Genomic DNA, 55414 nt, shown 5'->3' with positions numbered 1-55414 from the left:
GCGAGCTGTATCGCCGCGTGCTGGCGGCCGATCCCAACAACGCCGTGGCCAAGCATGGCCTGGAACAGGTCGGCGACGCGATCGCCGGCCAGGTACACAAGGCGCTCGATGCAGGCGATCGCGCGCAGGCGGCGACCCTGGTCGATCGTCTTGCCGTGCTGCTGCCCAATTACGCGGAACTGCCCGCGCTGCGTGCGGCGCTGGTGCAAGAGAACCAGCAGAACAACGGCGCTCTCAGCGATGCCATCAAGCAAGGCCAGGACGCGTTGCGCGATGGCCGCATCGTGGGTCCCGGCGAGGACACCGCGCTGGCGCACTTCAAGGCGGCGCTGGCGATCGATCCGGACAACGCCGATGCCAAGGCCGGCATGGGCCAGGTCGCGCAGGCGCTGATTGTGCAGGCAAATGCCGCCGCCGAAAACGCCGACCCTGCGCATGCGCGCCAGTTGCTGGATCAGGCGGCAGCCATCGCGCCGCATTCGGCCGATCTGGCGGCGGCGCGTGCCCGCATCGGTGGCGAAGGGCGCAAAGCAAACTCAGCGCAGGTCGCCAACGACATCGCCAGCGATGTCGCAGCCGACAGCAACGACAACCTGCAGCATCCGCCGCTCACGCCGCAGCAAAGCGCTGAACTCGCCCGCACCATCCAGCGCGCCGATGCGGCCGCGCGGCAGGGCAACCTTATGCTGCCGCCGGGCGAGAGCGCCTATGACCTCTACCGCCAGGCCCTGGCCATGGACGGCAACAATGAAGCGGCGCGTCACGGGCTGGAGTCGCTGTCCGGCGTGGCCGTCCAGCAGTTCAACCAGGCGCTGGCCAGCGGCAATCTTCCAGCCGCAGGCAATCGACTCGCCGACCTGGCCGATCTCTCGCCGGGCAGCGCCAGCCAGGGCGAGCTGCGTAACCGTCTCGCCGGTGCATGGATGGACCAGGCCGAACGGGAATTGCAGAACGGCGATCGCGCCAGCGCGGCGCAGGCGCTCGATAGCGCACGCAAGCTTGCACCCGGCAATCCGCGCCTGGCGACGTTGACGGCGCGTCTGCAATCGGGCGGCTGATATGACGGTGCTTGTGTTCGGGGCCAGCAGTCAGATTGGCCATTTCCTGCTGCCGCGGCTGCGTGCGCGTGGCGAATCGGTGCTTGCCCTGAGTCGCCAGTCGCGGCCGGCGCAAGCCGGCGTCCATTGGCTGCAAGGTGCGCTGCCCGGCCCGCTCTTCGACGTGGGCCGCCCCACGGCCGTGATCAACTTCGGCCCGCTGAATCTGTTTGCCCAATGGCTGGCGTCGGCCGGGCTGCCGGCGGCCACGCGCGTCATCGCCACCAGTTCGATGAGCGCCGAGTCCAAGCAGGCCTCGGATGTGCCCGCCGAGCGCGAGCTCTCGCAGTCGCTGCGCGATGGCGAGCTTGCCGTCGCCGCCGCATGCGACCGCCAAGGCATGCCTTGGACTATTTTCCGGCCGACGCTCATCTATGGCGCCGGCATCGACAAGAGCCTGACGCCGATCGCGCGTCGCGCCAGTCGGCTGCACATCTTTCCGCTGCCGGCCGGCAGCGGCCTGCGCCAGCCGGTGCATGCGGACGATATTGCCGCCGCCGTGGTGGCTGCCCTCGATCATCCCGAAGCGGCTGGCTTGATCGTGCCGCTGGGTGGCGGCGAACGGCTCACCGCGGGTGAGATGTTCGCGCGCGTGCGCCGCAGCCTGACCACGTCCACCGTGCCGGTGCCGATTCCGGCCACGCTGCTGCGCCTGGGACGCTACGCCGTGCCGCGTCTGCGCGGCCCGTTGACACGGTTGGAAGCCGACCTGATCGCCGACAACAGCGATTTGCAACGGCTGCTGGGCGTCTCGCCCCGTCCGTTCCGGCCCGACGCAACCTGCTGGCAACCGCAGCCCCCATTGTAGGAGCGCACTTGTGCGCGACCGCCGCCGGTAGGCGGCTCCGAGGCGGACCGGTCGCGCACAAGTGCGCTCCTACAACCCTGGCGACGCCTCACCGGTGCCCGCTACTCGCCAGAAATCCCCGCCCGCGTTCAGATGCCCGCCGGGAAGCAGGCCCTATGATCCCGGAGCCTCCCTGTTCAGGATTGCCCCTACTTGGACTTCATGACCCGTCTCCGCTCGATCTTCAGTGCCGTCTGGCTCTGGATCCGCATTCCGTTCTGGGTCTGCATGGGACTGCTGTTCGGCTTCGTGCTGCCGTACACGATGGTGCTCAACAAGCGTGTGCAGGATCGCTTCAACGATCTGGTGTTCGCGGTACCCACGCGCATCTACGCCAGGCCGCTGCCACTGTCGGCCGGTACGCCGATGACGCCGGGGACGCTGGAACTCGAACTGACCTTCGCCGGCTATAGCAACGACGGCCACGCCGACGTTGCCGGGACCTGGATGAAGGAGGGCAGCAGCTACACCATCGCTTCGCGCGGCTATGCCGGCCCGGACGGCGGCGAAGTACCCAAGCGCATCCGCGTCGCGCTGGGCAAGGGGCAGGTGGCCAGCGTCAAGGATCTGGCCAACGGCAAATCCATCGAGACGACCCATCTCGATCCCGCGCGCATTGCCACGGTGTACGGCTCGCAGCAGGAAGAGCGCCGCATCGTGCGCCTCAGCGACGTGCCCCCGCTTTTGCTGGGCGGCCTGCAGGCAGTGGAAGACCGCGACTTCAAGCATCACTTCGGCATCGATCTCACGGCCATCCTGCGCGCGACGTTCGCCAACCTGCGCGCCGGCCACACGGTGCAGGGCGGTTCGACGCTGACGCAGCAGCTCGTGCGCAACCTGTTCCTCGATCGCGAGCAGCATGTCTCGCGCAAATTGAACGAAGCGCTGATGTCCATCCTCATCGAAGCGCATTACGACAAGAGCCGCATCCTCGAGGCCTATGTCAACGAGGTATTCCTCGGCCAGCAGGGCGGCCAGGCCGTGCACGGTTTTGCCGCGGCGTCGGAGTTCTACTTCGGCCGGCGCATGGAAGATCTCAAGCCACAGGAAATGGCGCTGCTGATCGGCATGGTGAAGGGGCCGAGCTACTACGATCCGCGCCGCTATCCGGATCGCGCGTTGTCGCGCCGCAATCTTGTGATCGACCAGTTCACCGAAACCGGCTTGATCACGGCCGAGCAAGCCAACGGTTACAAGGCGGCGCCGCTGGGCATCGTCAGCAACGGACAGCTGCCGCACAATCGATTCCCGGCCTTCATGGACCTGGTGCGTCTGCAAACCACCGCGGACTTCGACGACGAGACGCTGTCCAACGGCAACCTGAGCATCTTTACCACGCTCGACCCGGCAGCGCAGGTGTACGCCGAACAGGCGATCACTACCACCTTGGGCGGACTGGGCAAGCGTGGCGAGGCGGCGCAGGCTGCAGCGGTGGTGACCGAAGCACAGACCGGCGCGGTACTCGCCATTGTCGGCAGCAAGGTGCCGGGCGATCAGGGCTTCAATCGCGCGCTCGATGCAAAACGCCAGATCGGTTCGCTGGTGAAGCCGCTGGTCTACCTGGTGGCGCTGACCAATCCGGAACGATGGAACCTCGCCAGTCCCGTCGAGGATTCGCCCATCAGCATGCGCCAGCCCGACGGCAGTTTCTGGACGCCCAAGAACGACGAAGGCGATGTGCACGGCGCGGTGCCGATGGTCGACGCGCTGGTGCATTCGTGGAATCTCGCCACGATCAATCTGGGCATGAACATTGGCGTGTCGCGCATCAAGGCGTTTCTCGAATCGTTTGGTCTCGCCAACGTCAACCCGAGTCCCTCGTTGTTGATCGGCGCCGTCGACATGTCGCCGCTGCAGGCCACCCAGCTCTATCAGTACATCGCCGCCGATGGCCATGCACTGCCGCCGCTGGCGGTGCGCGGCGTGGTGGATGCGCGCGGCCAGACCATCAAGCGCTACGAAGTGAAGACCGGTGCCGGCGAATACCAGCCGGCGGTGCGGCTGGTGACCTGGGCCATGCAGCAGGTCACGCGCTCGGGCACGGCCGCGTCCATCGGCAGTTCGGGCCTGGCCTATCTCAATGCGGCGGGCAAGACCGGTACCAGCAACGACATGCGCGACAGCTGGTTCGCCGGTTTCACCGGTGATCACCTCGCGGTGTTCTGGATGGGCCGCGACGACAACAAGCCCAGCGGCATGTACGGTGCCACCGGCAGCCTGCGCGCGTGGCAGGAGCTGTTCAAGAAATTGCCCACGCGCCCACTGCCGGCGGCGCCGGGCCAGGGCCTGGAAATGGCGTGGATCAACCCCGCCAACGGCAAGCGTTCGGAAGAGGGTTGCGAAGGAGCGCGGCAGGTGCCGGTGGTCGCCGGTACACTGTCACAGGACGCCGAAGGCTGCTTCTGGCAGCACGTCGGCAATTTCTTCAGCGGCGGCGACGGATCCCCTGCGCCGGCATCCTCCGCTCCTATCCGGGATTGATCATGTTTGCTCGTGCCCTTCGTCTTTCCGCCGCGCCCGCCTCGTTGGCCGTCCTCTTGCTCGCGGCATGCAGCCAGCCCACGGCGCCGTCGCAGGCCACGCGTCCGACCATGTCCGACGATCAGATGCTGGCGGCCATCCACGCGGCCGGCGACAAAGAGAAATCGGCCATCGACGTGAACCCGCTGCGCGATCCGGGCGTGGCCTCGCTGCAGGACGCCGCCGAAGGCGACCTGCGCGTCGGCAAATACAATGAAGCCGCCACCAAACTCGACCAGGCGCTGAAGATCAGCCCCAGCTCGCCGGACCTGCTGCAGGACCGCGCCGAGCTGGCCATCCGCCTGAAGGATTACGCCAACGCCGAGCAGCTGGCCCACCGCTCATGGGATCTGGGTCCGAAGCTGGGCCCGTTGTGTGCACGCAACTGGCAGACCATTGCCGAGCTGCGCCAACACGCCGGCGACGATGCCGGCGCCGCCGCTGCGAGCAAGAGCGTGGGGCAGTGCCATGTGGAAGGGATGCAGCGGTACTGAGCGAGGCGTCAGCCGATATCCACGGCTAAGCCTCCCATGTCCAAGGATTGATGATGTTGACGCGGGACGCGGCAAAGTCGGCCACGTTTCGCGTCACCACCGTCATCCCGTGCACGAGCGCCGTAGCGGCAATTAAACTGTCCCGCAGCGATTGCGGGTCGGGGATGTGCAGCTTCGCGCTTCGCTGCGCCACGGCAGTGTCGACTGGCAGGACGCGGCCAGCGAAGGCAGGCAACACATGACTATTCAGCCATGCGCGTAGCACTGCGCCCTGTGAGGGGTCTCTGCGCTCGGCCAGCAAAACGCCCGATTCCAGTTCCTGGATCGTGATCGCGGAAACGAACAGGTCGGCAACATCCACGCTTTCGGCCCACTGCGCTACACACGAATCGGCCTTGCCACTACGCACCTTGCGTAGTTCAGAAACGACGTTGGTGTCGAGAACAAGCATCAGGACAAGTCTGCTGGTCGAGCGATGTCGCCCGGCCGCGGGATGTCCAGCTCGATGTCCTCGACGCCGGGCATGGCCAACAGATCGGCAATCTTCTGACGCCCCCCTGTAAGGCGCTGGTATTCCTCGATGCTCAACAGCACATGCGCCGGCTTGCCTCGATCCGTGATGAACACTGGGCCCTCCTTGGTGGCTTTCTTGGCCTTGGTGACGTCCTGATTGAGCTCCCGGCTCGATAGGGTCGTGATCGTCATGATGGCGCTCCTGCAGGTTATTTGTAGTTACGTTACTACAATAACCCGAGTCATCGCTCAGATCGCCAAATCAATGTGTTACACACCGCCAAGAACCGCAGAGGCTAGCCTCTTGCCGGCCCGCGGAGGAATGGGACTTCCGCCTCGATGCACTGCAGGCTCTGGCTGAACCTTGATTTCGGCCCGCCCTTAGCCGTGCCTTCCGGCGGGTTGCGAACGGGGAACGGAGCTAGCCCTCGCTATCGGCCAGCAGTTGCACCAGGGCGTTGCGGCGACGGGCATTCAACTTGCGCATGGCGGTAATGACGGTGCGCTCCTGCTCGGTCAAGACCTTATAGGCGCCTCCCGGTTCGCGTACCTGCCCGGAAGATGGCAGGCGGCCCAGGATCAGCCAATCCAGGCTGCACTCGAACTCCTCCGCCACCTTGGCCAGCCGGGCCGTTTCGGGAAAAGCCTGTCCCTTGAACCACTGGCGCACGGCTTCTTTGGACACGTCAAAGCGCAACGACAGCGCCTTGTTGCGCGCACGGCCACCAGGGATGTCAGCCAAATCGCAGGCTTCTTTCAGTCGATCTGCGAAGCCTGAGTAGGTATCGATTGATTTTCTTGTAGGCAAGTTAAACCTGGCTTTGGTGAGTCCAATCACCAAGCCATTCTTGTGATTTTTGTAAGAAAAAGACCACGTTTGACTTGTTAAGCACGTTTTGATTGTCTGCTTCCCGCAGCGCGGAGGGCGCTGCATCCGGAGCGCGCTTGCGTTGGTGTCGACGACACCGACACGGACCGCTATCGCCTTTCACTGGGGAGCAACTCGAAATGATTTCTCGTAGCGGATCGCCTTCGTTCGATTTACGCCTGCTGGTGCTGGCCATCGCCCTGAGCCTGGGCAGTGCCAGTGTGCTGGCGCAGAGTACGGCGGGCGACATCTCAGGCACTGCGACTTACGCCAGCGGCGCAGTCGTGGTCATCAAGGGTCTGGATTCGGGTTTTTCCCGCTCGGTTGAGTTGGCCGCCGACGGAAAGTTTCGCGTGTCGTCGTTGCCCAGCGGCCGATATGAAGTACAGCTGTTGCGCGACGGCCATCGGCAGAACACCAGCCAGGTGACCGTGTTGGCCGGCCAGACCACGCAACTCGATCTCGGCACCGACGCTGCCCAGGCGACGCGCCTGAGCACCGTGACGGTCAATGCGCATGCGATCTCGTCCATCGACGTCAGCTCGTCGGAAACGCGTACCACCTTCTCGGCCTCGCAGCTCAACGCGCTGCCGGTGCCGCGCGACATCGTCAGCGTGGCGACGCTCGCTCCGGGCGTGACCAAGGGAAATGGCGTATTCGGCAACCTGCCGTCCTTCGGCGGCTCGTCGGTCGCCGAGAACAGCTATTTCGTCAATGGATTCAATGTCACCAATCTCTATAACAATTTGTCGTTCGGCAAAGTGCCGTTTCAGGCCATCGAACAGCTGGATGTGCAAACCGGCGGCTACGGGGCGCAGTACGGGCTGTCTACCGGTGGTGTGACCTCGGTCAATATCAAGCGTGGCACGAACGAGTGGAAGGGCGGTGTGAGTTGGACCACTGCTCCGAACTGGGCGCGAGAGAATGCACCCAACGTCAAGCGTGATAACGGCACGACCTTCCGCGACTACGATAAAAACAGCAGTAGCAGCAACACATACGACGCATGGTTGGGTGGCCCGCTGATCAAGGACAAGCTATTCCTCTTTGCGTTGGGCGAGTTCACCAGGTCGAGCAGCACCACCTATAGCGCTTCTTCCACCACAAGCCTGAGCAATGCGAACTCGACGTCTACCGCAAACGACCTCACCACCAAGAGCCCGTACTGGGTGGTGAAGCTCGACTGGAATATCAACGATGCCAACCACGTCGAATACACCGGTTTCAACAATACGGACAGCAATACCTACAGCTACTACAACGCCCCCTATGTCGACGGCGTGCCATCCAAGACAACCTACAAGGGCGATCTTCACAGCAAGTTCGGTGGCCTGACGCAAATCGTCAAGTACACCGACTACCTCACCGACGATCTGACGCTGACTGCTCAGTGGGGCAAGATGGACAGCGCCAATTCCACCTATACGGTCAGCCCGACCGGCATCACGACCCGCTACAACGGCGATATCAATGCACCGGCCTCCGGCTGCGCGTATACCGCGTACAACGGAACGCCATGGGGGCCAGCAACCTGTTCCCTTGCGAGTTCCGTCGATCTCTACGGAGGGAAGGATCAGCGCAAGGCGTGGCGCATAGATCTGGACTGGAAGCTCGGCGATCACGATCTCGGCGCCGGTTATTCCGACGAAACCTGGTCCTCGGCTGCGGGCAGCTCCTACTCGGGCGGCGCTTATCATTCCTACTACTCCAAGCCCACGGCGAAAGCGCCGGGTCTGGTGATGACGTACAACTTCCGTACGGGAGGTCGTATCGACGTCGACCAGAAGGCCTGGTACGTGGAAGACCATTGGCAGGCGACCGACAAGCTGCTTCTGTATGGCGGCCTGCGCAATGACAGCTTCAACAACAGGAACGGCGCCGGAGAAAGCTTCGTCAAACAGGAAAATATCTGGCAGCCGCGCTTGGGCTTTTCCTGGGACGTGATGGGTGATGCCTCGTTCAAGGTCGCAGGCAGTGCAGGTCGTTACTCCTTGCCGATCGCGGCCAACGTCGCTTTGCGCGCGGCGACGGCCTCGCTCTATACCGAAGACGACAGCCTCTACACGGCCATCAATCCCGACGGCTCACCGGTGCTGGTGGGCAAGTCCGGCAGCCAGGGCCATTACATCCTCAACGGTGAGGATGGCAGTACGCCCAATCCGCGGGCGGTGGCATCGAAGGATTTGAAACCCTATGTGCAGGATGAGTACATCCTGGGTTTTCAGAAGAGCTTGCGCAGCAACAACAGCTTCCTCGACAACTGGACAGTCGGCGTCAAGGCCACTTATCGAAACTTGCGCACGACGATCGACGACACCTGCGATTCGCGCCCGTTCTACGCGGAGGCAGTGAAGCAGGGCATGGGCGATGCTTGGGACGACCAGTGGTCCGTTCCAACCGGCATGGGCGGCTGCTGGATCTACAATCCGGGAAGTGCGCTTACGTTGACGACCACACTGGACGGCTCGCCTCGCACGTTCAACGTGACGATCCCCGGCAGCACCTTGGGGCCGCGCGCCAAGCGTTCTTATCAAGGCGTGGTGTTCAGCGCCGAGAAGCAATCCGAGAAGTACTACGTCAACGCCTCCTACACTTGGTCCAAGAGCTACGGCAACACCGAGGGCCTGGTGAAATCCAGCAACGGCCAGGACGATACCGGCACCACGTCGGATTTCGATTTCCCGGAAATCATGGTCGGCGCCAATGGCTACCTGCCCAACGATCGCCGGCACGCCATCAAGCTCTACGGCGCTTACAAGTTCACGCCCGAGTGGTCGGCAGGCCTCAATTTGCTGGCGCAATCGGGTGCGCCGATCAGCTGCTATGGCGGTGGCGGCGGTACGCTGGGTACCCGCTTCGGCTATGGCGCGCAGTTCCATGTCTGCAACGGCGAAGTCAGCGCGGAGGGAACCTCGGGACGCACGCCGTGGCTGTGGACGGTCAGCCCGAACGTGATCTATCAGCCCTCGTGGGCAAAAGGCCTGAGCATGCAGCTCTCGGTGATCAACCTGTTCGACAACGACTCACCGACCTTTGTCTACGAACAGTACGAAACCATTTCCAACAGCGGGCGCAAAACGCAGTACACACACTACAAGCTGCCCAAGTACTTCAACACGCCGCGTTATGCGCGACTGCAGTTGCAGTACGACTTCACGCTGTAAGTCCTAAGTCGCCGATGACCGGCCAGTGGTGTCGGGCCTAGGCGAATGGAGTGACCTCCAGTCCTGGGGGCACCCTTGATGAAGCGTCACCCCGATCGCGCGTCGTCAAGGAAGCAAGCCGGATCCGCAAGGGCGGTGCACGCCAGGAACATTTGGCGTGCATCCGGGCGTGAGCTTGCCGGGTCAATCTTGCGAAGGCAGCTAGGCCCTGGGGCGCTCTTCCATCAGGCCCACCAGATTCCCTTCGGGATCGCGCAGAAAGACAGGCAGGCACGGGCCAGGCAGGCACGGACTGGAGGTAGTTAAATCAAGTTAACTACTCACGTTCCGTAGGATGAGGCTGCACTGACGCTGCGTCCGCATATTCCCAACGACAGGCGTGGCAAATCCCTACCTGCAACCGATGCCAAGCGGCATAAAGGAGCGGCGCTCCAGCGTCGATACCTGAGACGAGGAAGCCTTTCACTCAAGGATGCCCCGCCTAGCGGCGGACTCGTCAAGGACACCAGGATAGACCCATGCATATCCCGCCGATCAGGACGCCATCGCCCCGTTCCAACGGAGCCAAGCTGCAACGCCGGTTTTCCAACGACAGCGGCTACGTCGATAACCCCATCGAGAACAGCTCCACTCAAGCTGCGCTGGCGTCTGCCTCCGACAAGGTCAAGCATGCGCTCAAAGGCGTGGACCTTACCAATATCCGGCCCACCCAACTGGCCAAGCTCGCGTCGACGCTGTTTGCTGAGGGACAGATCTCCGGCATTTCGGCCGGAACCATGATTGTGCAGCAGGTGGATGGCGACGCGCCCATCAACCTATTGCAGGTGCTCAAGCGGCAGGAGGGCGCGATACAGTGCATGAAGGGCCTGCCGTTGTTCAAGGAATGCAGCGCCGGCTATGCCGAGGTGGAAGCCACCACCAGTAAGCTGGCCGATTTCATCCGTGCCCTCACATCGTCGGCAGGCGTCGATGTGAGGGCCTGAGCGCCCTGCCTTCAGGAAAAGGGGGCCGCTGTATGTCAGGGTGAAGTTGCCACCACCCGTCGACGGCGCGCTATAGCCCACGATGCGATAGGAGCCCGGTGAAAGGTTCGGCAGATAGGCGCTGCTGCCTTGTGTGTTGCTGTCGAAGATATAGCCCCACGTGCCGTTCGGGAGCACCTGAACCTGGTAGCGGTCGTGGATCCTGACCATGGTAGCCGTCCCCACGCCCGTACACCGCACGCTCCAGGACGCAAGCACCTTGGCGCCCTGCGCGATCACGGTGCCCGAGACCTGGTTGTTGTTGGAGTAGACGTTGCAATTGCCGCCCATGGTGAACGGCGAGGCCAAGTGGTTGCCGTCATTGGGCTCGATAGTCACTGGTGCGCTGCTCACGCCGATGGACAGCGCGGCGATGGCGAGCAACGAGCCGATAATACGAGACCGTGTCATTGGAAAGTCCTTTTCGTGAGCGCGGGATGGCGCCGCTCGAGTGTTCTCAGCGACGCGCACGAATTTGTGACCCTGCGCACGCCGACGTCACGCACCGCGAAAGATCCATCGGTCACTGCGAATGCTCACAGCACGACGAGGCGATGCATTGCAACCGCCGACGGCGACTGGCATTGAGCAGCGTGGCTCTCGGGACGCACGCCGTGGCTGTGGACGGTCAGCCCGAACGTGATCTATCAGCCCTCATGGGCAAAAGGCCTGAGCATGCAGCTCTCGGTGATCAACCTGTTCGACAACGATTCACCGACCTTTGTCTACGAACAGTACGAAACCATTTCCAACAGCGGGCGCGAAACGCAGTACACCCATTACAAGCTGCCCAAGTACTTCAACAGGCCGTGTTATGCGCGACTGCAGTTGCAGTACGACTTCACGCTGTAAGTCCCAAAGTCGCCGATGACCGGTCCGTGGTGTCGGGCCTCGGCGAATGGAGTGACCTCCAGTTCTGGGGGCACCCTTGATGAAGCGTCACCCCGATCGCGCGTTGTCAAGGAAGCAAGCCGGATCCGCAAGGGCGGTGCACGCCAGGACCATTTGGCGTGCATCCAGGCGTGGGCTTGCCGGGTCGATCTTGCGAGGGCAGCTAGGCCCTGGCGCGCTCTTCCATCAGGCCCACCAGATTCCCGTCGGGATCGCGCAGAAAGGCCAGCCATAGCGTGTGGTCGGATAGCTCCGCGGTCGCCTGCGGCTCGCGTTCGCCCACCGCGCCGTGATCGAGCAGGGCGCGAAAACTGTGCTCGATGTCCGGGACCTTGAAGTAGAGGATGGAATTGCTGCCAACGTTGCCGTGGCCCTGGGGTGTCGACAGCATCAACCGTATGCCGCCCGCATCGAGAAACGCCAGGTTGGTGGCGGGGCGGAACAGGAAGGGCAGCTCGAGGATGTCGCGATAGAACGACAGCGCTGCATCGACGTCGCTGACGGTGACAGCGATCTGGCCGATGCCGGTGATCCGTGAGGACATGGCGAGGCTCCACGGGTGGGAAGGGCACAGTCTAGAGTATTCGCGGATGCGACCGAGGTCGGCGATACTGGGCGGATGATCGATCACGAGGATGTTGCGGCGCTGCTGGGCACGGAAGGCCCCTTCGCCCGCGAGCTGCCCAATTTCGCCCCGCGCGCCGCCCAGCAGGCCATGGCGCGCGCGGTGCAGCACGCCATCGCCGAGCGCGAGACGCTGATTGCCGAGGCGGGCACGGGCACGGGCAAGACGTTCGCCTATCTCGTGCCGGCGCTGCTGTCTGGCGAGCGCGTGATCGTGTCCACCGGGACCAAGGCGCTGCAGGACCAGCTGTATTTCCGCGACTTGCCGCGCATGCGCTCGGTGCTTGATGTGCGCCTGAAGACGGCCTTGCTCAAGGGGCGCTCCAATTACCTGTGTCTCTACCGGCTCGATCAGACCGTGCGCGAAGGCGCGACTTTCGACCGCGCCCAGGCTTCCCAGCTGGCGGCGATCCGCGCCTGGTCGGCGCGCACGCGGCGCGGCGATCGCATGGAGTTGGCCGAGGTCCCGGAAGAATCGCCGATGTGGCCGCGCGTCACCTCCACGCCGGAAAATTGCCTGGGCGTGGAGTGTCCGTTCTACGACGATTGCCACGTGATCAAGGCGCGGCGCGAGGCGCAAGAAGCTGAGCTGGTGGTGGTCAACCATCACCTGCTGTTCGCCGACCTGGCGCTCAAGCAGGAAGGGTTCGGCGAGATTCTTCCCGGTGCCAGCGCGTTCATCCTGGACGAGGCGCATCAAATCCCCGAGCTGGCGGGCCAGTTCTTTTCGCAGAGCCTCAGCGCACGTCAGCTCACCGATCTGGCGCAGGACAGCCTGAGCGAATGCAATGGCGTCACCGGCGCCATCGGCTTGGTGCTTGAGCCGGTCGAGGCCATGCAGGACGCCGTGCGCAAGCTGCGGCTGAGCATGGATGGCCTGGCGGAACGCGGCCCGTTCCATCAGCTGGAAAGCCATCGCGAGATCAGCGACAAACTGCACGAGCTGCGCGACGTGCTGGCGGCACTGACCGACGTGCTGGCCTCGCAGGCGGAACGTTCGCGCGGTTTCGCCAACGCGCACGAACGCGCTGCCTTGATGAGCGAACGGCTCGATCGTATCGCCGAGCGCGAAAGCGAGCGGGACGTGCGGTGGTATGAGCTGTTTCCGCGCGGTTTCGCCTTGCACGCGACGCCGCTCGATCTGGCCGCGCCCTTGCGGGCCATGCGCGAGCAGACCCGGGCCGCCTGGATCTACACGTCGGCGACGCTGTCTGTATCCTCCAGCTTCGATCACTTCGCGCGGCAACTGGGGCTAGAAGATCCGCAGACCTTGCAGGTGGAAAGCCCGTTCGACTATCCCAAGCAGGCGCTGTGTTATCTGCCGCCCGGCTTACCCGACCCGTCCGCGCGCGACTACACCGACCGCGTGATCGAGACAGTGCTTCCCGTGCTGCACGCATCGAATGGGCGCGCGTTTCTGTTGTTTACCTCGCATCGTGCGCTGCGCCGCGCTGCCGAGTTGCTGCAGGAACGCGTGCCTTGGCCGCTGTTCGTGCAAGGCACCGCGCCGCGCCATCGGCTGCTGGAAGAATTTCGCCAGAGCGGCCACGGCGTCTTGCTTGGTGCGGCCAGTTTCTGGGAAGGCGTGGATGTCGCCGGCGAAGCGCTCAGCGTCGTGGTGATCGACAAACTGCCGTTCGCATCGCCCGATGATCCGGTGCTGCAGGCGCGGCTCGAGGCACTCGAACAGGCAGGCATCAACCCGTTCATGGGATGGCAGGTACCCAGTGCAGTCATTGCGCTCAAGCAGGGCGCAGGGCGCCTGATTCGTGATGTGCATGATCGCGGCGTGCTGGTGCTATGCGATCCACGATTGACCAGCAAGGGTTACGGACGTCTGTTCCTCAACAGCCTTCCGCCCATGCCGCGCACCAAGGAGCTGGTCCAGGTGGCCGCCTTCTTCGACGACACCTCCCCCGGTTAACGAGAACCTTGTAGGAGCGCACCCTGTGCGCGACCGCGGCCCATCGATTTGCCCCGGTATCCGGCATGACCGCGCCCATGAGGTCTCGCCGTGGAAAGGCACTAGCCTCCAGCCTTTCCCCGAAAGATGATAGGCGTCTTACCCCCAGCGCAGAGGGCACCAACATGGCAAAGGTCATCGGACTCGGCGGCATCTTCTTCAAGTCGCGCGACGCCAAGGCGTTGAACGAGTGGTACGCCAAGCATCTGGGACTGCCCGTGCAGAAATGGGGCGGAGCCCGCTTCAATGAAGACTCGGCGCGCCCGGGCTACACACTCTGGTCACCGTTTGCGGCCGACACCACCCATTTCGCGCCCAGCACGCTGCCGTACATGATCAATTTCCGCGTGGATGATCTTGACGCACTGCTCGCCCAGCTGCGCGCCGACGGCGTGACCGTCGAGGACAAGGTGGAAGAGAGCGAATTCGGCCGCTTCGGCTGGATCATGGATCCGGAAGGCACGCGCATCGAACTGTGGCAGCCGCCGGCCTGAGCTTAAGTGCGGGCGGCCATCTCGCGCAGATGGTGCGCGGTCGCTTCGTCCGCGGGAACAAAAGCCTCCAGGGCGAGTTCGGCCAGCGTGATATCCATCGGCGTGCCGAATACCGTGGTGGTGCTCAGCATCGACAGCGTGACATCGCCCAGTGCCAGTTCCATGGGCACTGCGATGTCGCCGCTGAGTACGTGGTGTTCGTCGGCATCGTCGCCGGGATAGCTGCGCAATTCCTGAAGTAAGGCGACCAGCGCCGGGTCGTGCGTGGCATCGATCTGGCGACGCAAGCGATCGAGCAGGTGCGCCCGCCACACCGGCAGATTGCGGATATGCGGTGCCAGCCCATCGGGATGCAGGCTGAGGCGCAACACATTGATCGGCGGCTTGAGCCATTGCGGTACCAGTCCCGCCAACATGCGCTGCGTGGCCTGGTTGCTTTCGATCAGATTCCAGTGGCGGTCGATGGCAAGCGCAGGATACGGCTCCAGGCCTTTCAACAGCAGGCGGATTGAACCGCGCACGGTGGCAAACGCAGGATCGTCGAACGTGCGTTCGCGATAGACGGGTGCAAATCCTGCCGCCACCAATAGTTGATTGCGTTCGCGCAAGGGAATCTCCAGGTATTCCGCCAGCCGCAGGATCATGTCGCGGCTCGGTTGCGAGCGGCCCGATTCCATGAAGCTCAAATGGCGCGTGGAAATCTCCGCGCCGCTGGCCAGGTCGAGCTGGCTGAGTCGGCGATGGCGTCGCCACTCTCGCAGCAGGTCGCCCACTGGACGGGCAAGCGTGGAAACCATGGCGCTCATGCATTACTCCGTCGTGCCTCGTTGCAGCGATGTTCCCACGAGGACGCATCGCCGGCCCATGCCGGACGGCGGGGTTGCCGTCCGGCGATGAGACTTAGACCAGCTGCGGTACCTTGTCGAGAAAGCCGAACACCTGGCGAATGCGTCCGTCTTCCATCGCTGCAACATCGAAGCCGATCACCAGCGGTTCGTCCGCGCCCGGCGAGGCAAGATGCCAGTGGAAGCGCAAGGTGTCGTGATGCGCATCGACCACGCCCGCCAGCGCGAAGCGGTGACCCGGAAACATCTCCTGTACGGCAGCGACGGTGGCGTCGATCGCCTGCCAGCCCTTCGCGTCCACCATCGGATCGGTGTAGCGCGCATGTTCTGCGTAGACGTCTTCGATCAGGCTGCGGCGGCGCAGTGCGTCGGTTTCGTTCCAGCTGGCGATATAGCGTTCGGCAAGCGTGTGGGCGTGGTTGGTCATGGCATGTTCCTCCGTGGGTTGGTGTGGGAACAGCTTGCGACCGGCGCCGCATGGTTGCGATTACCTCAGGGGTAATGAGTTGCGCCCCGGTTCTGCCACAGTTTGCGCGCGAGTCGACAGCCAATCGCCCGCCCGATGGCCCGGAGGCATGTTTTCCTGCAGGCTCCGATACTAAGGATGGGGCCATGGGACACTGGATGAAGAGCTGGACCGCCAAGGTGCTGGGCGTGGGCCTGCTGGCGCTGCTGATGTTGCTGCCGTTATGGAAAGTGCAGTCGCTGGTGGACGAGCGACAAGGCATGCGACGGGCGGCGATCGATCAGATTGCCCAGGGCTGGGGCGGCGAACAGGTACTCGGCGGGCTGGTGCTTGCCGTGCCATCGCACGAAAAGGTCGCGATGACCGGCGGCGAACTGCGCGATGTAGCCGATACCACCCTGGTGCTTCCCGACACTGCCGACATGAGCATTGGCATGTCGGTGGACAAGCGCCGCTACGGCATCTACGAAGCGCCCGTGTTTGCTTCCACGGTCGAGCTGCACGGCAAATTCACTGCGGAAGACATCGCACAGCAGCGCCAGATGGATAGCGCCGTCTGGCAGGATGGCAAGGCCGAATTGAGGCTCGCAGTCGGCGATCTGCGTGGCTTGCAGGAAGTGACCGAGTTGCTGGTCAACGGCAAGCCGCAACGCTTCGCATCATCGGCGGCGACGATTGCAGGTGCGTCCTCCACAGTTGTTGTGCCACTCGATCTCGAGGCGCTGAACGGCCAGCCGATCGAGTTTTCCGTGAAGCTGAAGTTGGCGGGCACGCAATCGTTGCAGCTATTGCCGCTGGCGCGCACCACCGAGGTGACGATGCATGCGCCATGGCCCGACCCGAGTTTCATCGGCGCGGCTTTGCCGCTGGAGCGCACGGTGAATGCGCAGGGCTTTTCGGCGCGCTGGCACACGCTGGATCTCAATCGCAAGTTCGGCCAGTCGTGGCATGCGAGCGATGCGCGCATCGACGGCGCCGTGCGCGACGCGGCTTTCGGCGTGGCGTTGTTCCAGCCGGTGGATGTCTATCAACGCAATGTGCGCGCGGGAAAGTACGGCCTGCTGTTCATCACGATGACCTTCGTGGCGTTCTTCCTGTTCGAAGTGCTCAGGCGCCTGCGCGTGCATCCGGTGCAATACCTGCTGGTAGGTGCGGCGCTGACCGCGTTCTATGTGCTGTTGCTGGCCTTGTCCGAACAGATAGGCTTTGGACTGGCCTATGCGGTGGCCGCGGGCGCGGTGGTGGCGATCGTGGGCGGCTATGCCATGGCGGTGCTCGGCGCGCGCCGTGCAGGCCTGTTGCTGGGCGGCTCGCTCGCCCTGGTTTACGCCATGCTCTACGTGGTGCTGGCGGCCGAGGAATACGCCTTGCTGATTGGCGCGATCGTCCTGGTGGTCACCGTGGCCCTGCTGATGTACCTGACCCGCCGCATCGACTGGTACGCCAGCATGCCTGCGGCGGCCGGCCCGGCTATCATGGAGCAGCCATGAATCTGCTTGCCATCGAAACCTCCACCGAAGCCTGCTCCGTCGCCCTGATCCATGGCGACGAAGTAGTCGCCCGCAGCGAAATCGCGCCACGCCGTCACGCCGAACTGGTGCTGCCCATGGCCGACGCCCTGCTTGCCGAGGCCGGTCTGGGTCGGCACGCACTCGATGTGATCGCCGTGGGCCGCGGCCCGGGCGCCTTCACCGGCGTGCGCCTGGGCATTTCGCTCGCCCAAGGCATGGCGCTGGCGCTGGACGTGCCGGTGGTGACGGTGTCATCGCTGGCCGCGCTGGCGCTGGAAGCGCCTGAAGACGATGCGGCCATCCTGGCCGTGATCGATGCCCGCATGGGCGAGATCTACGCCGCAAGCTACCGACGCGACGACAACGGCGGGCTCATCGAGCTCGATGAAGAACGCGTGTGCATGCCCGCCGCGCTGAGCTTGTCAGTGGCGCAGGCATGGCACGTGGTCGGCACCGGTTGGAGCACCTATGCGGACGTGCTGCGTCCGCATCTCACCGGCGAACTGCGCTCCGCGCAAGGCGCGCGCTATCCGCAGGCGCGCCATGTAGCCGAGCTCGCTGCACCCGAATTCCTGGCGGGTCGCGCCGGCGCGCCGGAACACGCCTTGCCGGTGTATCTGCGCGACAAAGTCGCGCTGACGCTGGTAGAGCAGGGCAAGGCCTGAGCTTGCTCCTTGCGGCGGCTGACTCAGCCGCCGTGCACGCCTTCGCCAACGACGAGCTTGGGCGCAGCATCTTGCTTGCGTGCAGCGCACTGGATGCTCTGGGCGTGTTTGATTGCGGGCAGCAATCCCGGAAAACGTTCTTCGATTTCCGCGCAACGCGTGGTGTTGAGCATTTCCACGCCGCGGCGTTCGCTGCGTATCAGGCCGGCTTCGCGCAGCGCACGAAAATGCTGTGACAGCGTGGACTTTGGAATGCAGCGGTTTTCCAGCTTGAGAAATACGGAGCAGCTGTTCGCGCTGTCCGCACAGGACAGTTGCCAATATATGGTGGCGCGCACCGGATCGGAGAGGGCATGCAGGATGCCTTCGACGGTGACATCGTCAATGGATGGGTGGGTCAGGGGCCTCATGTGCTCATTTTAGCAGCACTTGAAATCTAGTTCTTAAGTTCGTATGTTACGAACTATGGGACAACAACTTGTCCCAATCCCTTCTACACACAAACCTGAACAGGTATCCGTCATGAGCAAGCTCAAAGGTAAAGTGGCTGTTGTTACCGGCGCATCCAAGGGTATTGGTGCCGCCATCGCCAAGGCGCTGGCCGCCGAAGGCGCTTCGGTGGTGGTGAATTACGCCTCCAGCAAGGCCGGCGCGGATGCCGTGGTCGCCGAGATCACCAAGGCAGGCGGCAAGGCCGTGGCCGTGGGTGGCGACGTTTCCAAGGCAGCTGATGCGAAGGGCCTGGCCGATGCAGCCGTGTCGAACTTCGGCCGTCTGGACATCCTGGTGAACAACTCGGGCGTCTATGAATTTGGCGCGTTGGACGCCATCACCGAGGAGCACTTCCACAAGCAGTTCAACGTAAACGTGCTTGGCCTGTTGCTGACCACGCAGGCCGCGGCTCGTCACATGAAGGACGGCGGCAGCATCATCAACATCGGCTCGCTGGTCTCGCGCATCGTGCCGGCCGAAAGCGCGGTGTATACGGGCACCAAGGGCGCCGTGGACGCGATCACCGGCGTGCTGTCGCGTGAGCTTGGCCCGCGCAAGATCCGCGTCAACGCGGTGAATCCGGGCATGGTGGAAACCGAAGGCACTCACACCGCCGGCTTCATCGGTTCGGACTTCCATCAGGGCGCCATTGCGCAGACCCCGCTGGGCCGCATCGGCCAGCCGGACGACATCGCCTCCATCGTGACCTTCCTGGCCTCCAACGACTCCTACTGGCTCACCGGCGAGCAGCTCTACGCCGGCGGCGGCATGCGCTGATCCATCGCGTTTGGCTGTATGACGCACCCCGGTGTGGGCCGGGGTGCGTTTTTTTTGCATGCGTCGGATTAACGCGCATGGGCTGAAAATGCCTCGTTATTTCACCCGTAACGAGGCAACCGGATGTCCAGCCAGAGCAACAACGGGATCCTTCAATTCCAGTCAGCGTTCGATGTGCCCACCACCATCGCCAAGCTTCGCGAGGCGGTGGAGTCGCACGGCGCAACGGTGTTCGCGTTGATCGACTTCAGTGGCGACGCGGCGCGGGCCGGCCTCACCATGCGTGCGGAGCAAATGCTGATCTTCGGCAATCCCAAGGGCGGTACGCCACTGATGCAGTTGGAGCCGGTGGTGGGACTGGATCTTCCGCTGAAGGCGCTGGTATGGGATGACGGCCACGGTGCAACCTGGATTGCTTGCAACACGCCGGAGTACATTCTCGGACGCTATCGCTTACCGGAAGCGCTTGCCGGAAATCTGGCGGGGCCGTTGGCCATCCTCAAATCACTGGCGCTGAAGCCTTCTGCGTGATCAGGCGCTGCGTTCGATAAAGCTGACGTTGGCGATCCAGTTCGACTGCCGACGCGCAAGTTTGGTGCCCAGGTCTTCTTCGCTGAAACTCGCCGCCCGATGCTGCAGCAAGCCGGTGTCGAGATTGTCGATCGTGTTGACGTTGACCACGGCGTAGACCTGACCATCCACCGTGCAGGTCACCAGCGGTACCGCACCACATTGGCGGCAGATGTGGAACGCTGCTGTGCCGGTGCCAAACGCGTAACGGTTCACCAGTTCCTGATCGCCGATGGTGACGCGTAGCTCGCCATCGGGTTTGGACGTCCAGACGGCACCATGCTTGGTGCAGAAGGTGCAGTCGCAGGCGCGCGCGGGGATCTCGACGGGATCAGGTTCCCAGCTGAGCGTGTAGGCAATATTTCCGCAGTGACACTGGCCCTGGAGCTGCATGGTGGCGTCCCATCGACATGACGTTGAGCGCCAAGCGTAAACGATCGCCGCGTTTACAGCTGCCCGATCACCAATTGCACGACCAGACTGCTCACGGCCACCGCCGCCCAGACACCCAGCCCCAGCAGGATAGGCCGCGCACCCGTGGAGGCCATCTTGCGCAAATTCGCCGAGAGGCCGATCGCCGTCAGTGCCACGATGATTAGGAACTCCGCCGCAAGGTGCAGCGCCGGCTGGATCGCCACCGGCACCAGGCCCGCCGTGCGAATGGCGGAGGCCACCAGGAACCACAGGATGAACCAGGGGAAGATGCGGGCGAGGCTGAAATCCGTGGCGCCTTGCTTCTTCTGCTTCCACGCGGTGGCGAAGGCGAGGATCAGGCAGATCGGGATGATCAGCGTGGCGCGGGTGAGCTTGACGATGGTGGCGTAATCGCCAGCCTCCTTGCTGAAACTGTACCCCGCCGCGACCACCGAGGAAGTGTCATTGATGGCGGTGCCCGCCCACAGGCCGAAGCCCAGATCCGAAAGATGCAGCAGGTGCCCCAGCAGCGGGAACAGCAGCACCGCGACCAGGTTGAACAGGAAGATGGTGGAGATGGCGAACGCGGTGTCGTGTTCGTCCGGCTTGATGATCGGCGTGACGGCGGCAATCGCCGAGCCGCCGCAAATCGCCGTGCCCACGCCGATCAGTATCTTCAGCTTGTCCTGCACCTTCAGCAGTCGTCCCAGGCCCCATGCGGTGAGGAAGGCGACCGTCATCGTCACCAGCGTAACCGAGAGCGATTCCAGCCCCGTCTTGGCCACCTGATTGAGGCTCAAGCCGAAACCCAGCGCAATGATCGACCACTGCAGCACCTGCTTGCCGGCAAACTGGATGCCGGGCGTGTAGCTGCCGCCCGGAGCCACCGTATTGCGCACCAGGATGCCCAGCACGATGCCAAACACCGGGCCGCCGATCAGCGGGGCGACTTTGCCCAGCCCCAACGCGACCAGGGCGATCACCACCGACAGCAATAAGCCGGGAAGGCGGGAAGGCGTGGGGGTGGTGGGAATGGCGACGGCGGCGTTCATGCGGTTCTCCTGCGATGGCAGCATTTTCCGCCTCGCCGTCCATCAGAAAAACTTTGAATTATTGATGGCTGTTATAAGATAGCCTGATGATCAATATCAGCCCGCGCCAGCTGGAGGTGTTCGTCCAGATCGCACGTCTCGGCAGTGTGCGTGCGGCGGCCGAGATGCTTCATCTCACCCAGCCGGCGGCGAGCATGGCGCTGGCGGAGATGGAGCGGCAGCTCGACGCTGCCGTGTTTGCCCGCGAGCGCGGCCGCTTGCGCCTCAACACACGCGGACGGGAGTTGCTGCCGCTGGCGCAGGAGCTGCTGGAGCGCTATGCAGAGTTCGGACGCCTTGGCAGCGGCGGCGTCGATGAGTTGGGCGGCGAGCTGCGCGTGGGCGCGAGCAATACGGTGGGCAACTATCGCGTGGGCGAACTGCTCGGCGCGTTCGTGCGCGCGCATCCGCATGTCTCGGTCCGGTTGCGCGTATCCAATACATCGGAAATCGTGGCGTCCATGCTCGACCATGGACTGGAGCTGGGCTGCGTCGAAGGGCCGGTCGCCCACCCGTCGCTGGAAGTGCGCCCGTGGCGCGACGATGCGCTGGTGGTCTGCGCGTCGCCCGATCATCCGCTGGCGCGCAAACGGCGACTGGAGCCGGAGGATTTCGCAGGAACCCGTTGGGTGCTGCGCGAACCGGGCTCAGCCACACGGAGTTTGAGCGAGCGTGCGCTTGCCAGCCTGCCGCCCGGCGAAACCGTGCTGGAGCTGGATCAGGCTGAAGCGATCAAGCAGGCCGTGATCGCCGGCCTTGGCATCGCATGTATTCCCGAGGTGGCCATCATCGACGCGGTGGCCGCGGGGCGGCTGAAAGTGCTGCGCACGCCGTTTCTCGATCTGCATCGCAAGCTGTCGTTGCTGTTGCATCGGCAGCGTTATCGCGGGGCGTTGATTGAGGCGTTTTTAGCCAGCGCAGCCTGAGGGCCTCAAAAAAACTGTGGGAGCGCACCCTGTGCGCGACCGGTTGTCGCGTCAGGCCAGTCGCGCACAGGGTGCGCTCCCACAAAAAAACAGTTCGGCGGTCGGGCTAGCCAATAATGCTGGCCAGCAACGCCTCAGCCTCCTCATGCGTGCGCGCACGAAGAATGCGCGGCGCATGCGACCGCAATACGGCATGATCGAGCGAAGCCAGACGATCGCGCACATGCAGCAACTGGCTGGGATGCATGCTGAATTCGCACAGGCCCAGCGCCAGCAACAGGCCGGTGAAATTCGCATCGCCGCCGATTTCGCCGCACAGGCTCACGCCTTTCTTCGCGCGGCGGCCTTCGGTGATCACGTAGGCGAGCAGGCGCAGCAGCGCGGGCTGTAGCGGGTTGTAGATGTTTTCCAGCGCATCGTTGCCACGATCGGCGGCGAGCACATATTGCGCCAGATCGTTGGTGCCGATGGCCAGGAAGTCGGCGTGTTCGAGCAGGGCGCGCACATTGATGGCGGCCGCCGGCACTTCGATCATCGCGCCAAGCTGCAGTTTTTCCGGCAGGTCGACGTTCTCGCGCTTGAGCTCCTGACGCGCCAGCTTGAACAGCGTGCGTACCGCAATGAGCTCATCGGGCTGGGTCACCATCGGCACCAGCACGCGCACCGGCCCGTAGCAGGCCGCGCGCAGGATGGCGCGAATCTGCGTGGAAAACACGGCCGGATAACGCAGCGACAGGCGCACGCCGCGCACGCCCAGCGCCGGGTTGTCTTCGCCGCGCAAGACGAGTCCCGCGGCGTCGGCCTTGTCCGCACCCAGGTCGAGCGTGCGGATGGTGACCGGCAAGCCGCCCATGCCGAGCACCAGATCGCGATAGGCGATGAACTGCTCGTCTTCGGTGGGCAGTCCCTTTTGGCGCAGGAACAGGAACTCGGTGCGATACAAGCCCACGCCGTCGGCGCCGCGTGCGCGCGCCATCGCAATATCGGCGGGCATTTCCGCATTGGCGAACAGGCGGATGTCGACGCCGTCGCGTGTGCGCGTGGGTGCGTTCGCCAGCGTGGCGAGGCGGCGACCTTCAGCCGCGGCTTCGCGCTGCCAGGCGCGGTAGTGGGCCAGGTCCTGTGCGGTGGGATGCACCACGGCCTCGCCGCGTTCGGCGTCGAGCAGGATCAGGTCGTCATCGTGGATGGTCGACAATGCATCGCGCGCGCCCACCAGCATGGGCAGATCGAGGCTGCGCGCAAGGATCGCGCTGTGCGAATACGGGCTGCCCGAACTGGCGACCACGCCGAGCAGGCCGGCGCCGGCGAGGTGCGCCATGTCGGCCGGGGCGATGGTGTCGGCGATCAGGATTTCGCCCACGCGTGCGGCCAGCTTGCGTTCTTCGCGACTGGTCTGGCGCTGCAGAGCGGAGATCACGCGACCGATCACCTGGTCGACGTCTTCCTTGCGCGAACGCAGGTAGGGATCGTCCATCGCCTCGAACACGGCCGCGAGGCGATCGCGCTGCTTCTTCAGCGCCGCGCCCGGACGGTAGTGGCCGATGCGGACCAGGTCGTCCAGTCCGCGCAGCAGTTCGGGATCATCGAGCAGCAGGCTGTGCGCATCGATGAACTCGTTCACTTCGCGGGCGAGCGCACCGTGCAGCTTGCCGCGCAGCTCGCGCAGTTCCTGCCGCGCGGTATCGAGCGCTCGGTGCAGCCGGGCAAGTTCGATTTCGACTTCGTCCTCATTGAGCGGACGGGTGTCGACCAGGTAGCGACTGGGCTGCACCAGGCGGGCACGGCCAAGCGCCATGCCTTTTGCTGCCGTGGTGCCTGTCAGTACCTGTCTCATGCATGCCTTCCATGGTGTAACGGCCGGTCCGGCCGTGCGCGACGTCGGCATCCGGCCAACGTGTCGAATGCTGGATGAGAAAGATCGCACGACGCAGCCCACCGGGCCGTGAATACGGCCTCAGCTCGGCAGTCGCGGGCAATCTTTTTCCGCACTCAGGCTCCTTCGTCGAACTTGCGATCGAATAGCGCCACCACGGCGTCGATGGCAGACGCTTCGTCCGGACCATCGGCGCGAACCACCAGGGGCGTGCCGATGCCGGCGGCCAGCATCATCACGCCCATGATGCTTTGTGCATTCACCTCGCGGCCCTTGCTGATCAGCCAGACGGTGGACTTGAAGCCCTGCACCAGCTGCACCAGCTTGGCCGAGGCGCGGGCGTGCAGGCCCAGTTTGTTGGAAACAACAATCTCTTTCTCAAGCATGGTCGATGAAGATTCCTCCGCGGCCACCACTGGCGGCGATTTCCGCCAGCTCGTCCAACGGTTTTTCTGCGTAATTGAGTACGCGCAGCAGCATCGGCAGGTTCAGTCCCGATACGCAGCGCAAGCGCACGCCCAGCGCACTGAGCGACAAGCCGATATTGCAGGGCGTGGCGCCGTAAAGGTCGGCCAGCACCAGCACACCGTCGCCTTCGTCCAGCTCGCGTGCGTGCTTGGCCGTAAGCGTGCGCATCACGTCCGGATCGGAGTGCGGTGGCACTTCGGCTGCCTCCACGCGCAGGGGCAATTTGGGCAGCACGTGGTGGGCGGCGGAGATCAGCGCCTGGCCGACCGCCTCGTGCGTCATCAACAGCACGCCGACGCTCATGACGGCGTGCCGATCCGTAGTGCAAGGATGCTCAGCATGGCTATCACTCGAGTTCGCGATGAAAGGTAAGCACGCCATTGCGTAGCGCGCGGTAATGGGCGGCAAGCTTTTCCACCAGATACACCGAGCGGTGTCGACCGCCGGTGCAGCCGATGGCGATGGTGACGTAGCTGCGGTCGTCCGCTTCGAAGCGCGGCAGCCAGGTGTCGAGCCAGCGCGCCGTATCGGCAAAGTATTCGGCGACCAAGGGCTGCGCATCGAGGTAGGCGCTCACGGCGGCATCCTTGCCCGACAACGGGCGCAGCGTGGGATCCCAGTGCGGGTTCGGCAGGCAGCGCGCGTCGAATACGAAGTCCGCGTCCAGCGGCAGGCCGCGGCGGAACGCGAACGACTGGAACATCAGCGTAAGGCCTTCGGTGGCCTCCGCATAACCGGCGGCGAACAGTCGGCGCAGCTGATGCACGTTCAGTTCGCTCGAATCGATCACCTTGTCGGCAATGGCCGAGAGCGGGCGCAGCACGCGACGCTCTTCGGCGATCGCATCGGCCAGCGACAGGCCTTGCCATGAAAGCGGGTGACGGCGACGCGTTTCCGAATAGCGCTTGATCAGCACATCGTCGCGGCAGTCGAGAAAGATCAGGTGCGCCTTCACGCCCGCGGCGGCCAGCTCCGACAGGATGGCCGGCATGCGCTTGAGGTCTTCGCCAGGATTGCGCACGTCCACGCCGACGGCGACATGGCGACGCTTGCCTTCCACATTGCGGCTCACCGCCGCCACCAACTGTGGGAGCAGGGCGGTGGGAAGGTTGTCGACGCAGTAGAAATCCAGGTCTTCCAGCGCGCGCAAGGCCACTGTCTTGCCGCCGCCGGACATGCCGGTGAGCACGATCAGGTTGATCGCGTCGGCTGGGTTGCTAGTGGATATCGTGTCGCTCATGGGTCACCACGGAGGCAGCCGGCGCATCTGGTGCGCCTGGCGGTCGATGAAAGTCTGTGCCGGGTCGATGCCCTTGCTCTTGAGCACGTGGTTGCGCACGGCGGCCTCGACCAGCACGGCAAGGTTGCGACCGGGCGCCACCGGGATGGTGATCATCGGCACCGGCACCTCGAAGATTTCGCGGTGGCCGATATCGCCGGTGAGGCGGGTGAGTCCATCGGTGTCTTCCCCCTCGCGCAGCGGTTTCAGGTGCACGACGAGGCGAAGGTATTTGGAGGGCTTGACCGCAGTGTGACCAAACATCTCGCGCACATTCAGCACGCCCAGTCCGCGCACTTCCAGCAGGTCCTGCAGCAGCTCGGGGCAGGTGCCGTCGATTACGTCCGGCGCGATCAGGGTGAATTCGGTGGCGTCGTCGGCGACCAGTCGATGACCGCGGCTGATCAGTTCCAGCGCAAGCTCGCTTTTGCCCGAACCCGATTCGCCGGTAATCAGCACGCCGATGGAAAACACTTCCAGGAACACGCCATGCAGCGTGACCTTGGGCGCCAGGATGCGCGCCAGATGGTATTGCATCCAGGTCAGCAGCTCGTGGCCGCGCTTGGAGCTGATCCACAGCGGCGTATTGGTTTCTTCCGCCACTTCGCGCAGGTCGCTGGGGATGGCCTGATCCTTGGTCACGATCATCGCCACCGGCTGGTAGGCGGCAATCTTGTTGATCGCCTCCCAGCGCTGGCGCGAATCGAGGCTGTCGAGGTAGTTCAGCTCCTCGGTGCCGATGATCTGGATCTTGTTCGGATAGATGACGTTGAGGTAGCCGATCAGCGAGGGGCGGCGCGTGGTCGTCGCGGCTTGTTCGAGCGCGCGCGATTCGCCGCGCATGCCGGACACCCAGCGCAAGGCCATGCGCTCGTGAACGCTGTCATAGAGTTGTCGGGCGGAGAGCCGGTCCAAGCTTTGTCCTTTGCGCCGCCGGAACAGGGCAGCTACATGGACATTGTGCCAGTTCGCACCGGCGGACGCCTTGGATGAGGCAGAGGGCCCGCCCGGAGCCGGGCGGGCCTGGCACAGATCAGCCGTACAGGCGCTCCTCGCGGGCGGCGCGCTGATGTTTGTCGCAGATCTTCTCGCGGTGCTTGCGCAACTGGGTCACCAGCTTGTCGAAGAGCACGTCGATGGAGACGTACATGTCATTCTCAAGCGCTTCGGCGTGCAGGGTGCTGCCCGTGACATTGAGCGTGCCCTCGGCGCGCTGCTGCAGTTTGTTCACGGAGAGAACGATGCTCAGGCTGAGAATGCGCTCATCGAGGCGGGTGAGGCGGTCAAGCCGGTTGTTCACGTGATCCCGGAGGGCCGGGGTGACTTCAATCTGCTGACCGCTGAGTTGAACTTGCATGTTGCGCCTCCTCTGGTACTTGCCGCAGACGCGGCTGGAATCGATGCGCCGGACGCCCATGTCGTGGCCGACACACCTTTGAAAACTCCGGTATTGCGAAGGTTTTCTCAGGCCTCCTCACCAAGTCGGGATAGTCACTATGCACCTCTGAAGTTGCCTGTGCGTTAGAAAGACCTTCACGCCTCAGACATGACAGATTTCCCGTCGTATCGACTTACCTATGAGTATGGGGACGCCTTTTTTGCCGCCAAGTTCCCGGGGCGGTTTGCCGCAGACGCGGGCAAACTCGTTCAGCCAGCGCGCTGGCGCTCGCTGGAGCTGGGAATACGCATGGCTTCGCGGTATTTGGCGACGGTGCGTCGGGCAACCTGAATGCCCTTGCGATGCAACTCCTCCGCGATGGCCTGGTCGGACAGCGGCTTGCGCGGGTCCTCGGCATCGACCAGCTTGCGCAGCATGGCCTGGATGGCGGTGGCCGACGCACTGCCACCGTCTTCGGTGGACACGCCGCTGGAGAAGAAATGCTTGAGTTCGAACGTGCCCCGCGGCGTATGGATGTATTTGCGGGTAGTTACACGTGAAATGGTCGATTCGTGCATGCCCACTTCCTCGGCCACTTCGCGCAGCACCAGGGGGTGCATGGCTTCGGGGCCGTAATCGAGGAAGGCGCTCTGCCGGCGCACGATGGCTTCGGCCACCTTCAGCAGCGTCTCAGCGCGCGATTCCAGGCTCTTGATGAGCCAGCGCGCCTCCTGCAGCTGTCCGCGCATCCAGCTGGCGTCGGTGCCGCGGGCCTGGGCGATCAGGCCGCAATAGTGCTGGTTGAGTCCGAGTCGCGGCTGGCAATCGGGATTGAGACTGACCCGCCAGCGACCCACGTCTTTGCGTGCATAGACATCGGGGGCGACATATTCGACCGGCGTGATATCGAGTGCCGCGCCCGGCCGTGGATCGAGGCTGCGGATCAACACGGCTGCAGCGGCGGTATCGTCTTCGCTCACGCGCAGTTTGCGCGCAAGCCGTGCGATGTCGTTGCGCGCGAGCAATTCCAGTTCGGCGTCGACGATGCGCAAGGCCAGTTCGCGCTGCGGTGTGTCCGCATCAAACTGCTCAAGCTGCACGCGCAGGCAGTCGCGCAAGTCGATGCTTGCCACGCCGGTGGGATCGAAGCGCTGCAGCATGTGCCGCACGTACTCCACTTCCGCTTCGGTCGCCCTGACGTCGGTGGCCAGGGCCGCGATCAGCGACTCCATGCTTTCGGTGAGATAACCATCCGGATTGAGTGCGTCGATCAACACCGTGGCGATGGTGCGATCGCGCGCGCTCATATGCGTGAGGTTGAGCTGCCACAGCAGATGTTCCTGCAGCGTTTCCTGCGCGGCGCTCTGCGGCTCGAAACCGTCTTCGTCCGCGTTGTTGTTGCGCGAAGAGGCGCCACTGAGCGAGAAGTCGACCGGATCGTCGCTGCCGCCGTCGCGCTCCACATCACCCCATTCGGGTGCTTCGGCGTCGTCGACGGTATCGCTGCTGCTACTGGAGCTGGACGAGCTGACCGGTATCGCATCCATCGGCGGCTCGGACTCGCGTTCGTCACCCTCGAGATTGTCGGGGTTGTCGTCGGCGAACTCGAGCAGGGGATTGCTTTCGGCGATCTGACGCAGCTCAGCCTCGAGCTCAAGCTGCGACAGCTGCAGGAGGCGAATGGCCTGTTGCAACTGTGGTGTCAGCGTGAGCTGCTGATTGAGGCGAAACTGCAGTCCGGGTTTCATGCCAGCCGGTCAGGATGAACGTGAAGGTCATCCTAACTCTTGCCTCCTGGGTCGGCCATAGGTCGAAGGCGAAATCGCGTACTACCCCAGATTTAGCCCTGACGGTCGGCTGTTCCGCAGCCGTTACAGGCGGAATTCGCGACCCAGGTACACCTCGCGGACCTTTTCGTCGGCGAGGATATGTGCTGGCGTTCCACGCGAAAGCACTTCACCGTCGTTGAGGATGTACGCGCGATCGCAGATGCCCAGCGTCTCGCGCACATTGTGGTCGGTGATGAGCACGCCGATGCCGCGTTCCTTCAGATGGCGCACGATGCGCTGGATTTCGCCCACCGAAATGGGGTCGACGCCCGCGAACGGTTCGTCCAGCAGCATGTAACGCGGATGCGCGGCCAGTGCGCGTGCAATTTCGACGCGGCGACGTTCGCCACCGGACAGGCTGATGCCCTTCTGGTCGGCGATATGCGCGATCTTGAGCTCGTCCAGCAGGCTTTCCAGCTCGTTGGTGCGACGCTTCTCGTCCCAGCCTTCACGCAGTTCCAGCACCGCCATGATGTTGTCGGCCACGGTAAGACGACGGAACACCGAGGCTTCCTGCGGCAGATAACCGATGCCGAGCTTGGCGCGCTGGTGCATCGGCAGGCCGGTGATGTCCTGCTTGTCCAGCTTGATGGTGCCGGCGTCGGCTTCGATCAGGCCGACCACCATGTAGAAACACGTCGTTTTGCCGGCGCCGTTGGGGCCGAGCAGACCCACCACCTCGCCTTCGCGGATGGAAAAGGCAAAGTCGCGCACGACCTGCCGCGCCTTGAAACTTTTTTGCAGACCTTCAGCAGACAGCATCAGTGGCCCTCGGCCGGTTTCGTGGCCGGTTGCGGCGGCGCTGGCGGCGTGCCCGGCTTCGGCGGCGTAGCGGCAGGCACCGGAGCCCCTGCGGGCTTCTGCTTGGGCAGGATCACGCCGTGCACCAGGCCGTCGCCGGCGGCTTCGCCGGTGATCAGCGAGGTCTGCGTGTTGTAGACCAGCTTGTCGCCATGAAACTCACCGCGACCCTGCTGGCGCACCACGGCGTTACCCGTAAGCACCGCAATGCCGTTGATGTTGTCGTAGTCCAGCTGCAAGGCATCGCCCTGCATCAGGTTGCCGGCGTCGTCGAGCTGCTCGATATGGGCCAGGTTGCCGGTCACGACCGCACGCGCCACCTGGGTGTCGGCATCGAGGTAGAGCTTGGCCAGGGCGCCGGTCAGCTTCATCGTGCCCTGCGTGGCCACGACATTGCCGGTGAGCGTGGTGACCGTATTGGGCGCGTTGAACCCGTCCATGGACTTGGACGAGAAGTTCATCGGCTGATTGCGGTCATCCTGCTTGGCCAGCGCCGGCTGCAGGATGAGCAGTCCCAGGCCCAGCAGGGCGAGGTGCAGCTTGAGACTTCTTGGGTCGCGGCGGAAACGAGCCGGTGACTTCATCGAACAGCTCCAGATGATTGGTGTTGAGGTTGGCACGCATGCCCACCCCGTTAAGTGTACGTGCGCCTTGCTTCATATGCGCTGGGGCATCCGTCACCATTCGGTTTTCTTTTGGCCAGGCAGTGACCTCGGAGGTGTGCATCTCGGCCGCATCGGTCTGGGCAAAGGCCGCCCGGTGCATGTAGACCGGGCCCTGCAGCTTGAGCAGGGTGCCGCTCTTGTCGACCCAGGCGTACAGCGACTTGCCCAGCCAGGGCGGCACGCCGGCCTCATTGGAGGGCAGCGTGAAGTCCGGCGTGTTGATGTACAGCGACTCGTCGTTCTCGCGGCGCTCCAGGTGCGGGGCGACCATCTCGAAGCTCGGCAAGCCATCCACGTCGTACGACCACAGCTGGAAATTGGTCAGCGTATAGCCCGAACGGGGCGGGCCCACGAAGTCGCTGACCTTCGGCGCGGGCGCCAGCGCCCAGTAGAGCAACTGCGCCGCACCGGTGGCCAGGCCGATCAGCACGATCGCCACCGGGAGACCCCGGTCGCGCAGATAAGATCGCAAGCTCACTGCCAGCGCTCCCGCTCGGCATCGGTCTTGCCCTGGGCATGCAGGATCAGGTCGCAGACCTCGCGGGCCGCGCCCTGGCCACCGCCCAGGCGGGTGCGCCAGTGCGACTGCTCAGCCACCCAGGGATGGGCGTTCGCCACCGCGACAGCCAGGCCCGCGATGCGCATGGCGGGCAGGTCGGGCAGGTCGTCGCCAACGAAGGCGGCCTGTTCCGGCGCCAGGTTCAGCGCTTCCAGCAACTGCTCCAGGCAGGCGCGCTTGTCGCCCTGGCCCTGGTAGACGTGGGCGATGTCCAGTTCCTCCGCGCGCAACGCCACCGGATGGCTGATGCGGGCGGAAATGATGGCCACGTGCACACCCTGGCCCATCAGCAGTTTCAGGCCCAGGCCGTCATGCACGTGGAAAACCTTGGTCTCGCGGCCATCTTCGGCGTACCACAGGCGGCCATCCGTCAGGGTCCCGTCCACGTCGAACACGACGAGGCGGATCTTGGCGGCGCGGGCGAGAACATCGGCGGGAAGGTCAGCCAGATACATGGGAGCCGTCGGCAAGAGGAAAGGGCGATACCGTCAAACGCCGGTCAGCGCAGACGGTGCACGCAGGAATAGATAGCAGCCGAGCCTTTCGATCAGACCACACGGGCGCGGAGCAGATCGTGAATGTTAAGCGCTCCCACCACCTGCTGCTTGTCGTTGACCACCAGCAGCGCGTGAATCTGGTGCTTTTCCATCAGCTGGGCGGCCTCGATGGCCAGCTTGTCCGCACCGATGGTCTTGGGGCCGCGGGTCATCAGCTCGGCCACGGTGGCGCCGCGCAGGTCCAGGTCGTCATCGTCCAGCGCACGGCGAAGGTCGCCGTCGGTAAACACGCCGAGCAGGTGGTGATCGGCGTCGACCACGGCGGTCATGCCCAGCTGCTTGCGGGTCATTTCCATCAGCGCCTGGGTCAGCGAAGCGTTCGGCGGCACCGCCGGAATGCCTTCGCCGGTGTGCATCACATCGCTGATGTGCAGCAGCAGGCGACGGCCCAGGCTGCCTGCAGGATGGGAGCGGGCGAAGTCTTCGGAGGTGAAGCCGCGGGCCTCGAGCAGCGCGATGGCCAGGGCATCGCCCATGACCAGGGCAGCGGTAGTGCTGGCCGTGGGCGCCAGCCCGAGCGGGCAGGCTTCGGCGGCGATGCTGGCGTCCAGGTGCACATTGGCCTGGTCCGCCAACGACGAATTAGCGTTGCCCGTGATCGCGATCAGGGGGATGCCCTGGCGCTTGATCACCGGCAGGATGAACAGCACTTCGTCGGTTTCGCCCGAGTTGGACAGGGCCAGCACGATGTCCTGCGGCAGGATCATGCCCAGGTCGCCATGGCTGGCTTCACCCGGGTGGACGAAGAAAGCGGGCGTGCCGGTGGACGCCAGCGTGGCGGCGATCTTGCGGGCGACGTGGCCCGACTTGCCCATGCCGGTGACGACCACGCGGCCGGCGCAGCTCATGATCAGGCGGCAGGCTTCCACGAATTCGGGGCCGATGCGCGGCTCCAGGGCGCGGATGGTCGCCGCCTCGGTGGCGATCACGGTGCGCGCGCTCTGCACGATGGCGTCGGCGTTGATCGCAAGCGGGTTGGCTGGGGCGACGTAGGCGTTCATGCGTCCTCAAAAGTCTTGCGGTTTCCCGTCATAACCCTGAATGGGCGTCTGTAGACGGGAAACTCGGGTGTATCAATAGGTTGTGGGTGATCAACGGCCTAATTGAGAGGGCGCTGACGTCACGTGTCGTTTCTGCGACAGAGGTTTTCCATTAACATGGCATATTCGCATTTTAACGTCATAGTCGCTGCCATTGGGTTCGGTTCCTGACCGGATCGGCGGCGCTGACCCCAACTCTGCAAGTGGAAAAACCATGGACGCTGCCACCATCCAGGCAATGATCGAACAAGGCCTGCCCGGTGCTCAGGCTTCCGTCAGTGGCGACGACGGCGTGCACTTTGAAGCCCAAGTGGTGGCGGAACAGTTCGCCGGCAAGCTCCCGCTGGCGCGGCACCGCCTGGTTTACGCCACGCTTGGCGATCTCATGGGCGGTGCGATCCACGCGCTGGCCCTCAAGACGCTGACCCCCGCGGAAGTCGCTGCGCGCCATTAAGGCGGCGCTGCACTTCCGAGCCATTCATTCGCAAGGACTTTCCATGGCCAAGATCCTGATCAGTGGCGGCGAGCCGCTCCACGGTGAGGTGGGTATTTCGGGCGCCAAGAACGCCGTACTCCCGATTCTCGCTTCCTGCCTGCTGGCCGACGAGCCGGTGGCGATCAGCAACGTGCCGCATCTGCACGATGTGACGACCTTCATCGAGCTGCTTGGCCAGATGGGCACGCAGCTGGTGCTGGACGACCGCATGAAGATGCACATCGACCCGCGCACCACCGACCGCCACTTCGCCCCGTATGACCTGGTGCGCACCATGCGCGCCTCGATCCTGGTGCTGGGCCCGCTGGTGGCCCGCTTCGGCGAGGCGGAAGTATCGCTGCCCGGCGGTTGCGCGATCGGCTCGCGTCCGGTGGACCAGCACATCCGCGGATTGCAGGCGCTGGGCGCCGAAGTGGTCGTGGAGAACGGCTACATCAAGGCCAAGGCCAAGCGCCTGAAGGGCGCGCGCATCTCGATGGACATGGTCACCGTGACCGGCACCGAGAACATCATGATGGCCGCCGCGCTCGCGCAGGGCACCACTGTGATCGAGAACGCCGCGCAGGAACCGGAAGTGGTCGACCTGGCGCATTGCCTGATCGCCATGGGCGCGCAGATCGAAGGCGCCGGCACCTCCACCCTGGTCATCCACGGCGTGGAGCGCCTGCACGGCGCCGAGTACGAAGTGCTGCCCGACCGCATCGAAACCGGCACCTTCCTGGTCGGCGCGGCAATGACCGGCGGCAAGGTGCGTGCGCGCAACGCCCGCGCCGATACGCTCGATGCCGTGTTGTCCAAGCTGGAAGAAGCCGGCGCGCACATCTCCACCGGCGCCGACTGGATCGAGCTCGACATGCGCGGCCGTCGCCCCAAGGCGGTGAACATCACCACCGCGCCGTACCCGGCGTTCCCCACCGATATGCAGGCGCAGTTCACCGCGCTCAACTGCGTGGCCGAAGGCGTGGGCGTGATCACCGAGACCGTGTTCGAAAACCGCTTCATGCACGCGCTGGAACTGCAGCGCCTGGGCGCGGATATCCGCCTGGAAGGCAATACGGCGATCATCAAGGGCGTGGAAAAGATGAGCGGTGCGCCCATCATGGCGACCGACCTGCGTGCGTCCGCTTGCCTGGTGCTCGCCGGCCTGGTGGCCGAAGGAGACACCACGGTGGATCGCGTGTACCACATCGATCGCGGCTACGAGAACATCGAGGAAAAGCTCGGCGTGCTTGGTGCGAAGATTCGTCGACTGCCTTCCTGAGTCAGGTTTGACATGCGCTATGAAAAAGGCCGCTGATGCGGCCTTTTTCTTTCAGTGCGGCGATAACCGATCAATTGCTCTTGTAACTGACCAACTGCAATTCCAGATTGCCGCCGTCGCTCTGCGAGAGCTTCACCGGTACCGGATATTTCTGCGGTGCGTACCACGCGCTGAAGCTGTTCTGGTCGCTGCTGCGCACCACGCGTTCGGCCTGGAAACTGCCGGCAGGCACCTTCACAGCTTCCTTGCCGGCGACCTTGAATTCCTGCGTTTCCACATTGCGCTTCACCGCAACCGGCAGCGACACGGACTGCTTGCCGCCACGCAGGGCGAGGCCGATCGCGTATGAGGTGGTGTTGCGATCCACCATGCCCGGTGCGCTCGGATACGTCATCGGTCCCTTGCCGTCGTCTACCGTCACCTGGCCGCTGGTCCAGTTCACGTCGGTGTGGCGCTGCTTGTTCTTGAAGCCGGCGTCCATCTTGTAGTCGTAGCTGACGGTTTCCGGCGCACCGTTGTTCCAGCGGAACGTGGTGGTTTCATTCGAGTTGGCGCCAAGTGCCGCCGCGATGCCGCCGGTTCCCTTGATCTGGTTGCTGTACACCCACTGGCCATTGGCTGCGGGCTTGAGCGAGACCACGGCCTCGCCGATCACCTGGCCACCTTGCGATACCTGATAGGTCGCCGTGAACGGGGTAGGTGCGGGTGCCGCGGCAAATGCAACCGATGTGGAAAAGGCCAGCGCGAGGCCGGCAGCGAACGTGCGGAGGGAATGGGATGAGGTCATGGGGACCTCAGTCTACGGGCCGTTCCTGAACGACTTGTAGAGGACTGGAAAACCCTCAGTCAACCAATGCGCCGTGGCGCAGTTGCAGCGGCGCATCCAGCAGCTTGCCGTCCAGCGCCACGCGGTTGGGCGCGATCAGGTCCAGGCGTTGCTCGGCCATCAGTTTGAGCACCGCTGGCAGCAGCTGGTGTTCGAAGGTGAGCAGGCGATGGGCGAGCTGGCCTTCGTCGTCGCCGGGCTGGATCTGGATGCGCGCTTGCGCGATCACCGGGCCGCCATCGAGTTCGGCGGTCACGTAGTGCACGCTGGCGCCGTGCTCCGCGTCGCCCGCTTCGAGCGCGCGGCGGTGCGTGTGCAGGCCGCGATACTTGGGCAGCAGCGACGGGTGGACGTTGATCATGCGACCAACCCACGGCGCGAGTGCCTCGCCGTCGATGATGCGCATGAAGCCGGCGAGCACCAGCACCTGCGCGCCGCTGGCGTCGAGTCGTCGAAACAGTTCGAAGTCGAAATCCCGCCGGTTGGCGAAATCCTTCGGGTTCAGCGTGAAGGTGGGGATGCACGCATCCTTGGCCAGCTGCAGCGCGCCCGCGTTGGGCTTGTCGCTGCCGACCACCACGAAGTCGACCGGCAGCACGCCCGCATCGCGGGCGACGATCAGGGCTTGCAGGTTGCTGCCGCGCCCGGATGCGAGCACGGCGACGCGAAGGCGCGGAGCAGTCACGAACTCAACCGATGTGCACGCGCTCGTCGCCCTGCGCGGGCACGATCTGGCCGATCACCGAGCTGGCCAGGCCATGCTTGGCCAGCAGGGCGCTCGCAGCGTCGACGGCATCGCGCGGCAGGATGACGGTGAAGCCCACGCCGCAGTTGAAGGTGCGCCACATTTCCTCGCGCGCCACGTTGCCTTCGCGCATCAGCCACTCGAACACCGGCGGCAGCACGATGGCGGCCGCATCGATGTGGATGCCGAGGTTGTCAGGCACCACGCGGATGATGTTTTCCTTCAGGCCGCCACCGGTGATGTGGGCCATGCCGTGCACCGGCTGGTTCTTCAGCAGATCCAGCATCGGCTTCACATAGATGGTGGTCGGCGCCATCAGTGCGTCGGCCAGGGTGACGCCGCCCAGATCCAGATCCAGCGGATTGCCGGCGCGCTCGAGGATCTTGCGGATCAGCGAATAGCCATTGGAATGCGGACCGGAGGAGGCCACGCCCAGGATCACGTCGCCGGCCACGATGGCGTTGCCGCTGAGCAGCTGCGACTTTTCCACGGCGCCGACGGTGAAACCGCCCAGGTCGTATTCACCCGGCGGGTACATATCGGGCATTTCCGCCGTTTCGCCGCCGATCAGCGCGCAACCAGCCAGCTCGCAGCCCTTGGCGATGCCGCCGACCACGGCCACGGTGGTGTCCACGTCCAGCTTGCCGGTGGCGAAGTAGTCGAGGAAGAACAGCGGCTCGGCGCCCTGCACCAGCACGTCGTTCACGCACATGCCGACCAGGTCGATGCCGATCGTGTCGTGGCGACCCAGCTGCTGGGCCAGCTTCAACTTGGTGCCCACGCCGTCCGTGCCGGAGACCAGCACCGGCTCCTTGTACTTGCCCGACAGGTCAAAAAGACCGCCGAAACCGCCCAGGCCGCCCATCACTTCGGGACGGGAGGTGCGCTTGACCAGCGGCTTGATGCGTTCGACCACGGCATTGCCTGCGTCGATATCGACGCCAGCGGCGCGGTAGGTGAGTGCGTCGGACATGGGGGCAACCCGGCGGGGAGAAACGACAAATTGTAGCAGCGTAGGGGGATCGTTTCCTGAGTGATGACGCTGAACCGGGACATCTTCGATGGACGCTAGGGGGCGGATTGGGCAGACTTCCGGCGTCCCCCACCGGATTTCGGTCCCCATGCGCCTGTCCCGCCTGCTGCTCGTCTGTTTCATGCTGGGCCTCGCCCCGCTGCTGTCCGTGCATGCGCAGGGGCAGGTGTCGCCGTACACCGTGACCGTGTCCGTGGCCGATACCAGCGAGGCTGCCCGCAACAATGCCTTCGGCGACGCCCTGGCCCAGGTGCTGGCGCGGACCTCCGGCGGCCAGGACCTGAGCGCCAAGCCGGGCTACGCCGATGTGCTCAAGGGCGCCTCGGGCATCGTCCAGCAGTATCAGTACCAGCGGGCCACCACCGGTATGGCCCTGCAGGTCACCTTTGACCAGGCCGCCGTACAGCGCGCCGTGTCCCAGATGGGCGTGTCCGGCGGCGGTTCCCGTCCTCCGGTGCTACTGGTGGTGCGTGATGAGGACGGCAGCGTGCTCACCCGCGATGCGCTGTCCACGCTGACCCAGACCGTTGCCGCCAAGGGCTATAGCACCGTGCTGGCCGATCCGGCCAAGACCGGCGACACACCGAATCTGACCAGTGCCGAGCCCGACCAGGTCGCTGCCATGGCGCGGCAGTACAAGACCGGCCTGATGCTGCTGGGCCAGGTCCATGGCAACGCCGCGGACTGGGTGCTGCTGTCGGGCGGTGCCCAGCAGAAGTGGAGCACGCAGGGCGCCAACGTCGCCGCCGTACTCACCGATGCAGGCAACGGGCTGGCCGACCGTCTCGGCAAGCAGCTCAATGTGATCGGCTCGGTGACGGTCGACGGCAAGCTGTGGGTATCGCAGATCAATTCGGCCATGGATTACGCCAACCTCGTGGCCGTTCTGCGCGCCGATCCCAATGTGCGCCAGGTGACCACGCTCAGCGCGCAGGGCGATGGCATGTTGTTCCTGGTGAAATCCAGCCTGCCGATGGATGCCCTGACCAATAGCCTCGCCGCCGGCGGCCGCGTCCTGCGCGGCGATTCGCATGGCGATGCGGATGCCAGCCTGCGCTGGGTCCACTGATTGCGCCGCGGCGAAAGCCGCGTCATGCGTGCGCCAGCCTGGATCCGGCGCGCGTTTCTTACCGCCTTTCTCATGGGATGAGCCATGTCGATGACGCCTGACAGCTCCCGCCGCTGGCAAATGCTCGCGATCACCGCGGTCATCCTTTACCTGTTCTGGCTGCTGGCGCCGGTGATGATGCCGTTCGTGGTGGCGGCGATGCTGGCTTACCTTGGCGATCCGCTGGCCGATCGTCTGCAGCGGCTGGGCATGGGACGCACGCTGGCGGTAAGCATCGTCTTCATCGTGCTGCTGCTGGTCACCGTTGGCGCGCTGATCCTGCTGGTCCCGCTGATTTCCCGCCAGATCGACAATCTGGTGGACAACATGCCCCGCTATGTGGAGTGGGCCCGCGATACGGCGCTGCCCTGGGTGCAGGCCAAGCTGCACCTCGATCCCAGGGCGTTCGACACCGATCGCCTGATCCAGCAGATCAAGGATCACCTGGGCTCGATCGGCAATGCGGCTTCGGTGGTGCTGGGCAAGATTTCCCGCTCCAGCGTGGGCGTGATTTTGTGGCTCACCAACCTGGTGCTGATCCCGGTGGTGGCGTTCTACCTGCTGCGCGACTGGGACCGCATGGTGGCGTGGATCGACCGCATCCTGCCGCGCTCGATCGAGCCGACTGTTGCCCACCTCGCGCGTGAAGCGGACAGCGTGCTCGGCGCCTTCGTGCGCGGCCAGCTGCTGGTGATGCTCGCGCTGGGCATCTTCTACGGCGTGGCGCTCACGCTGATGGGGCTGTCGGTGGGCCCGCTGATCGGTATGATCGCCGGCTTGCTCAGTTTCGTGCCCTATCTTGGCTTCATCGTGGGCTTCGGCTCCGCGCTGATCGCCGCGATGGTGCAATACGGCGACTGGACGCATGTGCTGATCGTGGTAGGCATCTTCACCGTCGGCCAGTTGCTGGAAGGCTATGTGCTGGTGCCCCAGCTGGTGGGCGACAAGATCGGCCTGCATCCGGTGGCGGTGATTTTTGCCGTGCTGGCCGGCGGTTACCTGTTCGGCTTCCTCGGCGTGCTGTTGGCCTTGCCGGCGGCGTCGGTGATCCTGGTGCTGCTGCGCTACCTGACCGAGCGCTACCGACAAAGCGATTTATACACGGAGGAGGGCGCGGGCGATCCCGTGCTCACCGAAGTGGATGTGGTCGTCGAGACGCCGCAGGGCGAAGTGGAAACCCGCACCGTGGTCGACGACCGAGGCAGCCCGAAGGACGCAGTACCGCCCCCATGATTCCGCAGTTGCCGCTTGCCCTGCGTTGGCCTCGCCGCCAGCGTTTCGAACATTTTCATCCCGGCAGCAACGCCGGGACGCTCGCTGCCGTTGAGCAGCTGGCCCACGCGGCGCACACGCCATGGCTCTACCTGGCGGGGCCCACTGGCAGCGGCAAGAGCCATCTGCTGATGGCCGCATGCCAGGCTGCCATCCAGGGTGGTCGCACGGTGCAATACCTGCCCTTGGCCAGTATCGGCAACCGCGCTGCGGCGATCCGTGGCGTGGCCGGGAGCGAATTCCTGGCGCTGGACGATCTGGGCGCCATCGCGGGCGACCGCGAGGCGGAGCACGCCTTGTTCGACTTGTACAACCAGGCCAAGGCCGAAGGCGCCGCGTTCTTGTTCGCGGCCGAGGTGTTGCCCGTGCAGCTGGGACTGGTGCTGCCGGATCTGCGCTCGCGTCTTGGTGCCTGCCAACAGGCTTTGCTGAAGCCGCTGGACGATGCGGAACGGCGCAACGTGTTGCGTGAGCAGGCGGCGACGCGGGGGATCGAGCTGGACGACACGGTGCTGGATTGGCTGTTCAATCGCTACGCGCGGGATCTGGGCGCGCTGCTTGATCTGCTTGACCAGATCGACCGGGCTTCGCTGGCGGCGAAGCGGCGCATCACGGTGCCGTTTTTGCGGGTTTTTCTGCGTGAGTCTGAGCCGGGCGCCTGATTTTTCCCGTCACCTTGTGGGAGCRCACCCTGTGCGCGACTGAGGTAGAACGCAGCGGGACGGTCGCGCACAGGGTGCGCTCCCACAGGGGTTAGGTGGCTCTGGCTACAAAAAAGGCGCCCGAAGGCGCCTTTTTCTTATGACCAATAACGCAGCCTCACGCCATCAACAAACGCGGCGTCGCATTCGCGCTGATCGCATCCACCATCGCCTGCGCCACATTGAGGTTGCCTGCAATGATGTTGCCGCTTTCCGGGATGCCGTCGCGACCGGCGAAATCGCAGTAGCGACCACCGGCCTCTCGCACCAGCAGGGCGCCGGCGGCCATGTCCCACGGCTTGAGGCCGATCTCGAAGAAGCCGTCGAAGCGACCGGCAGCCACGTAGGCCAGGTCCAGCGCGGCCGAGCCGGAGCGACGGATGTCCTCGGCCTGGCCGAGCAGGGCGCGGGTCATGTCCAGCTGGGAGTCCAGGTGCGAACGCTGGCGATAGGGGAAGCCGGTGCCGATCATCGCGCCGGCCAGATTCTCGCGCTTGGCCACGCGCATGCGGCGGTCGTTGACGTAGGCGCCATCGCCCTTGCTGGCAGTGAACAGTTCGTCGCGCAGCGGATCGAACACCACCGCATACACCGGCTCACCCTTGTCGAGCAGGGCGATGGAAACGGAGAAGTGCGGAATGCCGCGCAGGTAGTTGTGCGTGCCGTCCAGCGGATCGATCACCCACACCAGCGGGCCCTTGCCGATCGCGCCGCTTTCCTCGGCGAGGAAGGCGTGGGTGGGGTAGGCGCGCTTGAGTTCCTTCACGATCTCGGCTTCGGCCAGGCGATCGACTTCCGAGGCGAAGTCCATGCGCTGCTTCTCGACGATATTGAGTCCGTCGATGCGGTTCATATAGCGCAGGATGATGTTTCCTGCGGCGCGCGCGGCGCGCACCGCGACATTAATGGCGGGTCTTGGCATGGCTTCGGCTTTCAAAAGAACGGGGTTTTGGCCGCGAAGTCTATCAGAGACATGGCCGCGAGGCAGTCCCGGGAGGCCGACCGGGCGCGTCGCGTTTGACAGGAAGCCCGGAGGTTTCCAAGCTTTGCGCCCGTTTACCCGAGTTTTCCTGCCCCGATGAGCGCTGAATCCGACCTCGCCGCCCGCATCCGCTACGTGCTGGTGCGCACCTCGCACCCCGGCAATATCGGCAGCGCAGCCCGCGCCATCCGCACCATGGGCTTCGACCGGATGGCCCTGGTGGCCCCGCACCGCTTCCCGGACCGGGAGGCTTCGGCCCTGGCCGCCGGCGCCGACGAGGTGCTGGAAAACGCCACCGTGAGCGAAGGTCTGGTCGATGCCCTGGCCGGCACCAGCCTGGCCCTGGGCCTCTCGGCCCGCCGCCGTGGCGTGGACCTGGAGGAACTCACCCCGCGCGAAGCCGCCAGCCGTGCCCTGGCCGCGGCTGCCCGCGGCGAGCAGGTGGCCCTGGTGTTCGGCAATGAGCGCACCGGCCTGGAGAACGAAGAACTGGCGCGCTGCCACGCGATGGTGCGCATCCCCAGCGTGGACGATTTCAGCTCCTTGAATCTCTCGCAGGCCGTGCAGGTGATGGCGTACGAGTTGCGCGTGGCATCGCTGGGCGAGGTGAATGTACCGGTTCGCGCGGACGCCGAACCACCGGCCGATGCGGCGCAGATGGAGCGCTTCTTCGAGCACCTGTCGCAGATGCTCGACGATATCGATTTCCACAAGGGACGCGCGCCCACCACCATCATGTTGCGCCTGCGCAAGCTGTTTCAGCGGGCGCAGCCTGATGAGCGCGAGTTGCGCGTAATGCATGGCATTTTTGCCGATGCACAGCGGATGGCGCAGATTGCTACGGACAAGATCAAGGCGTCGAAGGGCTGAGTAGATCGCTGCGCGACGCTTGGTTCCATTGTGGGAGCGCACCCTGTGCGCGACGGCGAGGCATGGATCGAAACCGAGGCCGTCGCGCACAGGGTGCGCTCCCACAGAAACGCTCTCAGGCCTTAGAACCCGTCTTCTTCCACATCAATCTTCGGCAACCGCGCTACCAGCAGCTTGTCGATGCGCGCACCGTCCAGATCCACCACTTCCACCCGGAAGCCGCGCCACTCGAAGGTTTCGCCGGTCTGCGGGATGTGGCCGAGCACGGCCATCACCATGCCTGCCGCCGTGCGGTATTCATGCTCTTCCTCGCCGGGCAACGCATCGACCCCCAGCAGTTCACGCAGGTCGTCGGTGGACAGCGAGCCGTCGATCAGCCAGCTGCCATCCTCGCGAGGCGTGATCAGCGGGCTTTCCTTGGTGTCGCTGCTGCCCAGCTGGGTGGCGCCCACAATGGCGGCTAGCAGGTCATTGAGTGTCACCAGACCTTCGATGTCGCCGTATTCGTCGACGACGAGCGCCAGTTGCGTTTCCGCATCGCGGAATTCTTCCAGCAAGTCCAGCGCTCGTGCGGTAGCGGGCACGTAGAGCGGCTTGGAGAGCTGGCCGAAGATGTCGGGCTTGCCTTCGGCATAGCTGCGCAGCAGGCGCTTTACTTCGACCACGCCGAGAATGTCGCTTTCGTCGCCGCGGTATACCGGGTAGCGCGAGTAAGGCGTGGTGCGCAGGATCTCAGCGCTCTCCTGGTAATTGGCCGCTGCATCCAGCCACACGATGCGCGTGCGCGGCGTCATCACGCTGTCCACCGTGCGATCGCCCAGGCGCAGCACGCGATTGACCATGTTGTGTTCGTCGCGATCAAGCACGCCGTGCTCGGCGCTTTCCGCCACCAGCAGGCGGATTTCCTCTTCCGTGGCCACGTCGCTGCCGCGTCCCTTAACGCGCAGCAGGCGCAACAGGAAGCTGCTGGAAAGATTGAGCAGCCACACGAAGGGCGCGGTGATGCGCGACAACACCATCATCGGCATCGACACATAGCCGGAGATCAGCTCGGGCGCGGACAGCGCGAGGCGCTTGGGCACCAGCTCGCCAATGACGATATTGATGAAGGAAATCAGCACAAAGCCCAGCACCAGGCCGATGATCCTGGCATAGGGCTCGATCCAGGCTGCGCGTCCGCCATGGATGGCGTTGGCAATGTGGTCGCCCAGCGCATCGCCGGCCAGGGCGCCGGTAATCAGGATCACCATGGTCATGCCCACCTGGACGGTGGAAAGGAAGCGCTCGGGTGCTTCGGCATTGCGCAGGGCCATGCGGGCACGGCGGCTGTCGCGGGCCATGTGCTTGAGGCGGCTCTTGCGCGAGGCCACCAGGGCCATTTCCGACAACGCGAAAAAGCCGTTGAACAGGGAAAGCACGATGACGAGGGCGATTTCGGTCAGCATGCGGGTCGCCGGCCGGTGGGGAGGTCGCGTTTGGACATGAGACGCAGTGTAAGTCCTAAGAGGCCCGGAGGGGCCGGCAGGGTTTGATGCGGTGCGGCTCGGGGCTCCTGTAACATATCCGTCATTTTCCGCCCCCCTCGCACCCAGGCAATAACCGCATGTTTTCATTGCAAACGATTTTCGGCAAAGGCGACAAGTTCTATGGCCTGCTCGAACAGAGCGCCGAGGCTGCTCGCGAAAGCGCCAAGGCCCTGCACGAGCTGGTCACGCGCCGGGACCACGCCCCGGTGATGGCTGCCTTCGCCGCCGCGCGCCAGCGCGAGAAGGCGCTGGCGGGGCAGATCAGCGAGGAACTGGTGAACACCTTCGTCACCGCGCTGGATCGCGAGGACATCGAAGCGCTCAACTCGGCGCTCTACAAGATTCCCAAGACCATCGAGAAGTTTGCCGAGCGCTACGAGATCGTCGCCGATCGAGTGAGCGATGTGGATTTCGCCGCTCGCGCGCTGATCCTGGAACGCGCCACCGGCGTGGTGTCGGAAATGATCGGCGAGCTGCGCCGCGGCCTGCGCATCGATCCGGTGAAGAAGCTGCAGGATCGCTTGCAGACGCTGGAGTCGGAAGGCGATCGCATGTTGCTCTCGCCGTACCGCACGCTGTACGTGGAAGGCGGCGATGCGATGCGCGCGATGCTGGCGAAGGACTTGTTCGAGCTGCTCGAAAAAGCCATCGACAAGTGCCGCGACGTGGGCAATACCGTGTACTCGATCGTGCTGAAGAATTCCTGAGGCGCGACCTGATGAATCCCTTTCAAGTAAGCCGCCCGGTTGTGTTCCGGGCTTACGGCGTTGTGCGCGGGGTGCGCGCATGAGCATCGGTCTGGCTATTGCCGTGGTGCTGATCGCGCTGGCTTTCACCTATATCAACGGCTTCCACGACACCGCCAACTCCATCGCCACGGTGGTGGCGACCAAGGTGCTGACGCCCGGCCAGGCCGTGATGATGGCCGCGATCACCAACCTGATCGGTGCACTGTGGGGCACGGCGGTGGCCAAGACCATCGCGTCGGGCCTGATCGATACGCATGTCATCGATGCGGGGCCACAATTGCTCATCTGCGCCTTGCTGGCCGCCACGGTGTGGAACCTCATCACCTGGTGGTGGGGTCTGCCTTCCAGTTCCAGTCACGCACTCGTTGGTGCGCTGGTCGGCGCGGCGATCGCGGCGTCCGGCAACAACTTCGCTTCGGTGATCTGGTCGCAGGGCGGCGCGCACTGGTGGGATGGCAAGGGCGTGGTGCCCAAGGTCATCCTGCCGATGGTGATTTCACCCTTGCTGGGTTTCATCATCGGCTTTCTGTTGATGGGCGGGTTGTATGCCTTGCTCAGCTGGTTCTCCAGTCGCACCGGCTTCCTGCGGCGATTTGGTCGCACGCCATTCGTGAATGCGTTTTTCGGCAAGGCGCAGATCGTCTCGGCCAGCGCGATGGGTCTGGCGCACGGCATGAACGATGCGCAGAAGAGCATGGGCATCATTGCGCTCGCCCTGGCGGGCGCAACCACCGCCGGTCAGTTTGACGGCCTGCCCGAGTGGCTTAGCTTCCTGCGCATTCATGGTTCGGCTGATGGTGGCTTCAATGTGCCCGCGTGGGTCGCCGTGGTTTGCGCACTGACGATGGCTGGCGGTACCGCAGGTGGTGGCTGGCGCATCATCAAGACGCTGGGTCACAAGATGGTGAAGCTGCATCCCATCAACGGCTTCGCGGCCGAGGGCAGCTCGGCGGCGGTGATTCTCACCGCGTCGGCCTTCGGCATTCCGGTGTCGACCACGCATAACGTGTCGGCGTCGATCATGGGTGTGGGTGCGGCCAAGCGCTGGAATGCGATCCGTTGGTCGGTGGTGGAGCGGATGGTGTGGGCGTGGATTCTTACGTTGCCGATTACGGCGTTGTTGGCGTATGGGTTTGTGAGGTTGGCGGCGACGTTTTGAGTGGGGTTTGGTTGTTGTGGCTTGCTGATTGATCAAGTGTGCAAGCGAGCAAGCGGTGCGCCACACTTCTCCCTCTCCCCTCCGGGGAGAGGGCCGGGGTGAGGGGCGGGTGCTCGCGGGAACGTTTCTTCTTTGCCGTCGTCCCGGCGCAGGCAGGGAGCCAGAGCCTCGGTTTCTGGTTGCCGCGTCACCGCCAGCGTGCCGCCTACGACGCAAAGCTAGTCCCTGTGGGACGCGGCGGGCGTTTCGAACGGCTGCCGCCGCTCGAGTCACTTTTCTTTGCTGGCCCAAAAGATCCCACGGGACTAGCTTCGCGTCGAAAGTAACCCAAAGAAAATGGCCTGATAACGCCCGCAGCATCGTGTTGGGATAAGCCCGATCGCTTGAGGTGCGTCGTTGTGGGACAACCTCCGAGGGTACACAGCGGGTACTGCAAAGCGCTGCGCAACGCGCCCGAATCGCTGAGGACTTAAAGCGGGGCCTCGCTGCGCATCGGCTTTGGGTCACACATAGCGCACTTGGTGCCACGCCTGGCGCTTGTCTGTGGGAGCGCACCCTGTGCGCGACAGCCACGCCACGGTGTACCGCTCCGTAGGTTTGTCGCGCACAGGGTGCGCTCCCACAAAGAGCCGATCGGTACCGGCCTGCGCGATCCCTTGCAGGAGCGCACTTGTGCGCGACCGCAGCGCCGGGATGTACCGCTCCGTAGGTTTGTCGCGCACAGGGTGCGCTCCCACAAAGAGCCGATCGGTACCGGCCTGCGCGATCCCTTGTAGGAGCGCACTTGTGCGCGACCGCAGCGCCGGGATGTACCGCTCCGTAGGTTTGTCGCGCACAGGGTGCGCTCCCACAGTCGCGATGCGGCCGCCTGCATAGAAACGCGGTGCGCGGCGTCTGCCTCCGTTCCTGTGGGGGGGGGGGCAGAACCGCCCTCAATCAGAGGTCATCGCCCCCAGCCGCAACGATCCTCTCCAACTGATCACCCAGCTCCCCCAGCTCCTCAATCAGACGCCTCAATTCCACCGCATCCAGCAATTCATACGGCCGGTTTTCGCACAGGTGCAGATAGGGCGAACCATCCAGGTCGGCGACAGCCAGGAAGCCTTTGCGTTGCTCCCAGTTGAAACGCAGGCATCGGCGCGGGTCAGCGCCGGCGAGCGGGCCCACCGGCGTGGAGATGCGCAGATAGCGGCGGCCGGACTCGTCTTCGAGTTCGGCGAGATAGATGCCCTGATGCCGGTCGTGCGGCAAAGTCAGATCAAAACTGATCAGATAAGGGTCGTTGTGGCGCAGCGCGTGCAAGCTGCCGATGTGGGAACGCACGGCTTCGAAATGGCGCATGGTGCGATCTCCTTGGCAGGCCGATCCAGGCTCGCTACTGTGCCACGACCCGGTGTAAAGAGCCTGTTGAAGATCATGGACAAGCCCAAATCCGACGCGCACGCCCGCATCTTTGCTGCCATCGCAGCTATTCCTGCCGGCCGCGTCGCCAGCTACGGCGCCATCGCAGCGCGAGCGGGACTGCCGGGGCGCACGTCTGGTCGGCAGGGCGCTCGGCGAAGTTCCGGACGGCATGGAGCTTCCCTGGTTTCGCGTGCTGCGCTCCAGCGGTCATATCGCGTTTCCCCCGGGCAGTCGGGCCTTTCGCGAGCAGAGCAAGCGCCTGAAAGCGGAGGGCGTGGAAGTGAAGAATGGCCGTGTGCCGTTGGCAAGCTTTGGCCTGGATGCCAATCTCGATCGGGCCTTGTGGGGCATGCCGGGTTAGATCTGCCCGCGTGGCGAACATCGGATGTCATCGATTGCCTGCCGCCATGCCTGCGCGCGCTTGAACGGCTGCGCTTAGTCGGTTTTCTCCCGAGCAGTGCGTCGGCTGCGTGGCCGATCTGCGTACGTCTTGACAAAGGACAGCGGCGCGAGACGCAAAGCCGCATTCGACATTTGCTAGCATTCGCCGATGCTTCCTGCCCCTCTCGATATTCTTCAAAGCGTTTTTGGCTACGCGCAATTTCGCGGTCAGCAACAAGCCGTCGTCGAGCAATTGATCGACGGCGGCGACGCCTTGGTGCTGATGCCCACGGGTGGCGGCAAGTCGCTGTGCTATCAGATTCCTGCGTTGGTGAGGCAGGGCACAGGCATCGTGGTGTCGCCGTTGATCGCCTTGATGCAGGACCAGGTGGACGCGCTGCGCGAGGCCGGCGTTTCCGCGGCTTATCTCAATTCCAGCCTGGGCGCGGAAGACCAGCGCGAGGTGGAGCGACGCCTGCTGGCCGGTGAGTTGAACCTGCTTTATGTCGCGCCAGAGCGACTGCTGACGTCGCGATTTCTCGGTTTGCTCGAAAGCACCGAGGTGGCGTTGTTCGCCATCGACGAAGCGCATTGCGTGTCGCAATGGGGGCACGATTTCCGCCCTGAGTATCGCGAGCTGGCGGTGCTGCATCAACGTTTCCCGCAGATTCCACGCATCGCGCTCACCGCAACAGCCGATCAGCGCACGCGCGATGAAATCGTCGAACGGCTGGCGCTGCAAGAGGCGCGTCAGTTCGTTTCGAGTTTTGATCGACCGAACATCCGCTATCAGGTCGGCCTGCGTCACAACGCGCGACGCCAGTTGATGGAATTTCTGGAGCGGCATCGCGGAGAGACGGGCATCGTCTATGCGCTGAGCCGACGGAAGGTGGATGAAACGGCGACGTGGCTGACGGAAGCGGGCATCGAGGCGTTGCCCTATCACGCCGGTCTGGACGCCGCGACGCGCAACGCGAACCAGCGACGTTTCCTGCGCGAAGACGGCGTGGTGATGGTGGCCACGGTGGCGTTCGGCATGGGCATCGACAAACCCGATGTGCGCTTTGTCGCGCACCTTGATCTGCCGCGCAGCATGGAAGGTTATTACCAGGAAACCGGCCGTGCGGGGCGCGACGGCCTGCCGTCCGAGGCATGGATGATTTACGGCCTGTCGGACGTGGTCACGATGAGCCAGATGATTGCGCAATCGGAATCGGCGGATGAGCGCAAACGCGTCGAACGCCAGAAACTGGAATCGCAGCTGGCGTATGCGGAAGCCACGCAATGCCGCCGTGAGCTGTTGCTCGCCGCATTCGGCGAATCGTTCCAGGGGCCCTGCGGCCATTGCGACAACTGCATCGAGCCGCCCAAGACGTGGGATGCCACGGTGCCTGCGCAGAAAGCGCTATCCGCGGTTTATCGGAGCGGCCAGCGCTTCGGTTCCGGTCATGTCATCAGCATCTTGCGCGGGGAAGACAGCACGCGCATGACGGACTTGGGCCACGATCGCCTTTCCACCTTCGGCATCGGCGCCGATATGGACGAGAAGCAATGGCGCTCGGTGTTTCGCCAGTTGCTCGCGATGGGCTTGCTGGAAGCCGATGCGGAAGGCTTCGGCACGCTGCGCCTGAGCAAGGCCAGTCGCGAGGTGCTTGTGGGCAATCGTTCGGTGCGATTGCGCGAGGACGCCACGCCGGCACGTGCCACGCGCAAGCGTCGCCGCGACAGCCAGCTGGTGACGGGCGGCAGCCTTGGCGTGGAGGCTTACGAGCAGCCGCTATGGGATGAATTGCGCAAGCTGCGTACGCAGCTTGCGAAGCAGCATGGCGTGCCGCCCTATGTGATCTTCCACGACGCGACCTTGCTGGCGATGTTGCGCGCCTTGCCTTCGAACGAATCGGAGCTGTCGGCGATCAGTGGCGTGGGTGGGGCGAAGCTAAAGCGCTATGGGCGGGATTTTTTGGCGGTGATTAACGCCCACGAGTAGCGATGGTGCCGGAAGAGCAGCCACGCTTTCTCGAACACCGCCCCTCACCGCCGTAAAGGTGGCAAAGTCCCGGCCCTCTCTCCCACAGGGACTTCCTTCGGGTCGCCCGGAGGGAAAAAGAGAAGTGAGATGGCCTAGCCAGCCAGCCGCCAGCGCGTGCCTTCGCTCGATACGCGCGAATGCGCCAGGGCAAGTTCGGGGATATAGCGCCACTCGGTCAGTTCGCCAGGGAGGCGCGCCTGCGGGCAGTCGATGCGAGTGGCGATGAGCGCGGCTTCGGCCGTTTCGTGGCGACCCATTTCCAGTTCATCGCACAGTACGCGCCATTGGCGGCCGTGGCGGACGATGCGGAACAGGCCGGTTTTGGAGGGGTGAACGTATTGCGCCAGCATAGGATTCAACTTTTTTGAAGTCCGTTGTGGGCAGCTTGCCGTCGAAGCATGACCTTCTTGTGATTCCTGTCTGGCTCGACGGTGACTGCCATATTTCCGTTGTGTTTTGCCGTCATCTGAATCAGCTTCGCGTGAAAATCGTGTTCCCACGGGTTGGAACGGTTAAAGAAAAAGGCCCGCATTGCTGCGGGCCTCTTCATGTACTGCAACGTAACCGCGCTTATTTGCGCTGTGCCGCCGTCGCGTCGCGGGCCGCGCGGAATTCCGAATCCTTGCTCCAGTTGGGCCAGGTGTCGGAGTTGGCGAGGTCGCTACCGAGCTTGTAGAGGATCTGCAGATCGCGGGCCATGCCCGTGAACGGCCAATCCGCCTGCCACTCATCGGACGGCTGGTGATAGTGCTTGGCCACGTATTCGTCCTCGGCCGCCTTGCCGGCAGCCAGGCCGCCGTCAACCCAGTCGTTGCCCGAACCAAAGGAAACCGCCGGCACGCCACGCTTGGCGAAGGAGAAGTGATCGGAGCGGAAGAAGTGGCCGGCTTCGGGCTTGGGATCGGCCGAGTACACCAGGTTCCACTGCTTGGCCGTGGTGGTCAGCTCATCGAGCAGGTCGAGCTTGGCGCTGCCGGAGATGGTGAAGTTGCGCGACGGGCCGTGCGGATCGAGCGCATCCATGTTGATGTCGGCCACGGTGCTGGCGAGCGGGTAGAGCGGCTTGGAGGCGTAGTACTCCGAACCCAGCAAGCCCTTCTCTTCGGCGGTGACGTTGAGGAACACCACCGAGCGTTCCGGCTTGGGCTGGCTGGCGAAGGCGCGGGCCAGTTCGATCAGCGCAGCAGTGCCGGTGGCGTTGTCCACCGCGCCGTTGTAGATCTTGTCGCCCTTGGCATCGGGGGCGCCCACGCCCAGGTGGTCCCAGTGCGCGCTGTAGATCACCGTCTCGTTCGGGCGCTTGCTGCCCTCGACGCGGCCCACGATGTTGTGGGAGGTGATCACCTTGGAGTTGATCTTGTAGTTGGCCGAGAAGGTCTCGCCCTTGAGCACCACCGGCTTGAAGTCGCGCGTCTGCGCCTGCTTCTTCAGCGCTTCGAAATCAAGGCCGGCAGACTTGAACAGGTCAACTGCCACATCGCGCTGGATCCATGCTTCCACCGGCGTATGTGCGCTGGCGGGATGGTCGCGCACGACGTCGAACTGGGTGTTGGTGTTGGAGTTGGCCACCGTCGCCCAGCCGTAGGAGGCCGGTGCGGTTTCGTGCACGATCAGCATGCCGGCTGCGCCCTGGCGAGCGGCTTCTTCGTACTTGTAGGTCCAGCGGCCGTAATAGGTCATGGCCTTGCCGCCGAAATCGCCCACGCCGGTTTCAAAATCCGGGTCGTTGATCAGCACGACGGCGATCTTGCCCTTCAGGTCCACGCCCTTGAAGTCATCCCAGTTGCGCTCCGGCGCCTTGACGCCATAGCCCACGAACACCAGCGGCGCGTCCTTGATCGACACGGCCTTGGAGCCGTCGAGCGCGGAACGCACGGCGATTTGCTGGCCCTGGGTCAGCGCCTGGGTCTTGCCATTGACGGTGAACGACAGCGACGGCGTGCCGGCGATATCGGACTGCAGCAGCGGTACCGCCTGCGTCCACTCGCGCTTGCCGTTCTTGAGGTCGCCACCGGGCTGCACGCCGGCTGCCTTGAACTGGGCAACCACGTAATCGATGGTCTTGGTTTCGGCCGCCGTAGCGGGGCCGCGGCCTTCGAAGGCATCGGACGAAAGCGTTTTGACGTCGTCCGACAAACGGTGCGGGTCGAACGTCGGGGTGGTCGGTGCATCGGCGGCGAACAGCGCCGACGTCACAGACAGGGCGAGCAGGGATAAGGCCAATCGCTTCATGGGCAGCACCTAGCGTGGAGACGAAGCTCGATAGTAGAGATGGCTGGCGCCGCCGGTCCATAGCCGCCTGAGGCGAATCCGCTGGCAAGCGGCGGGGAGGGGTTAGGAAAAGCCCTAAAAAACAGCCTTTCCGAGTGCCCGATCGTGACTTTCTTCACCCCTTCCGGGCCAATATCGAAAAAAAACCGCAATTTTTCCGTCTTGCAGCTTGGCGTGATGGGCTGGCATGCCATACATTCCGCATGCCGAGAGGCATCAAACACCATCTCTATTGATCACCACGGGGAAATGTATGGCGAAGGCGCAAAAAGCAGCAGCAAAGAAGAAGGCCGCTCCGAAGGCAGCTCCGAAGGCCGCCAAGGCGGTTGTTCACAAGCCGATCAAGGACGCACTGGGCAAGTCGGGCCTCGTGGCTCACATCGTTGAAGCCAGCGGCGTGGCTGCCAAGGACGTGCGCGCGGTGTTGGCCTCGCTCGAAGGCGCGGTGACGGGCTCGGTGCACAAGAAGGGTGCCGGTCATTTCACCATGCCGGGCCTGCTGAAGATCACGGCCGTCAACGTGCCGGCCAAGCCCAAGCGCAAGGGCATCAACCCGTTCACCAAGGAAGAGCAGTGGTTCGCTGCCAAGCCCGCCACGGTGAAGCTGAAGATCCGCGCGCTGAAGAAGCTCAAGGACGCCGCTCTCTGAGCGTAGCGTTTCACTAGAGCATTCTCGCCAGGTGCGGCCCTTGCGCCGCACCTGGTGTCTTCGAGAAGTGGCTTATCGCTGCGCAGCCAGCGGCCACTGGCACCGACCGCATCGACGCCTGTCGGTACCGATCATCCGACCCACCTGAAGATCCAGCGGCAGTTCGGCGTCCTTGCCGGCCGCGTGGTCCGCCTTCACCCTCGACACGCGCCCTTGAACGCCACGGCATGCACGCGGGCAGATAGCTGTGCGCGGATAGACGCCTCGCGCCGGCGTGGCACCTGCCTGTCGGGAGCACTCCTCCAGCACGCGGATCGACGCGAACTTCTACGTTGTTGTCCTTGGCGCAGCGTGTCTTGGCCGTCCGCACGGCATCGTCGAGCTACAGGTTTATGCAGGTTTTCGCGACTGGTCCCCCTAAAAACAACGACGAGCGAACCCATCCGCACCGCGCGCTGAATTGCTGCCACCGACGTCATGTGGACGATCAAGGCCGTACCGATCACACATTTCGTTGAGGCCGGAAGGTTCATGCTCCCGTCGCGCAGCTGGTCCATAGTGGCCGGAGGTGTCATGGCGACACCTGTGCAAAGCCGTCGCCGGAGGGCGATGGCGCAACCGCAAAAGATCTCCCACTGAGGGCATGACATGGCTAACCCGAGCGATCTCCCGTTGAGCCTCTACAAAGCCAACACCGAGCTTCAGTTGCGCGTGAACAAGCTGGTGATGGAAAACTGGAAGAAATGGCTGGAGCTGTCCACCCGGGCGATGGACGACGGCATCGCAGAACAACAGGCGCGAGTGGAACACCTGATCAAGGCGCAGGATTGGGCGGCCCTGGCATCCATGCCCGCCGATACCTTCTGGCGACAGCTGCAGCAGCGCATGGGCGATGCCAGCGTCACCAACCAGATCGCCGCCAACGTGCAGGCGCATTTCGCCAAGGGCCTGCAGGATGCCGTGCAGACCTGGCAGAAGGACACCGCCAGCGCGCTGGGCGGCGTGGGCGACATGAGCCTGTCCGAACCTTGGAAGGACATACTTTCGCCGTGGGGCAAGTTCCACCCGATCAGCTGAAGGCGATCGCCGTGACACCTGGCCTTGGCGCCGGGTGTCGCGCCGGGCTGGTCCAGCGCCCGTCGTCCATCGGCTCGCGTCCGGCCGACGCGCGCCTTCGTTCTGCCGACTCCATCGCGTTACCCCGGCGGCGCTCATGGTCAACTCTGCCGCTGCCGTGCTGGTCCGTCGCGCGGCAAGGGGATGGGCGACGCGCACGACGCGCAGTCGACTGCTGAGGAGCAGGAGGGCGCGCGGCCACAGTTCGCGCCGATTCCCCGTCTTGTCACATAGGTTTAGTTAGCTAGGGGGCGCAGCGCCATCAGGCGCGGCCTGTCGATGGTGCCGGTACGGGACTGTCGACAGCGGATTTTGAACTGGCAGGGGGACGGGTGAAGCGAGGACAGGGCAGGGCGCTTCAGGGCAATGACGCTGCGGGGATGGCTCGCACGCGCGCACCTGATGCATGGCGTGGCGGGCCCCGTCGACTCGGGCGCATACCGCTGCTGCGGGTATCGCTGGTCGGCAGCTGATGCGTTACGCCATTTATTTCTGCCCCGCGCCGGCGAGCGCGCTGGCTGCCCTGGGGCGCGACTGGGTGAGCACCGAGCTGGCTGCCAATGGCATTCCGGGGATCGGGCTGACGCGCTGGAATGCCCTGTTGGCCGATGTGCGCCGCTACGGCTGGCATGCGACGTTGCGATCTCCGTTCACGTTGTCGCCGGATGTCGACCTGGCTGAATTACGCCAGGCATTGCATGTCGTCGCCCGGTCACACGCGCCGATCAACCTGACGCTGCGTTGTGCGCGGCTCGCCGGCTTTCCGGCGCTGCGCCCACTGGGCGACAGCAAAGCGGTGAATGCCCTGGCAGCGGCCTGCATCGAGGCGATCGAGCCCTTGCGACTGCCGCTGGCGGAACACGATTTTCAGCGTCGCGCCTCCGGGCTCGATGCCATCGAAACTCACTACCTTGGACGTTACGGGTATCCCTACGTGTTTGAACGCTACCGTTTCCACATGACGCTATCGGCACCTGCTTCCGTCGACGAAGAGCGCGCACTGCAACGCTGGTTGTCGCTGCGCGCATCGATGCTGCCGACGGCGCGCATCGATGCGCTGACCTTGTGCGTGGAGTCCTCGCCCGGCGCCGCTTTTGAGCCCTTCGAACGCATCGCGCTGCACAAGGCATCGGCGGCATGACCAGGGGGCGCCGACTCCCATCGAGAGTCGCGCGCGGGTCTTCTCGGGGCCGTCGTGATTCGGACGCAAGGCGAGCGAGCCGGCGCGTCACGCTTGATTGGCGCAGCGACCTGCGGCTCAGCGTCAGGCTCACGTTGGCTTGACGCGTTGAAGGGGATTCTCAAACTTCCCCGACGGTGTCGACAGCGCCCGGTGCCATCGCCTGGTGCGCGGATGTCAGTCGCCCGGCATTCCTGGTGAAACTCCCTGGGAGCGCGTAATGAACAAGACGGTTTGGATCGTGGTTGCCAATCGAGGCGTTGCCCGGCTGTTTCAGGCCAGGCAGCCGACCGGTCCACTGGAGGAGCTGGATGCCTTCATCCATCCGGAAGCCCGCCTGCACGAGCAAGATCTTGTATCGGATCGGCCTGGTCGGGGCTTTGACCGGTCCGGTCCCGGCAGTCACGCAGAAGAGCCCGACACCACCATGGTGGAGCAGGAAACCAGCAATTTTGCCCTGGAACTCTCCCGCTTCCTGCTCAAAGGCCGCACCGATGGGCGCTTCGACGGCTTGATGCTGATCGCCGCGCCGGCCTTCCTGGGCTCGCTGCGGGATCGCCTGGATGGCCCCACCAAGGGGCGGGTCATGCTCGAAGTGGCCAAGAACCTGGTCCACCTGGATGCGGCTTCGGTGCGCAGCTATCTGCCGGACCGCCTCTATTCGGCTGTCGGCGGTTGATCTCCCGCCGGACCTTGCGGTAGCAGCGCAATATTTCACGTCGAAGACCTGTCGCGACTTTCACGACTCGATGCTGAAATGTTTGACGTGGTGCACATTTGCAACAACTGGCTGCGCTACGATAACGGGGCTAGAACGCCGGGGCGTTTCACAGCGCTTTCACGCCTCAACCGATGTGATCGGCCGCTTGCGCAGAAGCCCGGCGCAGGCGAGGGAAAGACTGACAGGGGGATGCAATGCTGGACGCTCCGTGGGCCAATCCGTGGTTCCG

The 55414-nt window shown here is 64.2% G+C and carries 57 protein-coding genes and 1 pseudogene (2 of these 58 running past the window's edge); 29 read left to right on the top strand and 29 right to left on the bottom strand.

Annotated elements, in window-relative coordinates:
- The 4 genes from AB4Y82_RS10685 to AB4Y82_RS10670 form a co-directional block, all read left to right on the top strand.
- A protein-coding gene (locus AB4Y82_RS10685; protein WP_441603069.1) for a hypothetical protein crosses the window boundary here: on the top strand, window positions 1-1058 show its 3' portion. 667 nt of this gene lie to the left of the window's left edge; the window shows 1058 of its 1725 coding nt (coding positions 668-1725); its start codon lies beyond the left edge, outside the window; its stop codon occupies window positions 1056-1058.
- 1 nt (window position 1059) lies between these two features.
- Window positions 1060-1905, top strand: a complete 846-nt coding sequence (locus AB4Y82_RS10680; RefSeq protein WP_441603068.1) for an SDR family oxidoreductase — start codon at window positions 1060-1062, stop codon at window positions 1903-1905.
- A 192-nt stretch (window positions 1906-2097) separates the two neighbouring features.
- Window positions 2098-4425 carry a penicillin-binding protein 1B gene (gene mrcB / locus AB4Y82_RS10675; RefSeq protein WP_441603067.1) on the top strand — a complete coding sequence of 776 codons (2328 nt, stop codon included), beginning with the start codon at window positions 2098-2100 and terminating at the stop codon, window positions 4423-4425.
- Window positions 4426-4427: 2 nt separating this feature from the next.
- Window positions 4428-4958 carry a tetratricopeptide repeat protein gene (locus AB4Y82_RS10670; RefSeq protein ID WP_441603066.1) on the top strand — a complete coding sequence of 177 codons (531 nt, stop codon included), beginning with the start codon at window positions 4428-4430 and terminating at the stop codon, window positions 4956-4958.
- A 25-nt stretch (window positions 4959-4983) separates the two neighbouring features.
- On the opposite strand, the gene AB4Y82_RS10665 is transcribed toward AB4Y82_RS10670, so the two are convergent.
- The 3 genes from AB4Y82_RS10665 to AB4Y82_RS10655 all read right to left on the bottom strand — a co-directional run bounded on the left by AB4Y82_RS10665 (window position 4984) and on the right by AB4Y82_RS10655 (window position 6213).
- Entirely contained in the window at window positions 4984-5409 is a 426-nt protein-coding gene (locus AB4Y82_RS10665; RefSeq protein ID WP_441603065.1) for a type II toxin-antitoxin system VapC family toxin, read from the bottom strand.
- Complete coding sequence (locus AB4Y82_RS10660) at window positions 5409-5663, bottom strand: type II toxin-antitoxin system Phd/YefM family antitoxin (RefSeq protein WP_441603064.1); 255 nt, start codon at window positions 5661-5663, stop codon at window positions 5409-5411. Before AB4Y82_RS10660 ends, AB4Y82_RS10665 begins: the two co-directional genes overlap by 1 nt.
- 229 nt (window positions 5664-5892) lie before the next feature.
- Window positions 5893-6213 (bottom strand): helix-turn-helix domain-containing protein, encoded by a 321-nt coding sequence (locus AB4Y82_RS10655; RefSeq protein WP_441603063.1) that lies wholly within the window; start codon window positions 6211-6213, stop codon window positions 5893-5895.
- Between the two features lie 266 nt (window positions 6214-6479).
- Here AB4Y82_RS10655 and AB4Y82_RS10650 point away from each other — a divergent pair, with 266 nt between their 5' ends.
- From AB4Y82_RS10650 to AB4Y82_RS10640, 3 genes are all read left to right on the top strand, one after another.
- Window positions 6480-9503 carry a TonB-dependent receptor gene (locus AB4Y82_RS10650; RefSeq protein ID WP_441611268.1) on the top strand — a complete coding sequence of 1008 codons (3024 nt, stop codon included), beginning with the start codon at window positions 6480-6482 and terminating at the stop codon, window positions 9501-9503.
- A 518-nt stretch (window positions 9504-10021) separates the two neighbouring features.
- Window positions 10022-10486, top strand: coding sequence for a hypothetical protein (locus AB4Y82_RS10645; RefSeq protein ID WP_441603060.1), 465 nt, complete (start codon window positions 10022-10024; stop codon window positions 10484-10486).
- 678 nt (window positions 10487-11164) lie between these two features.
- Entirely contained in the window at window positions 11165-11377 is a 213-nt protein-coding gene (locus tag AB4Y82_RS10640; RefSeq protein WP_441603059.1) for a hypothetical protein, read from the top strand.
- Between the two features lie 202 nt (window positions 11378-11579).
- Here the strand turns inward: AB4Y82_RS10640 and AB4Y82_RS10635 are convergent, their stop codons facing one another.
- Window positions 11580-11960 (bottom strand): VOC family protein, encoded by a 381-nt coding sequence (locus AB4Y82_RS10635; protein WP_441603058.1) that lies wholly within the window; start codon window positions 11958-11960, stop codon window positions 11580-11582.
- 75 nt (window positions 11961-12035) lie between these two features.
- Between AB4Y82_RS10635 and AB4Y82_RS10630 the strand changes: the two genes are divergently transcribed.
- Window positions 12036-13964, top strand: coding sequence for an ATP-dependent DNA helicase (locus AB4Y82_RS10630; RefSeq protein ID WP_441603057.1), 1929 nt, complete (start codon window positions 12036-12038; stop codon window positions 13962-13964).
- Between the two features lie 164 nt (window positions 13965-14128).
- The gene (locus AB4Y82_RS10625; RefSeq protein ID WP_441603056.1) at window positions 14129-14497 is read left to right on the top strand and encodes a VOC family protein; all 369 of its coding nucleotides are present in this window, start codon (window positions 14129-14131) and stop codon (window positions 14495-14497) included.
- A 2-nt stretch (window positions 14498-14499) separates the two neighbouring features.
- Here the strand turns inward: AB4Y82_RS10625 and AB4Y82_RS10620 are convergent, their stop codons facing one another.
- Together AB4Y82_RS10620 and AB4Y82_RS10615 are read right to left on the bottom strand one after the other, a co-directional pair.
- Window positions 14500-15303 carry a helix-turn-helix domain-containing protein gene (locus AB4Y82_RS10620; protein ID WP_441603055.1) on the bottom strand — a complete coding sequence of 268 codons (804 nt, stop codon included), beginning with the start codon at window positions 15301-15303 and terminating at the stop codon, window positions 14500-14502.
- A 94-nt stretch (window positions 15304-15397) separates the two neighbouring features.
- Complete coding sequence (locus tag AB4Y82_RS10615) at window positions 15398-15769, bottom strand: nuclear transport factor 2 family protein (RefSeq protein ID WP_441603054.1); 372 nt, start codon at window positions 15767-15769, stop codon at window positions 15398-15400.
- A gap of 185 nt (window positions 15770-15954) precedes the next feature.
- Between AB4Y82_RS10615 and creD the strand changes: the two genes are divergently transcribed.
- Window positions 15955-17298 carry a cell envelope integrity protein CreD gene (gene creD / locus AB4Y82_RS10610; protein ID WP_441603053.1) on the top strand — a complete coding sequence of 448 codons (1344 nt, stop codon included), beginning with the start codon at window positions 15955-15957 and terminating at the stop codon, window positions 17296-17298.
- Window positions 17295-17984, top strand: coding sequence for a tRNA (adenosine(37)-N6)-threonylcarbamoyltransferase complex dimerization subunit type 1 TsaB (tsaB, locus tag AB4Y82_RS10605; protein ID WP_441603052.1), 690 nt, complete (start codon window positions 17295-17297; stop codon window positions 17982-17984). Before creD ends, tsaB begins: the two co-directional genes overlap by 4 nt.
- Before the next feature lie 23 nt (window positions 17985-18007).
- Here the strand turns inward: tsaB and AB4Y82_RS10600 are convergent, their stop codons facing one another.
- A complete protein-coding gene (locus AB4Y82_RS10600; RefSeq protein ID WP_441603051.1) occupies window positions 18008-18394 on the bottom strand; it encodes an ArsR/SmtB family transcription factor in 387 nt (128 codons plus the stop codon).
- Window positions 18395-18506: 112 nt separating this feature from the next.
- Here AB4Y82_RS10600 and AB4Y82_RS10595 point away from each other — a divergent pair, with 112 nt between their 5' ends.
- Window positions 18507-19253 carry a glucose 1-dehydrogenase gene (locus tag AB4Y82_RS10595; protein WP_441603050.1) on the top strand — a complete coding sequence of 249 codons (747 nt, stop codon included), beginning with the start codon at window positions 18507-18509 and terminating at the stop codon, window positions 19251-19253.
- A gap of 123 nt (window positions 19254-19376) precedes the next feature.
- Entirely contained in the window at window positions 19377-19784 is a 408-nt protein-coding gene (locus tag AB4Y82_RS10590) for a DUF302 domain-containing protein (RefSeq protein WP_441611267.1), read from the top strand.
- On the opposite strand, the gene AB4Y82_RS10585 is transcribed toward AB4Y82_RS10590, so the two are convergent.
- Complete coding sequence (locus tag AB4Y82_RS10585; protein ID WP_441603048.1) at window positions 19785-20216, bottom strand: GFA family protein; 432 nt, start codon at window positions 20214-20216, stop codon at window positions 19785-19787.
- A gap of 53 nt (window positions 20217-20269) precedes the next feature.
- Entirely contained in the window at window positions 20270-21289 is a 1020-nt protein-coding gene (locus AB4Y82_RS10580) for a YeiH family protein (protein WP_441603047.1), read from the bottom strand.
- 86 nt (window positions 21290-21375) lie between these two features.
- Between AB4Y82_RS10580 and AB4Y82_RS10575 the strand changes: the two genes are divergently transcribed.
- Complete coding sequence (locus AB4Y82_RS10575) at window positions 21376-22254, top strand: LysR family transcriptional regulator (RefSeq protein ID WP_441603046.1); 879 nt, start codon at window positions 21376-21378, stop codon at window positions 22252-22254.
- Window positions 22255-22360: 106 nt separating this feature from the next.
- Here the strand turns inward: AB4Y82_RS10575 and ptsP are convergent, their stop codons facing one another.
- The 12 genes from ptsP to AB4Y82_RS10515 all read right to left on the bottom strand — a co-directional run bounded on the left by ptsP (window position 22361) and on the right by AB4Y82_RS10515 (window position 32667).
- Window positions 22361-24091, bottom strand: a complete 1731-nt coding sequence (gene ptsP, locus AB4Y82_RS10570; protein ID WP_441603045.1) for a phosphoenolpyruvate--protein phosphotransferase — start codon at window positions 24089-24091, stop codon at window positions 22361-22363.
- A gap of 155 nt (window positions 24092-24246) precedes the next feature.
- The gene (locus AB4Y82_RS10565; RefSeq protein ID WP_441603044.1) at window positions 24247-24516 is read right to left on the bottom strand and encodes an HPr family phosphocarrier protein; all 270 of its coding nucleotides are present in this window, start codon (window positions 24514-24516) and stop codon (window positions 24247-24249) included.
- Window positions 24509-24901: a PTS sugar transporter subunit IIA gene (locus AB4Y82_RS10560; protein WP_441603043.1), complete on the bottom strand. Its 393-nt coding sequence runs from the start codon at window positions 24899-24901 to the stop codon at window positions 24509-24511. The genes AB4Y82_RS10565 and AB4Y82_RS10560 overlap by 8 nt, the downstream gene beginning before the upstream one ends.
- A gap of 43 nt (window positions 24902-24944) precedes the next feature.
- A complete protein-coding gene (gene rapZ / locus AB4Y82_RS10555) occupies window positions 24945-25838 on the bottom strand; it encodes an RNase adapter RapZ (protein ID WP_441603042.1) in 894 nt (297 codons plus the stop codon).
- A 3-nt stretch (window positions 25839-25841) separates the two neighbouring features.
- Window positions 25842-26744 carry an HPr(Ser) kinase/phosphatase gene (gene hprK, locus AB4Y82_RS10550; protein WP_441603158.1) on the bottom strand — a complete coding sequence of 301 codons (903 nt, stop codon included), beginning with the start codon at window positions 26742-26744 and terminating at the stop codon, window positions 25842-25844.
- A 166-nt stretch (window positions 26745-26910) separates the two neighbouring features.
- Entirely contained in the window at window positions 26911-27234 is a 324-nt protein-coding gene (gene hpf, locus AB4Y82_RS10545; protein ID WP_046973272.1) for a ribosome hibernation-promoting factor, HPF/YfiA family, read from the bottom strand.
- Between the two features lie 290 nt (window positions 27235-27524).
- Entirely contained in the window at window positions 27525-29003 is a 1479-nt protein-coding gene (locus AB4Y82_RS10540; protein ID WP_441603041.1) for an RNA polymerase factor sigma-54, read from the bottom strand.
- A 123-nt stretch (window positions 29004-29126) separates the two neighbouring features.
- Entirely contained in the window at window positions 29127-29846 is a 720-nt protein-coding gene (lptB, locus tag AB4Y82_RS10535; protein WP_046973274.1) for an LPS export ABC transporter ATP-binding protein, read from the bottom strand.
- Entirely contained in the window at window positions 29846-30469 is a 624-nt protein-coding gene (lptA, locus tag AB4Y82_RS10530; RefSeq protein WP_441603040.1) for a lipopolysaccharide transport periplasmic protein LptA, read from the bottom strand. The genes lptB and lptA overlap by 1 nt, the downstream gene beginning before the upstream one ends.
- Window positions 30360-31028 (bottom strand): LPS export ABC transporter periplasmic protein LptC, encoded by a 669-nt coding sequence (lptC, locus tag AB4Y82_RS10525; RefSeq protein WP_441603039.1) that lies wholly within the window; start codon window positions 31026-31028, stop codon window positions 30360-30362. The genes lptA and lptC overlap by 110 nt, the downstream gene beginning before the upstream one ends.
- Window positions 31025-31564, bottom strand: a complete 540-nt coding sequence (locus AB4Y82_RS10520) for a KdsC family phosphatase (RefSeq protein ID WP_441603038.1) — start codon at window positions 31562-31564, stop codon at window positions 31025-31027. The genes lptC and AB4Y82_RS10520 overlap by 4 nt, the downstream gene beginning before the upstream one ends.
- 92 nt (window positions 31565-31656) lie before the next feature.
- Window positions 31657-32667, bottom strand: a complete 1011-nt coding sequence (locus AB4Y82_RS10515) for a KpsF/GutQ family sugar-phosphate isomerase (protein ID WP_441603037.1) — start codon at window positions 32665-32667, stop codon at window positions 31657-31659.
- 253 nt (window positions 32668-32920) lie between these two features.
- Here AB4Y82_RS10515 and AB4Y82_RS10510 point away from each other — a divergent pair, with 253 nt between their 5' ends.
- Together AB4Y82_RS10510 and murA are read left to right on the top strand one after the other, a co-directional pair.
- Window positions 32921-33160 (top strand): BolA family protein, encoded by a 240-nt coding sequence (locus tag AB4Y82_RS10510; RefSeq protein ID WP_441603036.1) that lies wholly within the window; start codon window positions 32921-32923, stop codon window positions 33158-33160.
- A gap of 43 nt (window positions 33161-33203) precedes the next feature.
- Window positions 33204-34463, top strand: coding sequence for a UDP-N-acetylglucosamine 1-carboxyvinyltransferase (murA, locus tag AB4Y82_RS10505; protein WP_121882351.1), 1260 nt, complete (start codon window positions 33204-33206; stop codon window positions 34461-34463).
- A gap of 70 nt (window positions 34464-34533) precedes the next feature.
- On the opposite strand, the gene AB4Y82_RS10500 is transcribed toward murA, so the two are convergent.
- Genes AB4Y82_RS10500 through purM form a run of 3 tightly spaced genes read right to left on the bottom strand, consistent with a single transcriptional unit; the run spans window position 34534 to window position 37007 of the window.
- Window positions 34534-35250: a DUF3108 domain-containing protein gene (locus tag AB4Y82_RS10500; RefSeq protein WP_441603035.1), complete on the bottom strand. Its 717-nt coding sequence runs from the start codon at window positions 35248-35250 to the stop codon at window positions 34534-34536.
- 55 nt (window positions 35251-35305) lie between these two features.
- Window positions 35306-35974 carry a phosphoribosylglycinamide formyltransferase gene (gene purN / locus AB4Y82_RS10495; protein ID WP_441603034.1) on the bottom strand — a complete coding sequence of 223 codons (669 nt, stop codon included), beginning with the start codon at window positions 35972-35974 and terminating at the stop codon, window positions 35306-35308.
- 4 nt (window positions 35975-35978) lie between these two features.
- Complete coding sequence (gene purM / locus AB4Y82_RS10490; RefSeq protein WP_441603033.1) at window positions 35979-37007, bottom strand: phosphoribosylformylglycinamidine cyclo-ligase; 1029 nt, start codon at window positions 37005-37007, stop codon at window positions 35979-35981.
- 148 nt (window positions 37008-37155) lie between these two features.
- Here purM and AB4Y82_RS10485 point away from each other — a divergent pair, with 148 nt between their 5' ends.
- The 3 genes from AB4Y82_RS10485 (at window position 37156) to hda (ending at window position 40109) form a co-directional block, all read left to right on the top strand.
- Complete coding sequence (locus tag AB4Y82_RS10485; RefSeq protein ID WP_441603032.1) at window positions 37156-38136, top strand: DUF2066 domain-containing protein; 981 nt, start codon at window positions 37156-37158, stop codon at window positions 38134-38136.
- A gap of 84 nt (window positions 38137-38220) precedes the next feature.
- Complete coding sequence (locus AB4Y82_RS10480; RefSeq protein ID WP_441611266.1) at window positions 38221-39408, top strand: AI-2E family transporter; 1188 nt, start codon at window positions 38221-38223, stop codon at window positions 39406-39408.
- Window positions 39405-40109, top strand: coding sequence for a DnaA regulatory inactivator Hda (gene hda / locus AB4Y82_RS10475; protein WP_441603030.1), 705 nt, complete (start codon window positions 39405-39407; stop codon window positions 40107-40109). Before AB4Y82_RS10480 ends, hda begins: the two co-directional genes overlap by 4 nt.
- 157 nt (window positions 40110-40266) lie before the next feature.
- Here the strand turns inward: hda and AB4Y82_RS10470 are convergent, their stop codons facing one another.
- The gene (locus AB4Y82_RS10470) at window positions 40267-41070 is read right to left on the bottom strand and encodes an inositol monophosphatase family protein (RefSeq protein WP_441603029.1); all 804 of its coding nucleotides are present in this window, start codon (window positions 41068-41070) and stop codon (window positions 40267-40269) included.
- Window positions 41071-41226: 156 nt separating this feature from the next.
- Here AB4Y82_RS10470 and AB4Y82_RS10465 point away from each other — a divergent pair, with 156 nt between their 5' ends.
- Complete coding sequence (locus tag AB4Y82_RS10465; protein WP_441603028.1) at window positions 41227-42000, top strand: RNA methyltransferase; 774 nt, start codon at window positions 41227-41229, stop codon at window positions 41998-42000.
- A gap of 122 nt (window positions 42001-42122) precedes the next feature.
- Here AB4Y82_RS10465 and AB4Y82_RS10460 read toward each other — a convergent pair whose 3' ends face one another.
- Entirely contained in the window at window positions 42123-43445 is a 1323-nt protein-coding gene (locus AB4Y82_RS10460; protein WP_441603027.1) for a hemolysin family protein, read from the bottom strand.
- Window positions 43446-43603: 158 nt separating this feature from the next.
- On the opposite strand from AB4Y82_RS10460, the gene AB4Y82_RS10455 reads away from it, so the two are divergent.
- The gene (locus AB4Y82_RS10455) at window positions 43604-44233 is read left to right on the top strand and encodes a DUF47 domain-containing protein (protein ID WP_441603026.1); all 630 of its coding nucleotides are present in this window, start codon (window positions 43604-43606) and stop codon (window positions 44231-44233) included.
- Window positions 44234-44312: 79 nt separating this feature from the next.
- A complete protein-coding gene (locus AB4Y82_RS10450) occupies window positions 44313-45434 on the top strand; it encodes an anion permease (RefSeq protein ID WP_441603025.1) in 1122 nt (373 codons plus the stop codon).
- 936 nt (window positions 45435-46370) lie between these two features.
- On the opposite strand, the gene AB4Y82_RS10445 is transcribed toward AB4Y82_RS10450, so the two are convergent.
- Window positions 46371-46775 (bottom strand): hypothetical protein, encoded by a 405-nt coding sequence (locus AB4Y82_RS10445; protein WP_046973138.1) that lies wholly within the window; start codon window positions 46773-46775, stop codon window positions 46371-46373.
- A 75-nt stretch (window positions 46776-46850) separates the two neighbouring features.
- Between AB4Y82_RS10445 and AB4Y82_RS10440 the strand changes: the two are divergent.
- Window positions 46851-47199: pseudogene (locus tag AB4Y82_RS10440) on the top strand (MGMT family protein).
- A 189-nt stretch (window positions 47200-47388) separates the two neighbouring features.
- Window positions 47389-49206 (top strand): DNA helicase RecQ, encoded by a 1818-nt coding sequence (gene recQ / locus AB4Y82_RS10435; protein ID WP_441603024.1) that lies wholly within the window; start codon window positions 47389-47391, stop codon window positions 49204-49206.
- Between the two features lie 134 nt (window positions 49207-49340).
- On the opposite strand, the gene AB4Y82_RS10430 is transcribed toward recQ, so the two are convergent.
- On the bottom strand, window positions 49341-49598 hold the full coding sequence (locus tag AB4Y82_RS10430) for a hypothetical protein (RefSeq protein ID WP_441603157.1): 258 nt from the start codon (window positions 49596-49598) through the stop codon (window positions 49341-49343).
- A gap of 220 nt (window positions 49599-49818) precedes the next feature.
- On the bottom strand, window positions 49819-51480 hold the full coding sequence (locus AB4Y82_RS10425) for a M28 family metallopeptidase (protein ID WP_441603023.1): 1662 nt from the start codon (window positions 51478-51480) through the stop codon (window positions 49819-49821).
- Between the two features lie 292 nt (window positions 51481-51772).
- On the opposite strand from AB4Y82_RS10425, the gene AB4Y82_RS10420 reads away from it, so the two are divergent.
- The 5 genes from AB4Y82_RS10420 to AB4Y82_RS10400 all read left to right on the top strand — a co-directional run.
- Window positions 51773-52168 (top strand): HU family DNA-binding protein, encoded by a 396-nt coding sequence (locus AB4Y82_RS10420; protein WP_046973133.1) that lies wholly within the window; start codon window positions 51773-51775, stop codon window positions 52166-52168.
- A gap of 648 nt (window positions 52169-52816) precedes the next feature.
- Window positions 52817-53245, top strand: a complete 429-nt coding sequence (locus AB4Y82_RS10415) for a phasin family protein (RefSeq protein ID WP_441603022.1) — start codon at window positions 52817-52819, stop codon at window positions 53243-53245.
- A gap of 511 nt (window positions 53246-53756) precedes the next feature.
- Window positions 53757-54425, top strand: a complete 669-nt coding sequence (locus tag AB4Y82_RS10410; protein WP_441603021.1) for a DUF1045 domain-containing protein — start codon at window positions 53757-53759, stop codon at window positions 54423-54425.
- A 259-nt stretch (window positions 54426-54684) separates the two neighbouring features.
- A complete protein-coding gene (locus tag AB4Y82_RS10405; RefSeq protein WP_441603020.1) occupies window positions 54685-55143 on the top strand; it encodes a host attachment protein in 459 nt (152 codons plus the stop codon).
- A 236-nt stretch (window positions 55144-55379) separates the two neighbouring features.
- Window positions 55380-55414, top strand: partial view of an MASE1 domain-containing protein gene (locus tag AB4Y82_RS10400; RefSeq protein ID WP_441603019.1) — the beginning only. Its footprint extends 1561 nt past the window's final position; 35 of the gene's 1596 nt are visible here — the first part of the coding sequence; its start codon is at window positions 55380-55382; its stop codon lies off the right edge, out of view.

This window comes from Dyella sp. 2YAF14 (genome assembly GCF_052114725.1).
Classification (GTDB): Bacteria; Pseudomonadota; Gammaproteobacteria; order Xanthomonadales; family Rhodanobacteraceae; genus Dyella.
The sequence above is the reverse complement of the archived record's forward strand: the minus strand, read 5'-3'. Positions and strand labels throughout refer to the sequence as shown.

Coding starts and splice junctions, on each gene's coding strand:
- AB4Y82_RS10680 (WP_441603068.1), top strand. CDS start 1,060: ATGACGGTGCTTGTGTTCGGGGCCAGCAGTCAGATTGGCCATTTCCTG.
- AB4Y82_RS10670 (WP_441603066.1), top strand. CDS start 4,428: ATGTTTGCTCGTGCCCTTCGTCTTTCCGCCGCGCCCGCCTCGTTGGCC.
- AB4Y82_RS10665 (WP_441603065.1), bottom strand. CDS start 5,409: ATGCTTGTTCTCGACACCAACGTCGTTTCTGAACTACGCAAGGTGCGT.
- AB4Y82_RS10660 (WP_441603064.1), bottom strand. CDS start 5,663: ATGACGATCACGACCCTATCGAGCCGGGAGCTCAATCAGGACGTCACC.
- AB4Y82_RS10650 (WP_441611268.1), top strand. CDS start 6,480: ATGATTTCTCGTAGCGGATCGCCTTCGTTCGATTTACGCCTGCTGGTG.
- AB4Y82_RS10645 (WP_441603060.1), top strand. CDS start 10,022: ATGCATATCCCGCCGATCAGGACGCCATCGCCCCGTTCCAACGGAGCC.
- AB4Y82_RS10635 (WP_441603058.1), bottom strand. CDS start 11,960: ATGTCCTCACGGATCACCGGCATCGGCCAGATCGCTGTCACCGTCAGC.
- AB4Y82_RS10630 (WP_441603057.1), top strand. CDS start 12,036: ATGATCGATCACGAGGATGTTGCGGCGCTGCTGGGCACGGAAGGCCCC.
- AB4Y82_RS10625 (WP_441603056.1), top strand. CDS start 14,129: ATGGCAAAGGTCATCGGACTCGGCGGCATCTTCTTCAAGTCGCGCGAC.
- AB4Y82_RS10620 (WP_441603055.1), bottom strand. CDS start 15,303: ATGAGCGCCATGGTTTCCACGCTTGCCCGTCCAGTGGGCGACCTGCTG.
- AB4Y82_RS10615 (WP_441603054.1), bottom strand. CDS start 15,769: ATGACCAACCACGCCCACACGCTTGCCGAACGCTATATCGCCAGCTGG.
- creD (WP_441603053.1), top strand. CDS start 15,955: ATGGGACACTGGATGAAGAGCTGGACCGCCAAGGTGCTGGGCGTGGGC.
- tsaB (WP_441603052.1), top strand. CDS start 17,295: ATGAATCTGCTTGCCATCGAAACCTCCACCGAAGCCTGCTCCGTCGCC.
- AB4Y82_RS10600 (WP_441603051.1), bottom strand. CDS start 18,394: ATGAGGCCCCTGACCCACCCATCCATTGACGATGTCACCGTCGAAGGC.
- AB4Y82_RS10595 (WP_441603050.1), top strand. CDS start 18,507: ATGAGCAAGCTCAAAGGTAAAGTGGCTGTTGTTACCGGCGCATCCAAG.
- AB4Y82_RS10590 (WP_441611267.1), top strand. CDS start 19,377: ATGTCCAGCCAGAGCAACAACGGGATCCTTCAATTCCAGTCAGCGTTC.
- AB4Y82_RS10585 (WP_441603048.1), bottom strand. CDS start 20,216: ATGCAGCTCCAGGGCCAGTGTCACTGCGGAAATATTGCCTACACGCTC.
- AB4Y82_RS10580 (WP_441603047.1), bottom strand. CDS start 21,289: ATGAACGCCGCCGTCGCCATTCCCACCACCCCCACGCCTTCCCGCCTT.
- AB4Y82_RS10575 (WP_441603046.1), top strand. CDS start 21,376: ATGATCAATATCAGCCCGCGCCAGCTGGAGGTGTTCGTCCAGATCGCA.
- ptsP (WP_441603045.1), bottom strand. CDS start 24,091: ATGAGACAGGTACTGACAGGCACCACGGCAGCAAAAGGCATGGCGCTT.
- AB4Y82_RS10565 (WP_441603044.1), bottom strand. CDS start 24,516: ATGCTTGAGAAAGAGATTGTTGTTTCCAACAAACTGGGCCTGCACGCC.
- AB4Y82_RS10560 (WP_441603043.1), bottom strand. CDS start 24,901: ATGAGCGTCGGCGTGCTGTTGATGACGCACGAGGCGGTCGGCCAGGCG.
- rapZ (WP_441603042.1), bottom strand. CDS start 25,838: ATGAGCGACACGATATCCACTAGCAACCCAGCCGACGCGATCAACCTG.
- hprK (WP_441603158.1), bottom strand. CDS start 26,744: ATGGCCTTGCGCTGGGTGTCCGGCATGCGCGGCGAATCGCGCGCGCTC.
- hpf (WP_046973272.1), bottom strand. CDS start 27,234: ATGCAAGTTCAACTCAGCGGTCAGCAGATTGAAGTCACCCCGGCCCTC.
- AB4Y82_RS10540 (WP_441603041.1), bottom strand. CDS start 29,003: ATGAAACCCGGACTGCAGTTTCGCCTCAATCAGCAGCTCACGCTGACA.
- lptB (WP_046973274.1), bottom strand. CDS start 29,846: ATGCTGTCTGCTGAAGGTCTGCAAAAAAGTTTCAAGGCGCGGCAGGTC.
- lptA (WP_441603040.1), bottom strand. CDS start 30,469: ATGAAGTCACCGGCTCGTTTCCGCCGCGACCCAAGAAGTCTCAAGCTG.
- AB4Y82_RS10520 (WP_441603038.1), bottom strand. CDS start 31,564: ATGTATCTGGCTGACCTTCCCGCCGATGTTCTCGCCCGCGCCGCCAAG.
- AB4Y82_RS10515 (WP_441603037.1), bottom strand. CDS start 32,667: ATGAACGCCTACGTCGCCCCAGCCAACCCGCTTGCGATCAACGCCGAC.
- AB4Y82_RS10510 (WP_441603036.1), top strand. CDS start 32,921: ATGGACGCTGCCACCATCCAGGCAATGATCGAACAAGGCCTGCCCGGT.
- murA (WP_121882351.1), top strand. CDS start 33,204: ATGGCCAAGATCCTGATCAGTGGCGGCGAGCCGCTCCACGGTGAGGTG.
- AB4Y82_RS10500 (WP_441603035.1), bottom strand. CDS start 35,250: ATGACCTCATCCCATTCCCTCCGCACGTTCGCTGCCGGCCTCGCGCTG.
- purM (WP_441603033.1), bottom strand. CDS start 37,007: ATGTCCGACGCACTCACCTACCGCGCCGCTGGCGTCGATATCGACGCA.
- AB4Y82_RS10485 (WP_441603032.1), top strand. CDS start 37,156: ATGCGCCTGTCCCGCCTGCTGCTCGTCTGTTTCATGCTGGGCCTCGCC.
- AB4Y82_RS10480 (WP_441611266.1), top strand. CDS start 38,221: ATGTCGATGACGCCTGACAGCTCCCGCCGCTGGCAAATGCTCGCGATC.
- hda (WP_441603030.1), top strand. CDS start 39,405: ATGATTCCGCAGTTGCCGCTTGCCCTGCGTTGGCCTCGCCGCCAGCGT.
- AB4Y82_RS10470 (WP_441603029.1), bottom strand. CDS start 41,070: ATGCCAAGACCCGCCATTAATGTCGCGGTGCGCGCCGCGCGCGCCGCA.
- AB4Y82_RS10465 (WP_441603028.1), top strand. CDS start 41,227: ATGAGCGCTGAATCCGACCTCGCCGCCCGCATCCGCTACGTGCTGGTG.
- AB4Y82_RS10460 (WP_441603027.1), bottom strand. CDS start 43,445: ATGCTGACCGAAATCGCCCTCGTCATCGTGCTTTCCCTGTTCAACGGC.
- AB4Y82_RS10455 (WP_441603026.1), top strand. CDS start 43,604: ATGTTTTCATTGCAAACGATTTTCGGCAAAGGCGACAAGTTCTATGGC.
- AB4Y82_RS10450 (WP_441603025.1), top strand. CDS start 44,313: ATGAGCATCGGTCTGGCTATTGCCGTGGTGCTGATCGCGCTGGCTTTC.
- AB4Y82_RS10445 (WP_046973138.1), bottom strand. CDS start 46,775: ATGCGCCATTTCGAAGCCGTGCGTTCCCACATCGGCAGCTTGCACGCG.
- recQ (WP_441603024.1), top strand. CDS start 47,389: ATGCTTCCTGCCCCTCTCGATATTCTTCAAAGCGTTTTTGGCTACGCG.
- AB4Y82_RS10430 (WP_441603157.1), bottom strand. CDS start 49,598: ATGCTGGCGCAATACGTTCACCCCTCCAAAACCGGCCTGTTCCGCATC.
- AB4Y82_RS10425 (WP_441603023.1), bottom strand. CDS start 51,480: ATGAAGCGATTGGCCTTATCCCTGCTCGCCCTGTCTGTGACGTCGGCG.
- AB4Y82_RS10420 (WP_046973133.1), top strand. CDS start 51,773: ATGGCGAAGGCGCAAAAAGCAGCAGCAAAGAAGAAGGCCGCTCCGAAG.
- AB4Y82_RS10415 (WP_441603022.1), top strand. CDS start 52,817: ATGGCTAACCCGAGCGATCTCCCGTTGAGCCTCTACAAAGCCAACACC.
- AB4Y82_RS10410 (WP_441603021.1), top strand. CDS start 53,757: ATGCGTTACGCCATTTATTTCTGCCCCGCGCCGGCGAGCGCGCTGGCT.
- AB4Y82_RS10405 (WP_441603020.1), top strand. CDS start 54,685: ATGAACAAGACGGTTTGGATCGTGGTTGCCAATCGAGGCGTTGCCCGG.